This is a genomic window from Paraburkholderia tropica, assembly GCF_914484835.1.
Taxonomy (GTDB): Bacteria; Pseudomonadota; Gammaproteobacteria; order Burkholderiales; family Burkholderiaceae; genus Paraburkholderia; species Paraburkholderia tropica_A.
The window spans coordinates 57589-108176 of the sequence record NZ_CAJZAR010000056.1 but is presented as its reverse complement, the minus strand read 5'-3'; the positions used below and the strand labels follow the sequence as shown (position 1 = coordinate 108176).

Genomic DNA, 50588 nt, shown 5'->3' with positions numbered 1-50588 from the left:
TTTCTACTGCAAATCAACAAGTTCGGAACTGCCCGAACCACGCTCGCTCCTCTGGGTCTCCGCTGTCGTTGCGCCATACGAAGGCGTCGCCTGCGCCGCCGAACTGTTCGTACAGGACCTTGTGGCCAGCCTCGTGGTAAGCAGCACTGCGCAGCTCCCGAGCAGCAATTTCTTCTTCCGCGACTTCAATCATGGTGGTGAACAACGTTCGGGTAGGGAGAGGGCATAGCTCCCGCCGGGACCATGATGTACAACTCGGGTACAACTATTTTTACGTTCCGGTTTGCACTTATGCGAGGTTGGCGCTCCGAGAAAGATGCAAAACACTGAGCGCATGCACCTGCTGGACAGCCGGTTGTCGGTAATCGAGAAACCAGCCACCATTCAAATTGAACAACTGCACGAGGTCGGACTCAAGCTGTGGAAACGGCATATCCAATGCCTCCACCGCGACCACACGGCATGCTTCGACGAGCCGAGCACGTTCAAGCCAATCGCACATAGCACCGTTTGAACTTAGCCAGATTTGCGCTGATTCAATGAGATGGTCGGTTCGCAACCACTCGCCACTGCGAGCAAATGCGAAGAGCTGCCCGACAACGAGGAACGTGAGCAACTCTGCTCTGGTTTCATCATCTAGCTTGCTCATTTCTCTGCGTCCTCCTTCGGGGCCGCCGCGTAGCTCTTCTGTACGCGAGGCGGAGCGGGGCACGCTTCAGCATGCATCAGGTCGGCGGGTAAGAGATTGGGACAGGAGCGGGCTTCGTCCATGGTGCGACTGGTAAGCCAGTTCTCGTAGTCGGCGGGCCGCACGATAACGACCGAGCGCTTCTCATCGCCAGGCTTGTGGAAGCGCCGCATGAGCGGATGCTCGCTCGAGTTGACGGTCAGCATCGTGAACGAGAGCGCCTTGTCATCTTGGCATTCGTTCCATTCTCGCCAGAGTCCGGCGATGGCAAACGGTTCGCCGCTAGCCATGTTGATGCGCCAGCGAACGGCTTTACCGTTCTCGTAGTTTGGCTCGTAAAAGGCATCGCAGGGCACGAGGCATAGCTGCTGGCGTTTCCATGCTCCGCTAAAGCTGCGCATCTCGCCGACGGTCTCTGCGCGCGCATTCATCGTGTCGACGACCCGCACGCCAGGTGGAATGTGCTTGCGCGGAACCATGCCGAACGTCGCGACGTCCGCGTGTGTGGCATCTCCTGCGCGTCGAATAATCGGGGCTGGATAGTCCTTGTAGACCTCGTCGCGCCACGGGCTGTCGGGCGGCTCAATCCCGAAATGGCGAAATAGCTGGGCGCGCCGCGCGGCCGCGTAGTTCGTACACATCTGTCCCTCCGTGCAAGGGTGCCCGCGAGTATGGGAGAAGGGCCTTGTGGCAACCAAGAGCGCGATGCGGAGTGGCTCTGTTTGAGTCGACCATCTTGACGGCCACCCAGCACCCCTGGCTATACTGTACATCCATACAGTATTGTTTGTCAGTCATGGAGCCGGTTTGGGAATACAAGTGGGCAGAAGTGGGCAGTCTGGGACGAGGTTCAAGCCCGGTTTGTGCCCACGCCGATATGGCTCACAGACGAAGAAGCCCGGTCGGACTGGTACGCCTACGAGACGTGCGTGTACCGGCTCGAGCATACGAAACGAGACCGGGAGCGTGCTGCGGGGCCCGGCGTCGACCCGCCGGCGCCTGACTTCCCGTGGACCCGAGAGCGAAAGCAGCGTACCGAGCGACGCAGGTATGGGCTGCCACCGTTTTTCACGCGACTTGACGCAGAGTTACGACGCATCTGGAAGCAGCACCCAGAGGATGACGTTCGCCGACTCGCACTCGAAGTGCAGTGCGGGCACTACGCAATCTAGGAACTGGAGGCGATGGCTGCCGAAGGTTACTGGTACTTGCAGAAGGAGCACGCCACCATCGACGATGCTCGTCGGTCAATGGGGCGCTTAAGGCGCCGGCGGATGCAGGAATTGCAGAGAATCGGACCAATCACATGGCAGCGACGGCGTTGATGAGCGCTATCATCACGCTTTCAGGACTTGAGCATATACCTAGTCGCGTCAGATGCGAAAAGCATAATCAGCCGTCACTACCTTTCCTGCTCCAATTTGACAAATGGTCTGCGTCGCAGTCGCGCTTTGATAAGTGTCGGGTAGCGGAAGTGTTGTATCGACGACGGCGCGACACTGAATCGTGAAATCCGAAAAGAAGCCAAAATTCCGGGGGCACTTTGGGCACAAAGGTATCGTTTATTTCATCAAATACCGCATCGCTGGAGATTGCTGAAAAGCATCCAGGCGGCTTCGTCGAACTCGGTCGGAGGTTTCAGCGTTACCACGACGAAGAGCCAATTGATGACATTGCGAATCAGAGTTATCTTTCGGCACACACTCGCGGCTATAGAACGTTCGATTGGGAGGGCCTGCTCGGTCACCGCCTAGTCGTCGTACTGGGGGAGCCCGGCAGTGGAAAAACAGAAGAGCTGCGTGCGCTCCGTCGGCGCCACCCAGAGAGCTTTTTTTTGCGGCTCGAACAATTGGTCACCGAGGACGTAAAGACCATTCTGTCAGACGCGGAATTGGAGAGGCTCGAGCAATGGAAGAAATCGAATAACGCAGCACTTTTCTTGCTTGATGCGGTCGACGAGTCAAAGTTGAAGCGCGACGATGACTTCATTGCTGCGCTGGACCGACTTGGCAACACGCTCGGGCCTGCTCGATTTCGAGCACGGTTGATAGTCAGTTCAAGGATTAGTGAGTGGCGCCCGCATACAGACCGTGAAGCGATAAGAGAGCGGTTTGTGGCGCCGCCTGAAAAGCCGGACGCAGCGCCTGAAGACATTCTTATTGCCACAATACTGCCGCTCGCTCCAATCCAGGTACGTACCTTCGCCGAGAACAGAGGCGTGCAGGATGCAGAGAAATTTATCGAGGCACTAAATGAACACAACGCATGGCCCTTTGCTGGTCGCCCTCTCGATGTAGTTAATTTGTATGACTACTGGAAGGACAAACGGGAGCTGGGTGGCCTGACTGCGTTGACTGAGTATATGGTTCGCAAGCTACTTGCCGAGGTCTCCAGCAAGGAGCGTGGCGACCCATTGACCGCGGAGCGGGCAAGGGCGGGAGCTGAATATCTCGCGGCTGCTGCAGTGCTTTGCAAGAATCTTAAGTTCGCCGTACCCGATGATGCTCATATTTCTGGCCAGAGCTACCTCGCTGCCGAACTTGTGCTGCCGAGCGATTGGACGTCGCTTCAGAGACGGGCGTTGCTCGACCGAGCATTATTCGATTCAGAAAGCCGCGGTGCACTTTCTTTTCACCATCGCTCACACGTTGAGTACCTCGCCGCATCTTGGATTGAGGGGTTGATGCAGCACAACTGCTCATTCGAATCCCTGCAGGAACTGCTTTTCGCGAGTTCCAATGGCGCAATTACGCTACGTGCTTCGATGAGGCCCGTTGCGCCATGGTTGGTAAAGCGCGATGCCTCGTCATGGCGTCCTTTGCTGGAGAATCTCTTGTTGGCGACAGCGCCAGAAATTCATCTCCAATGGGGTGACCCAGCGGCCTTACCGATTGAATATCGTAAGCGGGTCCTTGCGGCCATAGTGCAAAAGTACCACAGCCGCGAATACGTTCCAATCGAAGTAGACCTCGAGTCTCTTGCCCGGATTGCGGACTCCGAACTTGCTACGGACATATCTACCTACCTGCTCGACAGTGAAGTATCCGACGGGCTGAAGGCGCGGTTGCTATTCATAATCATGGAGGGAAAGCTGACAGAGTGCGTCGGGAGCGTCATTGCATTGTTTGAACTCGCGACCACTTCAGAGGACATACGTCGATATTCTGTTCTTGCTGTTCGAGATGCTGGAACAGGGGCGCATAAACGTAGCCTTGCTGAATGCTATCCGCGAGTCGCAGCCATCGACAACAAGACACTCGGTTATCTGTTTGAGACGCTTTTCCCGACATGCCTCTCCGTTGAAGGTGCTCTCGAGCTTCTTCAACGAACTGCGTCCGTCAGGCGCCATGAAATAGAGTTTCTGAACTCAGTTAAGTCTAGCTTGGTAGAGGCACTCGACGACGAAAACGTAATGCCTTTTCTGAGAGGAATTGTTGCTATGTTGGCGAATCCGCCAACCATCAATTCGTTGCGCGTTTCCGAGCAGTACTACTGGGTCTCGGAGTTAATTGTGCCGTTGCTGGCCGCTGCTCTAAGAAAGCCACGATACGCAGATACGGAAGTGAACATCATTTTTGACGCAGTCCTGCTGGTTGAACGTAGGATTATGCTGGAACAGCCAGATAACTCTGGCGAGAGGCCACAGCTTGAGGCAATAAGAAACGTACTGCGAAGCAGCCCTGAACTTCGCCGAGCCATCTTTTGGCGGCGCGTCGCTCAATTTCGTGCGAGTCAGGACAAAGAGCCGCTGGCGCATAGGCTTAACCCGTATCACAGTGTTCTCCGCTTGAGCTATGTCGATTTGGATTGGTTGATTTCTGACAGCATTGACGCGACAGAGGAGCGCGATAGAAAGGTGGCTATTGAGGTTGCGCTCTCGCTCTCGTGGGCGACAGGTAAATCACTTCCCGCGATAGCTTGGAAGCTACGTCGGACGTTCGCTCGCCGTGACATCCGTCCACTGGTGTTGACGCATCTGAAGTACAGAGTGACGGCACCGTTCAATAAGCGATATGACAAGTACATACGTCAACGTCTTTTCGATGCCCACTGGAGAACAATGCAACAATGGCGATTCAAGCACTGGCGAGACGGCGTGCAACGGAAGCGTTTGTTGTGGACCCATCTCCGAAAAATTAAGTCGGGAAAATATGTGTATGGCCTCAAATATTTGCTTGAGGTAATGCAGGATGGAAGTTCGAGTAAATATGGGGTGGCGGCTTGGGAGAAAGTGCGCGCCAAATGGGGGCGCACGTTCGCGGCCGCAGCAGAAGCGGGCTGTTTTAGCACGTGGTTGACGTTTTCTCCGGAACTTCCCTCAGAGCGAAAAGTACCAAATTCTATGGACGTACGGGCTAGCTTTGGCCTGATTGCGCTTCAATCGGAATGGGAAGCGGGTCGCCTCACTCTCAAGGACTTTGGCAACGCTGATGTCACGCGTGCAGTGAGGTACGCCTGCAGCGAACTTAACGGCTTGCCAGACTGGTTTGAATCTCTCGCTTTGGCGTTTCCTCGCGAGGTAGCTGATGCACTGTCTCCAGCCATCGATGCCGAATTCAAATATGCCGCTGACCGACCACTTGTGCATGAGGTTACTGCCAAGTTGGCTTCTGCGAAGTCGCCAACGCAGGCATCGGCCAACGCTGTCTGGCGCATCCTGTCGATTGCTGACCCGCTGCACAACGATGTTTTAAAGCAAGCTACAACGACATTGGTGAGAGCTGGCGACTCATACTATGATGAACTCGCCGGCCTCGCATCGACGCGAGTGAAGCAATACGAGCTAGGTCAAGCGCGTTGGTTGACGTGGATGGGCATGTGGCTAAAGTTAGATGCGTTACCGGCGATTGCATATCTCGAATCCGTTCTCGCGGACTGCATTGTGCAAGAAGAGGCTGACAATTTGGTCATCTCGCTTAGCGCAAGGTTGGGGGGGCGCTTCGGTGGCGATTTAAACCTAGGGCGCGCCTCATATCTGTCTCCAACGTCTTTGGGTAGCCTGCTACCCTTGGTGTGTCGGTATGTGCGCCGGGAAGATGATATTGACCGGACAGATGGAGGAGTGTATTCACCTGACGCTCGAGACGATGCGCAGGACTTCCGAGGTAGATTGTGGGAAGTGCTTCGCACCTCAGACTCGGCTGAGTGCGACAGCGTGCTCCGTCGCTTTCTCGACGATAAAATCTTGCCTGACTACGATGGTTGGATTCGGAACATACAGGACGAGAGAAACGGCAAGCAAGCGGACCCGACCGCTTGGCTCCCGGAAGATGTTCGTTCGTTCGGCGAGCACTACCGACACAAGCCTCGCTCCAACTATCAGCTGTATCAGCTCGCGAAGCGACTCATCGTGGACATCCAAGCCCATGTGGAGCGCTCCGAGAATGCGACGGACCGATTGCAGGTTCGCTCTGGTGACAAGGAAGTAGCCTTCCAAGGCTTCTTGAAGCGGCATCTTGACGGCCGGTCCTTGAGCTGGTTTTCAGTCACTCAGGAATCAACGATAGACCTGAACCAGCGTCCAGACCTTCGCATCGAAATTCCCGGATTGAACGCCGTTCCGGTTGAAGTAAAGCTTGCGAACCTTGGTTGGACCATTGAGCAGCTTCTGGAAAGGCTGGAAATCCAGCTTGTTGGGCAATATCTGAGAGCCGAAGGCGTCAAGTTTGGCATCTATGTTGTCGGCAATACGGAGCCGACGCGTAGATGGCAGCGGCCGGCTGATAGGAAGCTCATCAATTTCGCTGAGGTCATTTCGATTCTTCAAGCTAGAGCGAGCGAGTTGGCGGCGCAGTATCCAGACAACATCCACGGACTGTCTGTCGTGGGATTTGACTTCTCTGACCCAAGAGAACGATGAATGTAAGTGGCGTGAGGCATAGGCGCGCCTCACCACACAAACCGAATGCATTGCCGCGTGGTGCTGCCCGAATTTCTTGTACGATACGGCTCGCCCCAACGGGCGTGTGATGCGTGGTGCATCGAATGGCTGCGGGAGATAACGGCAATGCCGGTTTATTGCACATTCACACTCAACAAGAAGACGACCTCGGCGCTGGTCTGCTCAGGCTTGGCGCGGTCGAAGCCTACTCAGGGCATGCGAAAGGACGGGACAATCCTGACGACGTGGCTGACGAGGAGTAAGCGCTGGGGGTTAGCGTTGATTTAACGTAAAAAGCGATTCAATAGTGAGAGAAAATGCACGTCTACATCGATGAGTCCGGTACATTCACTTTCGCTCCGGCAGAAAGACGCCCTTGGAGCACGATTGGAGCTTATGCCGTTGATGAGGCTAAGTTGGGTGATATCGCGCAAGCGTATGAGTTACTGGAGCGAAACGTCAGCGCACCCGACGCCGAAGAAGCAATCGACGAACTGAAGAGTACACTGATTGACCCTGACAATCCTGAATACTATATCGAGTTCGTTCGGAATCTTGCCGATATTGGTGGAGTGTTCGTTCCTTCGGTTGTATATACGCCGATTGAGGCGAAGGGTAAGTATCTGAAAATTGCAGAATGTGAGCGCAGTCTGCCCCAAGGCGATGTCGGTATCGCCAACGAGAAGCGGCTTCAACTCTACCTGCAAGCTAACGCGCTCTGCGAAGCAACAAATGCGGCGCTTTGGGGAGCGGTCGGTTACTTTTCTAGGCATTCTCCAGCAACACTTCGTGAATTCCACTGGTTCGTTGATGAGAAGGCCAAGGTTGACGACTTCGTTGGTCTCTATCTGGATAGGTCTCTATCGGGCGAAGGGCGCCACTACAGATACGTATTGCAGCCTTCAAAAGAGATGAATGTAAAAGATTTTTATGATGCCCATGGCCAGGGTGGGACAGGTGGCTTCTCGCCATCGAAAGTGGTTGCGCACTATGAGTTCTTGAATTCAAAATCGATGGTGGGTTTGAAGGTTGTTGACCTGCTGACCGGTGGCCTGCGACGTAGTCTGAAGGGCCATTGGAACGACAGCGAACGTGTAGGTGAAGCGCTCGCTACTCTCATGATTCAACAAGCGCCTTGGCTATCGATTTCAGGTCAGTCGACTGAGCTTAGAGGGACGACCAAAACGCTTCTCCCAATCGCACGTAAATTCGATGGGGTTGTGGACTCCAACAGCCGTATTCTTGATTTTATACGTGCTCGAGCGAAGAAACTCGTTTGACCGACGGGCTGAGCGGTGTGGGCGGTTTATATGTTATGTCCCGTCGCACGCCCCTGTGTACCGTTCGCTTTGCTCGGTTACCGACTGGTGCATGCAAAGCGAGACCGGGAGCGCGCAGTGGAGCCTGGCGTAGACACGCCGGCGCCTGACTTGCCATGGCGCCGCGAACGGCGTCTCCGTGAGGAGCGGCGCAGGTATAGCTTGCCCCGTTCTTCACACCGCTCGAGGCGGAATTACGGCGCATCTGGAAGTAGCACCCCGTAGAGGGCGTCCGAAGATTCACGGTCAGGGCTCGTAAGGGGCGAGTCGAAAATGGCGTACACAAGTTAGACTCCGGTTCGAACTTGTCGTCGCCTGTATTGGTTCAAGTTGGCAAATCAAATTTCACGATGCCGGGATTTATTTTGATAAATAGAAGATTCTTTGGTTCGGTAATTGTCGTTGTGCTCGTATCAACAGTTTTGACGGTGGCGTTATACGTGTTTCAGTTCGGCACGCACCTTTCAACCGACCGCGGAGATTGGTCTGGATTTGGCGACTACTTTGGCGGGGTGCTCAATCCAGTTTTCGCTTTACTCGCCTTTATAGGTCTTCTCTGGTCTATCCATAAGCAGGGTTCAGATTTTCGTATTTCCTTGGAGCTTCTTCAGCGGCAGACCAATTCGGCGGAAGAGCAGGTTAATGCAATGCGGCAGGAAAGAGCGCGAGATGAAATGCTGCATGTTGTAAAGGAGATTGACTCGCACATAGAGCGAATCCTCGATTCTGTAGTTTCGGGGCCCGGTTCCATCAATCTCACGATTAGGCAAATGAAGTCGGAGGCACAGCGTCATAGAGCCAATTCCAAAGCTCCCTTGTTGGGAGCCTACGAGGAATTTGTTCGCTATGCGAAGACGTCAGGCTCTGTAGTGGAGGCGCATGTTCGGGAGTTGGTGTATCTCATCAGGCAAGGACGAAAGTTTCTCGAGGCCCATGCCGCGATGCATTTCGAGTATACCCCGACGCTAAAATATTATGCGGATAGGTTTGGTAGTCTTATGGATATGGTCGAAGATGTTGGTGGGCTGCCAGCGGATACGAGGGCGTTTTTCACGCACATCGCAAACTCCTAAATCATCGGACGTGCACAGATGTGACTAGCTCTCGAATGTGACGGTTGCGAATGAAAAGAGCGGGCAACAATGCTCGGAGCCGGTGAGTCTAGTTCGCATTCGAAAATGCTGCCGTTCGCAGACTGCCATCCTGTGCTTGAGCACGATAGGCTGCGGATGGGCACCACTGGATAACGAGACTCATGCAAACCTGAGTAGCATCTCGGATGCATCGCGATGTAATCCGGGGACCAACTACCGACAGAATCAATTCGCGATTCCTTCGAATCGAGCGAGCACTTTAAAAATCGAAAATTCAATACGAGATAAACATGCGGATTACTCGTTGGACCACCGAGAGCCTTAAAAAATCAGGTTCGCCCGTATTCTTATCTGAGCCCAGTATCGAGTCAGAGAACTGGACCACCGTGCTGATTGGACGCAATGGCACCAAGAAGAGCCTGCTTCTAAGAGTCCTACTGGAAGGTGTCTTGGGTAGCCACGGGTTCCGTCAAAACGGCCATCCAACGATAAAGCCCAGGCTTTCTTTCTCGACTGATACCGGCGTCACTGGGAAAGTTATCGCAATAGCTGGAACCCCGTTCGACCGGTATCCGAGGCAGACGCTCTATCAACGCCCGTCCAATGCCACCAGGTTCGACACGGACCACCGATATGTATATCTCGGATTGAAGAGCGCGAACGGTACTATGGGCGCCGCGCATACGGTCCGTACACTTGCATTCCTGCTTCTTCAAGGAGTCGAAGCTGTTCGAAAAAATACCTGGGCAGCGCGCGAAGTCCTCAATTTTCTCGGACTCGCGCCGAGGGTGAAGATTTTCCTCAGGCGTAGTTCGCAGTTAAACGTGTCCCGCAGAGATAGAGACGGCGGCCGCATTGGGGATTTCAGTTTCGCCAAATTCGATGCTTTCATTGAGAGTCAACTTTCGAAAGCAAGCTTAGAGGAATCTGCGGAGCTGGACCTTCAGTTTGTAGAGCTGGTCAGCGGGTCTACCGCAAGAAGGGCGACAGCGGAAAAGCTGCAACGACTATCCACGACCGTAGTCTTCTCCTTTGATGAAGATAGGCTTTCGTGGCAATCAGACGGCGTTCCGTTTCAACCCAGCGAGCTACTGGCGCTCATTGCAGGTGGTCTCGTTACCGCGAACCACCTCATGGTCGACAAGGTTAGCGAAGATTCCTCGAAACAGGTCGATGAATCTGACCTGAGTTCGGGACAATGGCATTTGATGTCGAGTCTTTTGGGTCTTGCCCTTTCCGTTGAACCTGGGTCGCTTGTTTTGGTAGATGAGCCCGAGAATAGTCTGCACCCTGAGTGGCAGCGAGGATATATCGAATTGCTGACAAAAATCCTCAAGGAGACGAACGGATGTCACACAGTTATCGCCACTCATTCGCCTCTTATTGCTTCAGGAATCGACCAAAACGCGGGGAATGTTGTGCAACTTCTGCGCGACGAAGATGGCCCTATTGGGCTTGGTTCGAGAGCAGTGACCGTCACCTACGGATGGGACGCTAGCGACGTGTATCAGGAAGTATTTGGAATGAGCAGCACGCGCGCGGTATCGTTCGTCGAGCAAACAGATGCGATTCTGGCCAGCATCCGTGATGGTGAAGAACTCGAAGCACCACTTCGAGAGGCGATTTCAAATCTATCTGACATAGCAGAAGCATTACCGCAAAGAGACCCAATGCGGCGCATCGTGAATGCCATCGTACGGGCCGAGGGCGGGAACCAGGAGAAGCGCTCATGATTCTCGCGGGCCGCATCAATGCAAACATTATGCAGGCGATTGGGCAAATCGCGGAGACAGAGTGGAACTCTGGCCTCGCTGAAGTCATCGCGTACCGGGATGCTGTTTTGGTTGCCCAGCGCCGCCTCTGCGCGTACTGCAAACGTCGGGTTTATCGAAACGAAGTTGGATTTCGGGAATTGGACCATATACTGCCAAAAGCTCAGAATCCACGAAAAAAACTCAACGGGGTACGGGCCTCGAGCAATGACAAGAAGTACCGTCGTCACACGACAGGGTATCCGCAATTCATGTACAACCCCGAAAATCTTGTTATCGCGTGCAAGAGATGCAACGGATTCAAAGGCTCGTACGATGCGTTAGCGGACCGGTCTCAGTACCCTGTCAACTATCCCGCGCTGAGCAATCAGTTTGAATGGATACACCCCTATCACGACGAGTGGTCTCTCCACATCAAACTTGTGGCGACGTTTCTCTATGCTGCAGTCGACGCCTCGCCTAAGGGGACCGCTGTCATTCACGCATGCGGTCTCGATAAGGCTGAAGAGCTGACTAAGCGGTTGTTTGAAGACTACGTGGACGAGTCAGAAGAATTGGTTGATGGCATGATGGCGCTGATTCACAGCCGAGAGCCATTTGACACTAGGGAGGCGGCCGAAAGGTTTGCTCGAGTCTATGGGAAAGACCCGGAAGCCATCCGAACGTGCCTGATAGATTTACAAGCAGCTAAAGCCGGTGGTTCCGAGGTACTCGCACGTGCCCTCGACACTGTCTCAATTGAACTCGGGGAGGCGGGACGTGCCATCTTGCCTGTAGCTGTAGCGGCTGCCCAAGGAGATGGAGCCGTCGTCTAGCGAGCTCTCGTTTATTCAACAAACCTCCCGTGCACTCGTCGCAAACAGCTTCCTTTGCGACGGGTTCGCCCGCAAGGGGTAAGGCGAGTCCAGGCTTCTTTCAACGGCCGTGTCTGGTGCGCACCCGCTCAAGAAATATGTCAAGGTCGAATGCCGATGCAACTCCAGACTCTTCACCGGCCATGTGTCGCATGCTCGTTAAGTTGGTGGAACGCACCTTACGGCGCGGTGACCGTCAACCGAGTACGTGGTCCCGGAAGCTCGCCGCGCGAGCCATCACTTGCCCTGTCTGCCCAAGCGCAAGTAGGTCGAACGGACTTCGGTCGCCAAGATTTCCTTTCGCTGCGGTAAAAGAGTCCCACTTGAATCATCCTGACAGTGGTTCCACACACCGCTATTGCGGTGCCATTGGTTATTAAATTTTCCGAAGCAAATTATGAGCAAAACCTGGCTTTACCCCGACAGACAAACACACGCTGTGGCTTGTCGCAACGAAGACGACGGGAAAATCTACGATGGGACGCTTTCATACGGCGGTGGCCGTTGGGCAAGACTGGCTTTCAAGAGCGACGCACCGACGTTTCTGGTTGAGGGGGAAGAAATCGACCATGTCGAAGTTCAATCGGAACTAGGCAAAAAATTTACGCTATGTGAGTGCCGGCTGTCCGGGCTCGACTTGTACGCGAACTTTGTCATCGAGGGTAGCGTAGCTCCTTCTGCATTTGACCAGATTACTGTCCGGCTTCATGAGGTCTCGGAGTGGTTTCTACGCGAGCAACGTGTTGAGGGGAGAGTTGGGGGGCATCTGGCGTGGAGCGAGAAGTCGAAGCCCATTGTAGTGTCCGTAGCCAATGATGACGAGCGCTTTACTCTAACGAGTGAGTACCACGGGAGCATCCGTCAATCAGGCGAAAACCGCGTAATCAGTGAGTATGTCGATTTCAGGTTTACGACTGAAGGGAAAAAATTTGACCTGCAAGACCTTAAAAGAAAGACGCATGAGCTTGCCTGTCTCCTTTCTATACTTATGGCGTATCCGGCGACCATCGGGGATGTAAGGATACGGCAGCACGATGGAGGTCATAGTAGGGTGCATTTCGTGACGTCCGGTCGCCTCGAGAGGGATTTTGATGATTCGGGCTTCTGGACGAAGTTTTTCGTGCAGAAGCAGCAACTTGACGACCGCTGGCAGACCATCTTCGAACGTTACTATCGGTCGCGATTTCGGAAGGTATGCTGGACTCGCTTGGCTGGGATGCAGCGATATGAAGGTTTCTGGGAGTATGAGGCGCTCGGATATGTCTCTCTTCTCGACCGTTACGTCAGCATTTTCTCGGAAGGGTCTCCGAAGCCGGAACCTGTGCCTCCAACTGAGACGAAGCTTGCAGAATTTCGGCGGTTGGTGAAGGTGGCCATGCCCTCTGTCGAAGGGGCCAAACTGGACACGCTCGTCGACGTGGCAAGCCGAGCGTTTGCTAGCACGTCCTTCGCATTCGGAGAAAAGTATGAGCTTGCCAAAGGGCAAACGGATTCCGACATCGTCCGTATCATTGCACTGTCGGACACCGCATTTCGTAAAATTAAGAGGATTCGTGATGCAATTGCACATGCCAATGACCCGAAGTTGAGCGAAGGCGACCACACGCTGGTGAGCGAGATAGTTGAAAAGATAAAACTGCTTCTAACGTATTGGGCGTTCATCGATTTTGGTCTAACCAAGTACGACTTCCTTGAATGCCTGAAGGCGACGCGGAGCGAGGTGCGCTTTATCGCGAGGCTAGATGAATTGCATTTGGCGAGGTTGACTGGCACCGCAACATTCCTTTCAGTCTCCAGGGCGAATCTGGATGAGCTGAAGAGTACGAAGGGCACTCGCTCTTTTGGCTGCTTCATACGCGAGGGCGATGGTTCAATAAGCTTCAGCGACTTGCACACAAAGATGTACAGCGAATGGCAGAACTCGCGTGACGGCAATACACCAATGGTCTTGAGTGCGAACGCCATCTTCGGAATTGAAGATGCTGGAGCGAGCGCGATACCGCACGCTTACCTGGAAAGCGGAGAGGAGCGATTCGAAATTTTTCACTTGTGGTTGATAGAGCGTGCGGCAATCAACGAATGACCTATCGATACCTACGGTGGAGCGGATTCGAGCGGTTTCGAGGACCGTTCTGAGTTCTGGATTTGACAGCTGGTTGTATGCCACAAAGCAGTGAAGCCAAAGATTTCATGGTCGCGACACCGCTTTATTGCGCCTTTGCTGATGTATCAACCAGTTTCCTGATTTTTGATGAGGCGCGACGACGTAAGGGGGAGATGCCTCCAGGCCGCACGTAACCGGGCGTTCAGCCGCGTCTGCTTGTTCCCGTTCGGCAGATTGCTCACGCGGCGGCTTGACGCTTGGTCGCAACTTGTGACGCACTCTCACTGCCGATGCAAGCTATGAGGTCTGCATCGGACATTTGCATGATTTGAGCGGAATCGCGCGCACCGTGCGCTAGCAACGCGAGGCGCTGCCCGCGATTCAACGGAATTGGAACTTGAACCAGTCCAAGTCCTTCTTCTGGCAAGCCAAATTCTAGGCCTATTAGCAGCTTGTCGACGGCGTCGGCCATATCCGCTTGCTCTGGAAAAAGTGCGGCAAGAATACGCTGTGCAGACCGAACGTGAAATCGCGTGGAATCGGCGATGGCAATGATGTCACCGTAACTAATGGCACCCTGATAAGGATTAGGTGAGTATCGTTGCTCAATCACATCGGCGGGTACACCCGACAACCAGTCATGCATGATTGCTGCGCGCTTGCAGCGTCGGCGAAAGCACGCCTCGTCTGCCCCAAACCGGCTAAGTAATCTAATGGCGGCGTGACCGTAGCGTTGCGAAGCGTCCGCGACGCGAGCCGATTCAGACGCTCCCTTTGTCATGAGCGGCGTGTACACGCTATCCATCTCCTGCAAGACTTGTAGGAGGCAGATGATGTAAGACGCGTGCACATTCGTCCAATCGACTTCCTTGACAAGTTCTACGAGACGTAACCCTGACTCGAAAGTCAGGCTGGAGCTTCCCACTGCGCGGCCAAGAAGCGTCAGGTGAATTACGTCACTCTCGAGTTCGGCAAGGTTATGCTGAAGCGTCCTCGCGACGAGTTGGTTGACACGAGCTGCAACCTGAGCGTCCCAAGCAGGATTGGCACGGGACGCCGCATAACCTGCGAAGGTGCTCACCAGCAGTGCTGGTATCTCAGTTGCCGTGACCCCCTGCACTTGGCTCAGTAGACGTAACACCCATGTGGGCAGGTCACCTTCGCTAAAGGACGACTTCACGTCTTCGGGGGAACCCTGCACGTACCGCCGGAACAGTTCCGCACGTTCGAACGGTGTGTCAGCGAGGATGATTGACTTCCCAATCTCGTTGAATCCAAGTCGGCCGGCTCGCCCGGCCATGTTTTTGTATTCCGCAACTGTGAACGGACGACCATCCTCACCCACAAACTTTTTTTCTGCGAGGACTACCGTCGACGCTGGCGTATTGACGCCCGCCGCAAGGGTTGTTGTAGATGCGAGCACATGTATGCCTCCGACGTCACTGCGAAATCCGCGTTCAACCACTTCGCGTTCTTCACGCTGCAAGTTCGCGTTGTGAAATGCAGTACCACCCTCTAGGCAGATGCGAAGGTCGTTCGACGCCGACGTTAGGCCGTATCGCGGCAAGCTCGCGAGCACCGCGGCGGGAGGAAGTCCGAGTTCACGCGCTAGGTAGCGCGCGCAACCTTGAGCTTTCCCTCGGGCGTGCCTGAATACAATCAGCTTTTCTCCGTTCGCGACCAGTCGCCTCGCCAAAGGAACAATGACATCCTGAGAAGACGGCGACTTAGTACGCTGGACGATTTCAACTCTGGGAAGCAGACTTTCAGTCTTAATTGTGCCGTCGACATCAACGAATTGAAATGTGCCAGTGCGGTCGAGAACGCCTTCCACTAATGGAACCGGACGAACGTTCGATTGCAAGACTCCAATGCTAAGCCAATGATTGAATCCGTTCAGTTGCCCGAGAACCGCCGAAAGAACTAGTAGTTGAGGGGCAACTCCGCGCGCCCTTGCGCGAACCAGCATTGCTAGCAGCAGTTCGACGGTAATGCCTCGACGCGAGTCCGTAATGAATTGCCCTTCATCCAGCACGACAACACCAAGCCGATTCAGAACATGGGGCGACGTGAGTGAAATGTTCAAAAACATCTCATACGTGAAAAAGGCGATGTCGTAGCGACTTGAGAGGATGTCGCCCACAGTGTCATTGGCGTCTCCGGTGCAGCGAACTACTCGCAACCCAACCTCGCCATATCTCGATGAGAATTCTTCACATTTCTCGTTCACGAGCGCCTTATACGGGAGCAGGAAAATTGCCTTTTTTCCTCCGAGTACCGCTTGAATGCCCGCGAGTTCGCCAATCAACGTCTTTCCGGAGCTGGTCGGTGCGACCACCATGAGTGACTTGCCTGCAAGGACACCGTACTCATTCACGGCTTTCAGCTGGAGAGTGTTCAAGCCGTCCGGGAAACGTGTTGACCATTGGTCCACAACATTCTGAGGGAAGCCGTGAGGAATTAGGTCAGAGAACGCACCAGTCATCCCAACAATGTCCATCGAGGGAAAGTTCGCCTGGAAGTTCTCGCCACGCCGCAATCGTGGGAAAACAAGGCCACCTTCGACGTGACCGAGAAATGCAGGTGTCTGAGTGACACCAATGGCAAGGGCCGCCACGCGAGTGGCCTGGATAATCTCGTCTGCGACTGCAGGAAAGCTCACCGTCTCAACCATCTCGTCCGTCATGGCTTGAATCAGTGCCGCCGTTAGTAGTCCGTGACCAGTGCCGGGTTGCTCCCACGCAGATTGAGTCGACGTGCACGCCGCGAGAAGGATACGGCCGTCGCCCGCGACTTGCTCAAACGTGAACGCATTGCGTGGGCGTCCTTCAACTTCGAGGACGCGAGCTGGCGCGTGGCCGGCAAAGCAGGCGTCGAGGATAAACAGGACGACGCGCGCCTTCGAAGTTTGGAAGGCGTCGGCGAAAGTCGCCATAGGAAGCGTGGTGCCAGTTACATCCGTCCGTTGGGTATCGTAAAAAACGAGGCTGCCGTCGGGAGTTCCATGGCCGGCGAAGCTTATGATGACGACATCTTCTGCTCTTGCACTGCCTAGCGCATGAAGCACAGCTTTGGAAACGTTTTCCTTGGTAGCATCGGAGCCGATGAGGAGCCTGGAGCTGATGTCGGGTAGGGTGTCGGTAAAGAGCGACCACAACGCGACTGCGTCACAATGAGTTCCAGGCAATTCGTCGATTGACGGGTCGGACTGTTTGTTAATCCCCACGAATACAGCTTTGATGGCCATACAGGCTCCGAAGCAACAAATTATGCGGATTGGATTTTCAACGTATATTGACGAAATAAGGTAATATTTTGCGGCGACGGGACAAGCTGTCGCGCATCAGAATAATAGCCTGATTCCCGCCGAATTCGGCGATGGGAAAAATACCGTGAAGGCGTAAGCATCAGACGTCAACGTCCGGTTGGAACGTTCGAAAGTGTTTGCGTTAGAAACAACTTTTATATCTAGGCAAACCCGGGGACGGTTCAAAAATATGGCTGAAGATGTTCATCAAACTGAGAAAGTTCAGTGCGAGGATGATGGCGGTTACTTGGGCAAGTGGAAAGACTTGGACCAACACATCATCATTCGCCGGACGGACGAATACTGTGTCTGCTTGAAAAAGGACCTTCGAATTGATTGGCAGACGAGTGTCGAATTCGACAAGGCGGAGAACGCTGGTGACCCAGAGGTCAAGAGGAAGCGTTCGGCACTGTTAGCGGAAATCACAGTTGAGGAGCTGAAGGCGGCGGACGGTTTCAGCGACTCAGTCCTTATCCGTCAACGTACTCTACTCGGAGAGGCAACTGTTTTGTGCCTTGAGGCGGATTTCGACGGTGCTCAGAAAACTATCGAATCGGCTCGGACAGTGCTTCAGGCGCGGAGCGACGAGATGTCGCGTCAGTGGTATTTGCGGGCCAGCGCTACCGCAACCTTTCCCTTCGTTCTTTTTTTTGCTGTTTTTTGGCTCAATCGGGACTATTGCTTGAAAGCCGTCGGGCCAACGGCGTATTGGCTTCTGCTCGCTGCGTGCGGCGGAGCGCTCGGTGCGCTTTTCTCGGTCATCGCGCGGAGCGGAGACATGCACTTTGAACTTGGGGCTAGCAAGGACCTCCATTATCTCGAAGGCGTTTCTCGAATCATCGCCGGTGCAATCTCAGGACTACTCGTCGCAATGGCCGTACGCTCTGATTTGATTTTTGGTGCGTTTGCACGTGGCGAGCATATGTCCATTGTCTCGATGCTCGCAGCGGTTGCTGGGGGCACCGGGGAGCGACTTGCGAAGTCAATTATTTCCCGATTCGACGAAAAACCGCATGACGATAAAAGTGAAGGTTCTTAAAGGAGGTAGACGTGAATGGTTTGCGACGTAGAGCATTGATTATTGGATGTCCGGACGCCCAGATTCCCGGAGTTCGAGATGACATGGAAAACTATCCGACGTTTTTCAAGAGTGCTGCGGGCGGCGGATGGTTCTCCAGTGAAATTACGGTTCTCGAATCACCGACGGTTGCAAGAGTAAAAAGCGAAATTCAGGCGCTGCAGACGACGGCTGACTATTCTGTTGTTGTTTTCGCAGGACACGGGCGCTATTCGCCGGCGGACGGTTGCGGAATGCTTCTGCTGTCACCCGGAGTTGAGATAGACGAAAATGAGCTTAAGTTCGGAGCGTCTCGGAGAACCGTAATTATTGACGCTTGCCGCGTCCTGCCGACCAACATCCTCTTGGATAGCGTACGTGCGTCGTTGGAAAAGTACGCTCAAGTTGGAGACATACAAGCGAGTCGGCGACTATTCGATGAACACTTAAGCAGGTGTTCCGGTGGCATCGCGATGATGTATGGATGCGCTATCGGTGAAGGCGCTCAGGAAGAACGAGGGAAAGGGGGGTATTACTCAGCCGCGCTGATAAACGAGGGAAGGCGGTGGGGAGAATCGTCGCTGACCACCCCCGGTGGCGTGCTCACAGTCAGCGACGCGCATGATGCTGCCGAGGCGTGGGTTAAGAGAAACACGGGGTCTGAGCAGAATCCGCATGGTGCCTTCCCTCGTAATTTGCCTCGATTTCCGTTCGCTGTGCGCGCGAGATGATAGCCGCACGTCGGCAGCGGGCGTGGAGATACAGCCACGGGAAAGCTGAGCGTCCGCTGTCCATGATTGACAGCTGAATTCTAAGAGAAAAAGCGGCGCGAGAGGCTAGTCGAAATCTTGGCTCTTCGGCTTACTCGCCCGCTGTCTAGGCGCAGCCTTGCGGGTCATCATTATTGGATTGATGGTCGGCACCGGAGCAATGGTGTCGAACCACGTCTCCCGGCCGAGAACACGAAGTACCAGAATGAGCGTGTGCAGTGACGAGCCATCGCCGTTTTCGAGATTGCGGACTGAGCGCACGCTGATGCCGGCGCGCGCCGCCACCGTAGCTTGGTCAAGGTTTTTGTGGACCCTGAGCGTCTTCACTTTCTGGCCAATATCCGCTGCTATCTCGTCGGGTGTTCGTATTCGCATCGGTGTACGCCTATAGCAGCTTGATTATTCGACTTCGCGGACCATCTGCAGCAACCGGCAAGATTTTGCCTGTTGGCGGCGAAAATGCAGATATGGGGAAGATTGTTGCCGCTTGTTGATGGTCGTTCCAAACGGCTACGACGTGGCTGGGCAGCCGCCATCTTCGGGTTTGCTATCACTGATTCTGTGGGGCGTCGTCCTCGGTCTGGGAGTCGAGGTAGGCGCGTCTTGCGGCGTCTATCTCTGCTTTGTACTTCTCCACGGAGGCCACGTCGATATTGGGCGCGCCGCTTGGGTTGTTCGGGAGGACTTCGACTATAGCTCCAGACGTCAGTAGCTTCTTCACATGGGCCTGGCTGACGAATAGAAATTCGGCGACATCGGCGAGCGTCATGGCTTCGCCCGTTTGCTTTCCACGGCAGTGGTTTGTTCGCTGTCGTGTTCAAGAGCTATCTCTGAGTGAACCGCGGACAGCCATCGTGTGATGCGCGCTAGTGCATCCTGGTCACTGATTCCGCGCGCGGGGTCGAGCAACAGAAAGTGATGTGCTAGCTCGCCAGGCTTATACCCGAACCGCTCGGCACCGAACACTGCGTCGTCGATTGCGAGCCAGTGCTTGAGGCGCTTTCCGTAGGCGTAACCGAGTATGACGTGAGTACGCTCGGTGCCGTCTAGGACGTAGCTGCGTTGTGGCTTGATGTGACTGGTCGTCCCGACGACGCGTGGTCGGAGTTCTGGCGGCAGGAAGGCGACGACGCGCTCCTTTGACAGTCGGCGCGCCCATGACGTTGTTAGCACGATTTTGACATCGGGGTAGGGTGCGAGCAGTTCGACGAGCAGCGGCGCAAATTCAAGCAGAGGGCGGCCAGTGTCGAGCGATATCTCTTCCTTGTCGTCGATATAGGCGTTGCCGATGTGGAGTGTCGCGTCGAAATCGACAAACAGTGTGGGCGTCGCGTTATCCAGGACCAGTTGTGGCGGTGCCTGTCGCTTGCGAAGCTCTCGCGAGGGCGACCGCTGCTCCGTCACTGCGAGCCAATTGACAGGGTGTCCCGCGGCCGCGAGCGCGTCACTGGCGTCATCGCATCCCAGGATGAGCATCTCAAGGCCGAATCCGCGTAGCACTTGGAATAGCGACTGGGTGCTCGCGGCCTTTCCGTCTTCAATGAGGCTCAGCTGTGCTACGTCAACGTCGCTATAGTCGGCCGCGTCGAGCAGGTCAAGTCCGCATTCGCGTCGGCGCTCGCGGATGATGCCCCCCAGGGTGCGAAGGTCAGCGGCTAGCGGGCTCAATGACGATTCAGGTACGGACGGTGAGGAAGCCATCGTAAAGGTCTGGGTGTTCATAAAGGTGCACACATCCCATTCGCGGCTACCATTCCAGCAGGGCGCGCAGTCGAGCCATGAGCCAGTTCAGTTCGTCGGATGAGACCCAGCTCTTGCGAGCGACGGCATCGCGAACACGCACGAGGGTCGTGTTCGCGTCGTGATTAGGGTGAGCCGCTGCGTCTTCCTGCGCCTTCGGTACAAGCTGGTGCGCGAGGTCTTCGCATATCTCCCAACGCTCTTCGCGTTCGCGGTCCGTTTGCTCGGCAACATATCTGCCCTTAGACAATACAGCGCACACCTTCGGTTGGATGCCTGCTACTACGCCATGGGTCGTCCGCCGCGGGAAATCGAGCGGCACATCCGATGCGTCGTCGGAAGCGCTCATGCCGGTGTAGCCAAAGGAGCGATTGGTTCTTCAGGCGCAATGCAGTCGTCACAGTACACGCGCCGCCAGTGAGATTCGCGATACTGCCCACGTCTACCGCAACTCTCGCAAACGTAGCGTGAACTGACCTGGGCTACCTCAACGAAATCGCCAATACGCTTCGCGACATCTTCGGGGCAAATCGAGCCATACAGAATCTCGATTTTGAGTTCGCCATCGACCTGCGTGATGTCCGTGCAGATTGGAAGGACAGGGAACGTAGAGGTGCCACGCGCCCTGGCAGTTTCGAGCACGGCAAGTCGCTCAGGAAACTGAATCTGTTCGCGCCACAGGTCACGCAGTTCTGACTCGACTTTTCGCGCCAGTGCCTCGATGATTGGATACCAGCCACCTCCGCACAGAATTCCAAAGTGAGAAATGTTGGTTGAATACGTCCAGGGGTAGTGCACGGAGCGAAAGAAGAGCGGGTACTTGGCCAACACTTCATTTTGACGGTACGTCAGTGTCCACACGCGCGGTTGCGGGTGAAGTTCAGTGTCGACCGGCTCGACCAACTTAACCATCTGGCGCACGGCTGGCGAGTTTTCGATGGTTTTCGGTCGACGCTGCGCTCGAGGAGCAGTCACGAAGAGTTCTCCGTCTATGGCTGCTTCAGGACGTGCGCGTCCCTCGCAGTGGGCGATAGTGAAAGTGAAGGCTGGCGCCGACTCACATGGTTGACATTTGATGCTTGCGAACCATACGGATTGGTTGCGTCAGCAGCCGTTGATTGCAGCTAATTCAAGGGCAATCTGCAGTGGTTCGGAAGTGTAGATGTGGAAATGTGAACTGTAAAGAGTGCAACTTTATAAAGTGCCACTTTATACACTGTAGATTTCGGGGCGGCGATAGGTAATGCTCCTGCCCCATATGGTCGAGAACCTCACCCCCCGCCAAATCTCATTTCGCGAACGGCTTGCGGCAAATCTGAAATTTTTCCGCGGCGAACGAGGGCTGTCCCAAGAGATACTTGCGGACCGCGCAGGCGTCCATCGCACGCATATCGGCCAACTCGAGCTTGGTCGACGCAGTGTCACGCTTGACACTCTTGTGTCGTTGGCGAAAGCCTTGGGGGTGGATGAGTTCGAACTCCTGACAGAGCGAGACGATGTCGTAGCCGTTCCTGTGAAGATGGGCCGCAAAAGAAAAACGAAGCCCGCAGGTGAGGAAGGCTGACCTGTCAGCACTGCTGTGTGCAGTTTGACAATGCTCCTGATTGTGCGCCAGTTTTCATTCCGGCCTTCACGCAGCTATACATGTCCTCAGACCATCGGTTGTGCACTGGCGCCACACGAATGTGTGACGGCTGAAGGGCTGTCTGCCCTCCAAGCGACCAGGCATTGACCGCTTACTTGCTACACCACCCACTACGCGCACAAAACAAGTCATGAGGCACAAGTGTGGCGTCGAGATGCCGTCGCTCATCTGTGCGCGGATGAAGACGCGTGTGGTGTCGGCGGCCGCTTTGTGCTGATGGGTTTGACTCGCTCGTGGAGCGAGACGAACTTACGCAGCCTGCGTTAAAGCAGGGCAGAGTGCAGAAGATTGACAGTCCGGTCGAGGACTGCGGGCCTATGTTGGACGCCGAGGTCACTGATATACCGGCGCGTCATGTGAAGCAGAAAACAGGCTCCACCGCACCTCGCTCACGTCCCATCGGGGCGACCCAACCGCGGAGCAGAATAATCTACGTCCCCCCCCAACGTTCGGTGGCTGTCGACGGACCTTCGCGTGCGCGTCGAATTCATCGTCCATTTCCCGATGAAATCGATGGACAGCCGCGAAATAACTAACCCATTGAATTTAAGGTGGTTTTGACTGTTCGTTTTTAGTCTACTTGTGAGTGCTTCGAGATGGAGTGAGGCTAATTTAGTCGGTGTGTGTCAGACAAACCTCACTTGGAATATCAGATGCAGTCTCGTCCTACTCCAGAGCTGACCGATGCGCAATGGCGCAGCGTCGAACCGCTCTTTCATGAAATCCGCTCCAGCGGTCCGCGTCGCGGCCGTCCCGCGCATAGCCCGCGTGCCGTTTTCGAAGGCATCGTCTGGGTGCTCACCACCGGTTCCGTCTGGGCGAAGCTGCCCGAGCGCTACCCCGACTTCCGCACCTGCCATCGCCGCTTCAAGCTGTGGTTCGACGCGGGGCTCGTGCAGCAAGCCATGTCGCGTCTCTACGGCGAAGAAGGGCTCGCGCTGTGCGCGGCCATGAGCGCGCGCATGCAGCCGTGGCGCGCACCAGCCGGTCGCAAGGCGCCTCGATTTCCGGTAGCGCTCTCGCTGCGCTGGCCGCTCGCGCGCACCTGAAGGCGAAGCGGTTTCCTTGCGCGCGGCAAGCGGATCACGAGTCCTCCGCCGCGTCCATGCGCGTCCAGACCGGCTCCCACCACGCCTTGTCGCTGAACGTTGCGATGGGCACGTCGGTGTTCAGTTGTACGGTCATGCGTCTTTCCTCGTCGTCGAGCGCCTCGGCGTTCGCGAGTTGCGTGGCGAGCACCGCTTCGCCCGCATCCGAAGGATCGCGCGGCCCGGCGGCGCGCGCGTTCACGCGTTCCACGAGCCGCGCCGTGTCGGCGTGAAAGTCGAGTATCAGCATCGGCACGCCTGAGCGCTGCGCGAGTTCCGCGAAGCGTTGGCGGTTCGCCCGCTGCAGGAAGGTCGCGTCGATCAGCACCGTATAGCCCGCGTCCAGCACCTCGGACGCCAGCGCGACGAGCCGCGTGTAATGCGCGTCGATCGCCTCGCGCGTGTAAGCCTGCGGCGGCAGCGCGCCCAGCGCGGGCGCGTCGAGCACGTTGGCGCGTTTGCGCTCGATATCGCTTGAAATGCGGATTGCGCCGCTCAAGGCCGCGAACGCGCGGCTCGCGACCGACTTCCCCGAACCCGAAAAGCCATGGCAAAGCAGCAGCCTCGGCGAGAGCGTGCTGTTGGCTTCGCGGACCTCGCGCGCTGCGAGGTCGAGGTAGCGCTGGCCTGGCGTCGGGGTTTGGGCGGCGTCGTCGGCGGTGGCGAGCGGCGTCTTCAGTTGCGCGACGAGCGCCCGCACCAGCGCGCGATAAACGACATAAAGGCGCAGCGCGGCCAGCCCGCCGAAGTCGCCGGTCGCGTCGAGATAGCGCGCGAGCAGGCGATTGGCGAGATCGTCGCGGCCATGCGCGCGCAGGTCCATCACGAGAAAGGCCAGATCGCTGGCGATGTCGATCCAGCGCAGCGCCTCGCTGAACTCGATGCAGTCGAACAGCAGCGCGTGCCGTCCGCACCGAACGATGTTGTCGAGATGCAGATCGCCGTGGCAGGCGCGCACGAAGCCGCCGATGCGGCGCGCGTCGAGCCGTGGGGCGAGTCGCGCCAGCGCGGCTTCGCACCACGCGCGCAAGGCGGCGTCGCGCACGAATCCGGCGCTGCGCGCGTCGCGTTCGAGCGGCACGAGCGCATCGAATATCTGTCGGCCCAGCAGCGACGCCGATCCATAAGGCGTGGCGCAACCTGGCGCGCCCCGCACGCCGCCGACACGCGGCGCCTCGCGATGACAGGCGGCGAGTTTGGCGGCGGCGGCGTCGATATCGGCGGGCGCGAGGACACCCGCCGCGAGCCGCCGGGAAAACAGTTCGCGCTGATCGAAGCGCCGCATACGCACGGCGTAATCGAACACGCCCGCAACGCTGAACGCGTCGCCGACGCCACGCGCCGCACGCTTCAGCACGACACCGCGTGCACGCCGCACGATCGCCTGGACATCACGATAAATCGCCCCCGCGAAAGGACGGTTGAGCCGGATTTCGGCCTCGCAGCAGCGCCGCCGCGCGTCGAGCGTCGTGAAATCGACGAAACCGAAATTGACCGGCTTCATGATCTTGTATGCGTAGCGCCCGGCCAGATACACCACGGAAATATGCGTTTCGATCCGCACGATGTGGCCCCCCGGGTGCGCATAGGTGCGCGTGCGGCGCAGCGCCTTGTCGAGCGCGCGGCCGTGGCGGCGCGCGGCGCGCAGGCGGTTCTGGACGTGGAGCGCGGCGGGCGGCTTGGTGTCGGTGTCGGGCATCGGCGGCTGGAGGCGTCAGATCGGTGGTGTAGAGGAGGAGGGAGGAGGCGCGAGGACGAACCGCAGCGTCGAGCTTCCGAGCATACCGCGTGCCGTTCGCCGCCGACGCGGCTGTGCCCCCCGTGCGCGCCCATGCCGCCTTCCGACGACCGCACGGGACCGGCATCCGCGCGATTGAGCGAATCATCCTGCGCGGGCGTCAGTCTCGGGCGACCTTTGCGGGATTGGCCGCCTGTGCGCGATACTGTGAGGCTCAACGCAACGGAATCTTCGGCACATGGCGCATTTCGACGTATTCAACGGCGACGCGGACGGCATCTGCGCGCTGCATCAGCTTCGCCTCGCCCGGCCGCGCGAGGCCACGCTGGTCACCGGCGTGAAGCGCGACATCGCGCTCGTCAAACGCGTGGACGCGCACGAGGGCGACTCGCTCACCGTGCTCGACATCTCGTTCGACACCAACCGCGAAGCGGTCAACGCCTTGCTACGCAAGGGCGTGCACGTCGAGTACTTCGACCACCATCACGCCGGCGACCTGCCGGTCAACGTCAATCTCATCGCCCATATCGACACCACCGCGCAGGTCTGCACGAGCGTGCTGGTCGATCGTCATCTGGGCGGCCGCCATCGTCCGTGGGCGATCGCGGCGGCGTTCGGCGACAACCTGCCCGCCACCGCCCAGGCGCTCGCGCGCGAGGCCGGTCTCTCTGACACGCAGACGGAGCAGCTTTGCGAGCTGGGCGAGTCGCTCAACTACAACGCTTACGGCGACTGCGTCGAAGACCTCTTTATCGCGCCCGCCGCGCTCTACGAAGCGATCAAGCCTTACGCCGATCCGTTCGAGTTCATCGCTTCGGCGCCGCTGATGCAGCGTCTGTCGGCCTGCCGCCGCGACGATCTCGAACTGGCCCAGGAAATCACGCCGCTGGTCGCGTTCCAGTACGGCAGCGTTTGCGTGCTGCCCGACGAACCGTGGGCGCGGCGCGTGCGCGGCGTGTTCGCGAACGTGCTCGCGCTCGAGGAGCCGTCGTGCGCGCACGCGGTGCTGACCCTGAACGCGGACGGCAACTATGCCGCGAGCGTGCGCGCGCCGCTCGAACGTCCGCGCGGCGCCGACGAACTGTGCCGCGCGTTCCCCGGCGGCAACGGCCGGGTCGGCGCGGCGGGCATCGACTGCCTCGAATCGGACAAGCTCGACCAGTTCTGCACCGCGTTCGCGCGCGTGTTCGGCGGCGTCAAGACGCGCTGAGCGTTCTGCGCGTCCTCAGTGAGCCGCAGTGAGCCGCAGTGAACCTCACGCCGCGCCGCCCGCTTGCGGCGTGCGCGCGGTGCGCGACTGCGACCAGCGCCAGTTCTTGATCTCGGGCATATCGTCGCCGTATTCATCGACGTAACGGCGATGCTCCGCCAGCTTGTCGTGCAGCGTCTGCCGCAGGTGCGCGGCGCGCTGCGCGAGGCCTTCCACGCGGTCGATCACGGCTTCGCACAGGTGGAAGCGGTCGAGCCGGTTCACCACCGTCATGTCGAACGGCGTGGTCGTCGTGCCTTCCTCGATAAAGCCGTGCACGTGAATATTCGCGTGATTCATGCGCCGGTACGTGAGCCGGTGGATCAGCGACGGATAGCTGTGATGCGCGAAGATCACCGGCCGGCTTACGGTGAACAGCGCGTTGAAATCGGCGTCTGACAGACCATGCGGATGACGGTCGGCGGGTTCGAGCGTCATCAAATCCACCACGTTCACCACGCGGATCTTGAGATCGGGCAGCCAGCCGCGCAGCAGATCGACGGCCGCGAGCGTCTCCAGCGTCGGCACGTCGCCCGCGCAGGCCATCACCACGTCGGGCTCGCCGCCTTCGTCGTTGCTCGCCCATTGCCAGATGCCGATGCCGTCCGCGCAGTGGCGGATCGCCGCGTCCATATCGAGCCATTGCGGCTGCGGCTGCTTGCCCGCCACGACGATATTGATGCGGTTCCAGGTGCGCAGCACGTGATCGGTCACGGCGAGCAGCGTGTTGGCGTCGGGCGGCAGATAGACGCGCACCGTGTCGGCCTTCTTGTTCACCGCATAGTCGATAAAGCCGGGGTCCTGATGGCTGAAGCCGTTATGGTCCTGGCGCCACACGTGCGACGTGAGCAGGTAATTGAGCGAGGGCAGCGGCCGCCGCCACGGAATCTCGCGGATGACCTTCAGCCACTTCGCATGCTGGTTGAACATCGAATCGATGATGTGGATGAATGCCTCGTAGCACGACATGAAGCCGTGCCGCCCCGTCAGCAGATAGCCTTCGAGCCAGCCCTGGCAGGTGTGCTCGGAGAGGATTTCCATCACACGGCCGTCCTGCGCGAGCTGGATGTCGTCGGGCGTGGTTTCGGCGAGCCACGTGCGCGAGGTCACGTCGAAGACGTCTGACCAGCGGTTCGAGGCGGTTTCGTCGGGGCCGAAGATGCGGAAGTTGCGCGTCGGCAAGTTCACGCGCATGACTTCGCGCAGGAACGCGCCCATCACGCGCGTGGCTTCGGCGTCGACCTGGCCGGGCGAGGGCACCTCCACCGCGTGGCGCTCGAACGCGGGCACGCGCAGTTCGCGCACGCGTCCGCCGCCATTCGAACGCGGATTCGCGCTCATGCGCCGTTCGCCGCGCGGCGCGAGCGCGGCGATTTCGGGCGCGAGCCGGCCGTGTTCGTCGAACAGTTCTTCGGGCCGATAACCGCGCATCCAGCTTTCGAGCAGCGCGAGATGGCCGGGCTTGCCGATGTTCGCGAGCGGAACCTGATGCGCGCGCCACGAGCCTTCGGTCTTGAGTCCGTCGACGGACTTCGGGCCGGTCCATCCCTTAGGCGTCCGTAACACGATCATCGGCCAGCGCGGCCGTTCGATCTGCGCCTTGGGATCGGCTTCGGCCTGCGCGCGCGCCGACTGCTGGATGCGCGCGATCTCGTCGAACACGGTGTCGAACGCGGCGGCCATCAGACGGTGACCGTTGACGGGATCGTCGGTTTCGACGAACACGGGCTCGTAACCGTAACCGCGCATCAGCGAAGCGAGTTCGTCGTCGCCGATGCGCGCGAGCACGGTCGGCCCCGCGATCTTGAAGCCGTTCAGATGCAGGATGGGCAGCACCGCGCCGTCCGTCACCGGATTGAGAAACTTGTTCGAATGCCAGGCGGTGGCGAGCGGCCCGGTTTCGGCTTCGCCGTCGCCGATCACGCAGGCGACGATCAGATCGGGACTGTCGAACACCGCGCCATACGCGTGCGACAGCGCATAACCGAGTTCGCCGCCTTCGTGGATCGAACCGGGCGTCTGCGGCGCGACGTGGCTCGGAATGCCGCCCGGAAAGCTGAACTGCTTGAACAGCACGGCCATGCCTTCCTCGTCCTGAGGCACGTTCGGCCAGGTCTCGCTGTAGGTGCCTTCGAGCCAGGTGTTGGCGACCACGGCCGGTCCGCCGTGTCCCGGCCCCGCGAGAAACAGCAGATCGAGATCGCGCTCGTTGATGACGCGGTTCAGGTGCGTGTAGAGAAAATTGAGACCGGGCGTGGTGCCCCAGTGGCCGAGCAGGCGCGGCTTCACGTGCGTGAGTTGCAGCGGCTCGCGCAGCAGCGGATTGGCGAGCAGATAAATCTGGCCGACCGAGAGATAGTTCGCGGCGCGCCACCAGGCGTCCATGCGCTGCAATTGTTCGTCGGAAAGCGGCGGGCGGGCGGAAGCGGTGAGGGGGCTCATGCGGGCTCCTGTTTGGCCTGGGTGGGCCTGGGTGGCTCCTGTCGCGCGCGGCGGCGCGGCATAAGACGGACGGATCGGCGCGCGAAGGCGTTCGCGCGCGAGAGGACGGGCACGTGAGCGCCGCGATGCGTTCGAGGAGGCGATGCGCGGCGTAAGCCACGGGAACGCGGGGCGCCGACATGGCGTCAGGGCTCGCGCTATGTTGCCACGTTCGATGGAAGCGCTTTCGCTGAGTGTGCGAAGGGGTTTCGTCTACGCCGATAGGCACGAATATGCATGGATGCGCGCGGATAGATGCCGATATCGTCCCCTGCGCGCGCCTGTCGCAGCGGACGCCCTCATCGCGGCGCGCGTGCCGACCGCGTAACATGAATGACGATGCGTCCCCGTGCGCGCTGCGCCGCACACGGCCTGCCGGACGCGCAACCGCCACGCGGCACGACCGCATGGCAAGCACGGCGCCACGCCAGGAGGACGACGATGCGAGCGATGCTGTTCGACGGCACGAGTCCGCGACTGCGCGACGTGGAGCTTCCCGATCCGGTGCCGCGCGCGGGGGAATTGCTGATCGACGTGGAAGCCTGCGGCGTGTGCCGCACCGACCTTCACGTGGTCGACGGCGACCTCACGCAACCGAAGCGGCCCGTGATTCCGGGCCACGAAATCGTCGGCACCGTGGCGGCGCTCGGCGAAGGCGTCACGGGTTTCGCACCCGGCGACCGCGTGGGCGTGCCGTGGCTCGGCCATACCTGCGGCCACTGCCGCTTCTGTCTGCGTGGCCGCGAAAATCTCTGCGACGCGCCCGGTTTCACCGGCTACACGATCGACGGCGGCTACGCCGAACGCACCGTCGCCGACGCCCATTACTGCTTTCATCTGCCGCGCCAGTACAGCAGCGTCGCGGCCGCGCCGCTGCTGTGCGCGGGACTCATCGGCTATCGCACGCTGACGCTCGCGGGCGAGGCCGACTGCATCGGCATTTACGGATTCGGCGCGGCGGCACATATCGTCGCTCAGCTTGCGCGGCATCAGGGGCGCACCGTTTATGCCTTCACGCGTCCCGGCGATACGGCCGCGCAGGACTTCGCGCGGCGGCTCGGCGCAGCGTGGGCCGGCGGCAGCGACGAATTGCCGCCCGAGCCGCTCGACGCCGCCTTGCTGTTCGCGCCCGTCGGCGCGCTCGTGCCCGCCGCATTGCGCGCGGTGACGAAGGGCGGCGCGGTGGTCTGCGGCGGCATCCACATGAGCGACATTCCGTCGTTTCCCTACGCGTGGCTCTGGGAAGAGCGGCGCATCGTCTCGGTCGCGAATCTCACGCGCGACGACGGCGCGGCGTTCATGGCGATCGCCGCGCGTCACACGCTCGATATCGAGACCACGCCGTATCCGCTCGCGCGCGCGAACGAGGCGCTTGCCGACCTGCGCGAGGGGCGGCTGACGGGCGCGGCCGTGCTGACGATGCGTTGAGCGGCGCGCGATCGTCCTTATCTATCTAGAAAGAGGGAGCGGCAAGGAACGATAACGAACACAGCACGAACACAGCGAACCGATTTTCGATAGCGCGAGCGGCGACGCGCCGTTCGCCGCGCATCATGGGCGAAGCCCGGGAGGTCACGATGTACAAGCAGATTCTGGTAGCGGTCGACGGCAGCCGTCACGGCCGACGTGCGCTGGACGAGGCGATCAAGGTCGCGAAGGCGACGGGCAGCGCGGTCATCGCGCTGTACGTCGTGCAGCATCCGGCGCGTCTCGTCGATATCAGCACGGGTTTCGCGGAAGAACAGACGCGTCACTCCGCCGAAGCCGACGTCGCGACCGCGGCGCTCGACGAAGCGAAAACCGCGCTCGCCGACGCCGGCGTGAGCGGCACCACGCGCGCCGCCGATTCGAACGGCGAGGAGATCGCCGCCGTGATTTACCGCATCGCGGCGGAGGAGGAAGCCGATCTCGTCGTCATGGGTACGCGCGGATTGTCGGGCGTGAAGCGTTTGTTGCTCGGCAGCGTGGCGGAGAGTTTTCTGCGTATGGCGGACCGTCCGGTGATGCTCGTACGCCATGACGAGCCGCCGCCGGTCTCGGCGTGAGCGTGGCGGCCCGCGCGTCGATCCGTCGCAAAAACGAAGCCAGCGCATGCCTGGTCATGCGTTTTGATGTAGGGGGTATCCCGAAATATGACTTCAATCAGGCGTTGCGGCGTCTTTGGGCGCGCGGGCATGCGGCTTCGTGCCTATGATGTGGGTTCGATCCCGTTGACGTTGCGATAGGCCGTAGTCCGAACGATCGGGCCGCGTGGTATCGCATGTTGCGTTGCATCAGGCGGCAGCGCGCGCCACGGCGTGGCGGGATCGCGCTTGCCGCCCGCGCTTGTGCAGCGCAACGCGTGGCGGCGTCGTCATGCTGCCCGGCGCCCAGCCGGGTCCCGCACTCTCGTGAGGAACTCGATCATGACCCAAGCTTCCCATCCATCGTTCGATGCGTGCCGCGCCAGCGCGTCTGCCGCGCTGAGCTGGCTCGTGCAGCAACAGCAATGGCGCGAGCAGATGCTCAAGCTGTGGCAGCGCCGCCTCGAACGCGATCGCCATGCGCTCGAAGGCACGCTCGAATCGCTGCACGGCGCGCAGGACTGGAACGATTTTTCGGCGGCGTCGCAAACGGTCTGGCGCGACTATCTGAGCGCGAGTGCGGCGCTCTGGCAGGAGGGCGTGACGGCGTCGATGCAGGGCGCGGGCGCGTGGAGCGACGTCGCGCGCGACATGGCACAGCATTGGCAGAATTCGCTCGACGTGTTGCAGCGCGGCACGGCGGCGCCGAAGAACGGCGCGGCCCTGCCGATGCGCGAGTGGATGGCGGCGTTCGAGCGCGCGATGAGCGGCGCGGCGGCGCAGGCGGCGAGCGTCGCGAACACGATGGCGGCCGCGGCGGGTGCGCCGGATGCCGCCAGCGCCGCGTCGGGCGGCGGCGCGCGCGCGTCGAAAAAGCACGAATCGAGCGCGGGCGGAGGTCAGCATGGCCGATGAGCGCATTGCTTTCGTCACCGGCGGCATGGGCGGACTCGGCGCGGCGATCAGCCGCCGCCTTGCCGAAGCGGGTTTCAAGGTTGCCGTGACGTGCTCGAAAGGCAACGACCACGTGGCCGCCTGGCTCGACGCCGAGCGCGCGGCGGGCCGCGTCTTCGAACACTATGCGATGGACGTCGCCGATCACGACGACTGCGCGCGCACGGCGGAGCGCGTGCTCGCGGATCTGGGCCGCATCGACGTGCTCGTGAACAACGCGGGCATCACCTGCGACCGCACCTTCGTGAAGATGACCAAGGCCGACTGGGACTGCGTGCTGCGCACCGATCTCGACGCACTCTTCAACGTCACCAAACCTTATCTGCCGGGCATGCTCGAACGCGGCTTCGGGCGCATCGTCAATGTGGGTTCGGTGAACGGATCGCGCGGCGCGTTCGGGCAGACCAATTACGCGGCGGCGAAGGCGGGCCTGCACGGCTTCACGAAGTCGCTCGCGCTCGAAGTGGCGAAGAAGGGCGTGACGGTGAACACGATATCGCCGGGCTATCTCGCCACGCATATGGTCGAGGCCGTGCCCGAAGAGGTGATGAAGACGCGCATCCTGCCGCAGATTCCGGTCGGCCGGCTCGGGCGGCCCGAGGAAGTCGCGGCGCTGGTCGCGTTCCTCTGTTCCGACGACGCCGCGTTCATCACGGGCGCGGATATCGCCATCAACGGCGGGATGCACATGCAATGAAGCCGACGAGAACGCGTAGCGCGGGCGCTCAGCCGCGTCCGCCGCGCAGCGGTGCCGAGGAGGCCGCCGGGCGCGAGACGGCCGGTGCGGGAGCGCCGCGGGCGAAGGCTTCGGGTGGCTCGTCGTCCAGTGGGGTTGATCCGTTTGGATCGTTTGGTACGTTTGGTCCGTTCGATCTGGCGGTGCGCGCGGCGCTGTCGTTGCAGGCGGGCGGCCTGTCGCCCGTATCGGCATCGCTCGCGTGGCTCGACTGGAGCACGCATCTCGCGAGCGCGCCCGCCACCTGTTTCGCGCTGGGCACGCGTGCATGGACCGACGCGCTGGGCGCGTGGCGTTCGGCGTGGCCCGGCGCGGTTTCATCGACGCAAGATGCGCCCGCCGACAAACGTTTCGCCGCGCCCGCGTGGTCCACGTGGCCCTACAGCGCCTGGCGCGACGCGTATTGGCGCACGCAGTCGTGGTGGCGCGAGGCGACCGAGGCCGACGCGGGCGTCGATCCCCATCGCGCCGATCTCGTGCGTTTCATGGCGCGGCTCTGGCTCGACGCGGCGTCGCCCAGCAATTTCGCCGCGACCAATCCCACGGTGCTCGACGCCGCGCGCGCCAGCGGCGGCGCGAACTTCGTCGCGGGCTATCAGCATTGGCTCGATGATTGCGCCGCGCAGGCCCGGCACGCGGCGGGCGGCGCGCCCGAGCCGCTCGCGTTCGAGCCGGGCAAGGACGTGGCGGTGACGCCCGGCAAGGTCGTCTGGCGCAATGCGCTCTGCGAGCTGCTGCAATACGCGCCGACCACGCCGCGCGTCGCGCGCGAACCGGTGTTCGTCGTGCCGTCGTGGATCATGAAGTATTACGTGCTCGATCTTCAGCCGCACAATTCGCTGGTGCGTTTTCTCGTCGATCAGGGCTTCACGGTGTTCATGCTGTCGTGGCATAACCCGTCGCCGGCCGAACGCGACTGGCGTCTCGACGATTATCTGAGCGCCGTGTTCGAGGCGCTCGCAGCCGCCCGCGCGCGTTGCGGCGACGCGCCCGTGCACGCGGTCGGCTATTGCCTCGGCGGCACGCTGCTGGCGATCGCGGCGGCGGCGCTCGGGTCGCCGCGTCAGTCACCGTCGTCGCCGCAGACTGTCAACGATGCCGCACCGATCGGCGCCGAGGCGTTGCGCTCGGTCTCGCTGCTCGCCGCGCAAACCGATTTCAGCGAGCCGGGCGAACTGCGTTTCTTTATCGGCGAGAGCGAGCTTGCGGCGCTCGATGCGCTGATGGCGCGTCAAGGCTGTCTCGAAGGCGAACAGATGGCCGCGACGTTCCAGTTGCTCAATATGCGCGATCTCGTCTGGGCGCGCGCGGTGAACGACTATTTGCTCGGCGAGCGCGCGAAACCCAACGATCTGATGTCCTGGAACGCCGATATCACGCGCATGCCGTACCGCATGCACAGCGAGTATCTGCGACGCCTCTATCTGCACAACGATCTCGCGGCAGGACGTTATGAGGTGAATGGCCGCGCGGTTTCGCTCGGCGATATCGCGCAGCCGATGTTCATGGTCGGCACCGAGCGCGATCACGTATCGCCGTGGCGGTCGGTGTATCGGCTGCTGCAATCGACGCGCAACCCAGTGACGTTTCTGCTGACGTCGGGCGGGCATAACGCGGGCATCGTGTCGGAGCCGGGGCATCCGCGCCGTCACTATCGCTGTGCGGTTCGCGACGCGGACGCGCCGTGGCGCACGCCGCAAACCTTCTTCGACGAGACGCCGCCCGTCGACGGTTCGTGGTGGCCGCGCTTCGCTGAGTGGCTGCACGCGCAGTCGAGCGAAAAAATTTTTGCGCGTGAGCTTGAAGCGGGTCTTGCAAACGCGCCGGGCGTCTATATCTTCGAGCGGTAGGCGCGATCGCGGGGAGTCAAAGATCAGGCTGAGCCTGGTCATCTCCGTGAATTGATAAGGAGTCCGGTGGATTGTTGCGCGTGAACTATCACGAAACATCACGTAGCATCGCGCTTTGCAGTCGCGGACAAACGCATCATTCTTTCGAAGTTTTCCAGGAGTCTGTCATGAGCACCATTTCTCGCCACGATCCGTTCACGCTCGACGGTGTACCCGATCTGTTTCAAGGGTTGTTCCGGCCGATGCGCAGCGCGGGCGGCCTCGAAGGGCAGGCGGCGAGTATCCGCATCGACGTGACGGAAAACGATGCCGGTTATACGGTCAAGGCGGAAATGCCCGGCGTCGCCAAGCAGGACATCGACGTGAAAATCGATGGCAATCTGGTCTCGATCGCGGCCAGGGTCGAGCGCGGCGCCGAATTGAAGGAAGGCGAGCGCGTGCTACGCCGCGAGCGTTATACGGGCAGCGTGAGCCGCTCGTTCACGCTGGCCGCCGACGTCGACGAGGCGCAGGCGAGTGCGAACTACAACGACGGCGTGTTGACGCTCGTGTTGCCGAAGAAGGCAGCGGCCGCGAGCAAGCGTCTCGAGATCCATTAAAGGTTCATTTAGGGTGCATTAAGGCCCGCTCGACGGGCATGGCCGATGCGGCGCGCCGTTCGCGATTATTGCGGACGGCGCGCCGCATTTTTACTACTGGCGCAAAGATCGCGATGCCGTAACGCGACGAAACACGGTTGTAGCGAAACTGTACGTTTAGCCCGCTATGCTGGTCAGCACTGTGAGTTCTGGACAGGAGAGATCCGATGCTCAGTCACCACGAACTGGCCGCGCTGCTGCTGATCCGCGACGCGAATACGCCGCTGCAGACGCTCGATTCCGATTTTCTGGCGCTCGCGCGCTACCAGCTCGTCGAAATGGACGAAGACGAACGCGGCTACGCGCCGCGTCTTACGCGCCGAGGTCAGGAGCTGTTGCGGCGGCTGACACACGATGGACACGATGTTGGGCACGATGACCTCTGGAACGAAGAGGGCGGCACGGCGTGAAATCCGCGCAGCGTGGGCGGAATCGATGCAGCACGGATTTTGTCAAGAGGCGATTATCCGGCGCTACGATCGTTACAAGCGTGTAACGAAATGTGAGGCGCTTTGAGATAGAGTGCTGCCTTTTGTTGCAGTCCAGGCTGCCGTCCACCGAGAGTACACCCATGAAAGTCATCGCCAAGCCGTTCGCCCGTCTGTCCGCCCTGATGCTGTGCGCCGCCATGGCCGCGCCGATCGCCGCGGTCGCCGCGCCGCATCATCACCAGGTCTGCCACACCGAGATGAACCATCATCATCATCCGGTTCGCGTCTGCCACGACGCGCGCTAAGCCCGGCGCAACCGAGCATGCCGCACTCAGGTGCGGCATTTTTTTCCTTCGTAATGTTTCGTTATCCGTAGTAATTAACGGATATGAAATTACCTGATATTTCCCGTGAAAAGGCGGCGCCCGATGCGCGTCGGCTGTCACTGCTACGGGGTCGTGTACGTCATGAAGCAAGCCTGGGGTTTCGCGGTTGCTGCCGCGGTGTTGTCGTTGTCGTCCAGGTGTGCTTTCGCCCAGGAATTCACGCTGTTCGCCGGTCCGCTCGTGAGCGGTTCCGATCATTCGTATTCGTGGGAAATGAATTACATGGAAGGCTTCGGCACTTATTTCGCCGGCAGCGTTTCATGGCTCAATGAAGGCCATATTCCGGGCCATCATCGCGATGGACAGAGCATTCAGGCATGGGCGCGCCTGCCGCTCGACAATCGGCGTTTCGTGTTCGCGCTGGGCGCGGGACCGTATCGCTATTTCGATACCGAAGCCGCCAAACAGGGGCTCGGCTATTCGAACACGCACGGCTGGGGCGCGGTCTATAGCGCGCGGGCCACGTGGTATGCGAGCAATCGCTGGACCGCGAACCTGCAACTGAATCGCGTGAGCGTGACGCGCGGGCCGTCCACCACGGCGCTGATGCTCGGCATCGGTTATCAGCTCGACGCGCCGGATACGCCGGGGCCGCGCGATTTCGCGCTGCCGCGCACGCACAACGTGACGAACAACGAAATCACGCTGATGGCGGGCGAGACCATCCTCAACAGTCTGGAATCGGAGACGTCCGCGGCCGAATCGATCGAATACCGGCGCGGCATCACGCACTGGCTCGACGGCTCGATCGGTTATCTGCACGAGGGCAGCGGGTTGACCGCGCGGCGCGACGGCGCGACCGCGCAACTCTGGCTTACACGCGCCTTTCTTGATGATTGCCTCACGCTTGGCTTCGGCGCGGGCCTGTATGCCGCGATTCATCACGGCGACGCCGAGGATCAGCGCGATACCGGCGACGGCATTCTTTCGGGACTCGTTTCGGTATCGGCGTCGTATCGGTTTTCCGATCACTGGGACGCGCGCGTGACGTGGAATCGCGTGGTCACGCGTTATAGCCGCGATACCGATGTGATCCTGGGCGGCATCGGGTATCGCTTCTGAGGCGGTTGGGTGCGGGCGCAATCATTGGCCGCGCACCCGGCTGCGATCAACCGCCTGGACGTCCGCCGCCGCCACCACCACCTCCACCTCCACCTCCACCACCTCCGGGCGGGCGATTGCCACCGCTGCCGCCACCGCCACCAGGCGGTCTCCCGCCACCCCCGCCTTGTCCTTGCGGTCTGCCGCCCGCGTTGCCCGGCGGCCGCGCGTTGTTGCCGGGAGGCCGCGCGTTGTTGTTGCCCGGCGGGCGTGCGCCGCTGTTATTGGGCGGCCGATGACCCTGTCCGTGCCCTTGACCGGGACGATTGCCCTGGCCGCCAGGCGGACGCCCACCCTGCGAGGGCGGACGGATCGCGGGCGGCGGTCCCGGGCGCACGCCCGGATGCCGGTTCCAGCGCGCCTGATTGCCGTACCACGGACGGTCGCGGTAATGGCTGCCCCAATACGCGCCGAGCGTGAACGTGACGATCGGCAGGCCGATGGTTGCGCCGTAATTCATCACCGGCACGCGCGCGCCTTGCCACGGGTAGGAGAGATAGCCGCCGTAGACCCAGCCGCGCAGGCCGGGCAGGCTCACGTCGCACCAGCTGAAGCCGGAGACGCAACCCATCACCGCGACCGAAACGCCGCCCGGCACCTGCGCCACGAGGGGGTAATCGCCGGCGGGACCGGCGTAGAGATTGACGGTCGTGCTCGTGAACGCCTGCGACTGTGCGAATGCCGGCGCGGGCGCCGCAACGACCGCAGCGAATCCGGCGAGCATCGCACCGACGAGCTGCTTGCGCATCGCTGCTCCTTGGTGGTTGGAACTGCCCGATAACTTTATTGCGATATAACACGAACGTTAGCAGATAAGCCATTTAGGGCGCGGTTGCGCGTATTACGAGGTATTTCGGCGACTTGTATGCACGCGCACCGATTTTCGGGACACGGCAGCGCGCGGGCGAGCCGCACGCGTTGGCGCGGCTTGTGCAAGAATCGCGGCTCGGCACGCCGCAGGAAGCAGGCGCACCAAGTCGCAGCAGAAGCGGCAGCCGGATTCAAATCAGAAAGACGAGGAGCAGACCAGGTGATTCAACGCATTGCCAATTTCTTTACCGGCGTAGTCCATCGATTTTTGCCGGACCCGCTTATCTTCGCGATCCTGTTGACGGTCGTGACCTTCGTGCTGGCGTTCTCGCTGACGCCGCAACCGCCCGCGCAGCTCGTGCTGATGTGGGGCTCGGGCTTCTGGAATCTGCTCGCGTTCTCGATGCAGATGGTGCTGATACTCGTGACCGGCCACGCGCTCGCCAGCTCGGCGCCGGTCAAGCGCCTGCTGGTCGCGCTCGCCGGCTGCGCGCGCACGCCGGGCCAGGGCGTGATGCTGGTGGCTTTCGTGGGCGCGGTTGCGTGCGCGATCAACTGGGGCTTCGGCCTCGTGCTCGGCGCGATGTTCTCGCGCGAAGTCGCGCGCCGCGTGCGCGGCACCGACTACCGGCTGCTGGTCGCGGCCGCGTACATGGGCTTTCTGACGTGGCACGGCGGCCTCTCGGGCTCGGTGCCGCTGGTGGCGGCCACGAAGGGCAATCCGATGGAAAAGACCATCGGCCTGATCCCGGTTTCGCAGACCATTTTCACGGGTTACAACGCGTTCATCACGATTGCGCTGATCGTGCTGCTGCCGATTCTCGTGCGCCTGATGATGCCGAAGCCCGAGGACGTCGTCTCGGTCGATCCCGCGCTGCTCGAAGATCCGCCCACGGTCGAGCGCAAGCTCGGGCCCGATGCGACCTTCGCCGAGCGCATCGAGGAAAGCCGCTCGCTCTCGCTGCTGGTCGCGGCGCTGTGCGTGGTGTTCCTGGGCGTCCGCTTCCATGAGAAGGGTTTTGCGCTCGACATCGACACCGTGAATCTGGTGTTCCTCGCCGCCGGCCTCGTGCTGCACAAGACGCCGATGGCTTATGCGCGCGCGGTGGCGGGCGCGGCGAAGGGCGCGTCGGGCATCATGATCCAGTTCCCGTTCTATGCGGGCATTCAGGCGCTGATGGACCATTCGGGCCTTGCTGGCGTGATCACGAAATGGTTCGTCGATATCGCCAACGTGCACACGTTCCCGCTGCTCGCGTTCCTGAGTTCGGCGGTGATCAATTTCGCGGTGCCGTCGGGCGGCGGCCACTGGGTCGTGCAGGGCCCGTTCGTGATGCCGGCGGCCCAGGCGCTGGGCGCGGACCTCGGCAAGTCGGCGATGGCGATTGCTTACGGCGAGGCGTGGACCAACATGGCGCAGCCGTTCTGGGCGCTGCCCGCGCTGGCGATCGCAGGTCTCGGCGTGCGCGACATCATGGGTTACTGCGTGACCACGCTGCTGTTCTCGGGCGTCGTGTTCGTCGCGGGGATGTATCTGTTCTGATCTGTACTGAAGTGTATTGAGGTGGTGTGAAGTGTCCGGCCGCGCTGTCTCGCGGACAGTCTGGACACTTCGCGGACACTTCGTACAGTCCAACGCAACGCCCGGCCCGCGCGCCGGGCGTTGTCATGTGTGGCGGCGATGTTTCGTCAGAAAGTCGCGCAGCACGGCGGCGTGATTGTGTTCCTCGTCGTGCGAACCGTAGAGCAGCACGATGGGCTGCTGCGCGCTGGCGTCGGCGAGCGGCTGCCAGGCCGCGTGGTTGGCGTCGAGTTCGGCCTGATAGCGGCGGCGGAATTCGGCCCAGTGCGCCGCATCGTTGCCGCTGGCGTGGAACCACTGCCGCAGCGCCGTGCTCGGCGCGACGTCTTTTGCCCAGGTCACACCGGCGAGCGCTTCCTTGCGGATGCCGCGCGGCCACAACCGGTCGACGAGGAAGCAGGCGCGGCCGTCGTCGGGCAGCGGCGCGTAGACGCGCTGGATGGCGATTGGCGCTTCGGTCATGTTTCGGGTCTCCTTGTGAGGCGCCTGGTGGAGCACGACGCCGCGCTCGCGTAGGCGCGTGGGCGGTTCGGGCGATGCCTCCGCCGCCGCCTCGAACAACGCGGCGACGCGCTCGCGCAACTCGGGCAGCACGTCGCGCTCGAACCACGGATGATGCTTGAACCACGCCTGATTGCGCGGCGACGGATGCGGCAGCGGCACGCAATCAGGCCCGTACTCGCGCCAGGCCTCGACCGTTTCGGTCAGCGACGCCTTGCGCCGCGCGCCCAGCATGTAACGCTGCGCGTACTGTCCGACCAGCAACGTGAGGCGCACCTGCGGCAGCAGCGCGAGCAGGCGGTCGTGCCAGAGCGCGGCGCATTCGGGGCGCGGCGGGTTATCGCCGCTCGCGCCGCGGCCCGGATAGCAGAATCCCATCGGCACGATGGCGACGCGCGCGTCGTCGTAGAACACGTCCTTGCCGATGCCGAGCCACGCGCGCAGGCGCTCGCCGCTCGCGTCGTCCCACGGAATGCCCGATGCGTGGACTTTCGCGCCCGGCGCCTGGCCGACGATCAGGAGGCGCGAGGTCGCGCTGGCCTGCAACACCGGGCGCGGGCCGAGCGGCAGCGCGTCGCCGCATACCCCGCAGGCGCGGATATCGGCAAGCAGGCGCGGAAGCGGGTGCGGAAGCGGGCGAAGCGAGGCGGACGAAGTCACGATGACGGCAAACGAAGCGGCGGCTGGCACGGCCGCGCCGGGAAAGCACGAAAAATCCAGTCTACCAAAGCGATCGGATCCAGACGAAATGCCTATGAATTTGCGCAGTGCGGCATCCGCGCGAGGCGTTTCGCGCTTTTCCTGTAACCTCGCCAAGGGTCGCAGATCAAGGGAGCCCCGATGCCCGCCGAACGTGACACGCCATCCCGCACCGAACCGCTGCTCGTCGACCTCGCGCTGCAAGGCGGCGGCTCGCACGGCGCCTACACCTGGGGCGTGCTCGACCGCCTGCTCGAAGAACCGTGGCTGCGGATCGAAGGCATTTCCGGCACCTCGGCAGGGGCGATGAACGCCGCCGTGCTCGCGAGCGGCTTCGCGCACGACGGTGCGCCCGGCGCGCGCAAGGCGCTCGAATCGTTCTGGCGCCGGGTCGCCGACGCCGCGCGCTTCAGCCCGTTCCGGCGCGGCTTCGTCGACATGCTGCTGGGCCGCTGGACGCTCGATCATTCGCCCGTGTTCGTCGCGCTCGACATGATGGCGCGCGTGGCGTCGCCCTACGACCTCAATCCCGCGAGCTTCAATCCGCTGCGCAATATTCTCGCCGAGACCATCGATTTCGACGCGCTGCGCAACTCGCGCATCAAGCTATTCACGACCGCGACGCGCGTGAGCAACGGCCAGGCGCGCGTGTTCCGCAACGCCGATCTCACGCCCGACGCGCTGCTCGCCTCGGCCTGCCTGCCGACGCTGTTCCAGGCCGTCGAAATCGACGGCGAGGCGTACTGGGATGGCGGTTACGCGGGTAATCCGTCGATCACGCCGCTGATCCGCGAAACCGATTCGGTCGACACCATCCTCGTGCAGGTCAATCCGGTGGAGCGCGCGGGCACGCCGCGCTCGGCGCGCGAGATCATCAACCGGGTCAACGAGATCGCGTTCAACGCGCCGCTCATCAAGGAGCTGCGCATGATGGCGCTGCTGCACAAGGTCGCCGACGCGGGCAGCGAGGAAGGCCGCCGCTGGGCCACCATGCGGCTGCATCGCGTGCACAGCGACATGCTCGTGGCGCTCGGGTCGTCGTCGAAACTCAATGCGGAATGGTCCTTCATGACGATGCTGCGCGACGAAGGGCGGCGCAACGCCGACGCGTTCCTCGCCAGCGACGGCGCGCAACTGGGCGTGACCTCGACCTTCACGCTCGACGAACTCTTCGACGGAGAGCAGCCATGAGCGCGGGCGCGCTGGCGCTCGGCCTCGTCGGCATGCTCGCGAGCCTCGCGCTGCTCATCTGGCTCGCGTATCGCGGCTGGAGCGTGCTGCTGCTCGCGCCGCTCTGCGCGATGCTCGCCGCGTTAATCTCGGGCCAGCCGGTGCTCGCGCACTGGACCCAGACCTTCATGCTGAGCACGGGCCGTTTTCTCGCGCAGTTTTTCCCGCTGTTTCTGCTCGGCTCGCTGTTCGGCAAGCTGATGGAGGACAGCGGCTCGGTCGACGCCGTGGCGCAATTCATGATCGACAAGCTCGGCACGCGTCACGCGCTGGTGGCCGTGGTGCTCGGCGGCGCGCTCGTGACTTACGGCGGCGTGAGCCTGTTCGTGGCGTTCTTCGTGCTCGCGCCGATGGCGCAGGCGCTGTTCCGTTCCGCCGATATCCCGCGCCGCCTGATGCCCGCGACGATCATGCTCGGCACGGCGACCTTTACGATGTCGGCGCTGCCCGGCACGCCCGCGCTGCAAAACGCGATTCCGATGCCGTTCTTCGGCACGACGCCGTTCGCGGCGCCGGGGCTCGGCATCGTCGCGACCTGCGTGATGGCGGGCTTCGGCCTCTGGTGGCTCGGGCGCGCGGCCGCCGCGGCGAAGCGCAACGGCGAGGGCTTCGTCGAGCCGCACGACGGCGGCGCCGACGACGCCTCGCGCGGCAAGACCCCGCTCGTGCGCGAGCGCGCGAGCGTGGCGCAGACCTTCGATCCCGCCGAAATCGGCCCAAGCGCGGAGGCGTCGCGCGAGGCGGGCGCGCCGCCCGCGTGGGTCGCGCTCGCGCCGCTTGTGGTGGTGGTCGCGACGAACTTCGTGATGAACATGCTGGTGTTTCCGCGCATCGATGCGAGCTATCTCGCCGAGCCGCGCTGGGGTTCTACGTCGCTGGCCGCGGTCGCGGGCGTGTGGGGCGTGTGCGTGGCGCTCGCGCTCGGCATCGTCGTGCTGGTGGCGCTCAACTGGCAGCGGCTGCGCGCGTTGCGCGAGAGTGTCGATGCGGGCGCGAACGCATCGGTGCTGCCGGTGCTGAGCGTGGGGAGCCTCGTCGGTTACGGCGCGGTGATCGCGGCGCTGCCCGCGTTCGAGGTCGTGCGCGACTGGGTGCTCGGCATCGGCGGCGGGCCGCTCGTCTCGCTCGCGGTGGCGACCAATCTGCTCGCGGGGCTGACCGGTTCGGCCTCGGGCGGCCTGACGATCGCGCTCGACGCGCTCGGCGACACCTATATGCAGCTCGCCGCGCAGCATCACATCGATCCCGCGCTGATGCATCGCGTGGCCGTGATGTCGTCGGGCACGCTCGACAGCCTGCCGCACAACGGCGCGGTGGTCACGCTGCTGGCTGTCTGCGGTTCGACGCATCGCGAGAGCTATCGCGACCTCGTGGTGGTGAGCATCGTCGGCGCGCTGATCGCGCTGGCCGTGGTGATCGTGCTGGGCTCGCTGTTCGGCAGCTTCTGATTGCGCGGCGGCCTGCCGATGCAGCAACGATGAGGAGGCGGCACCCCTGAAAGCGTGCTCGCGCGAAGGCGCGTAGACTCGCACGTGGCAGTGCCAGGCGAACCGCATCGAAGCATCGAGCAACAGGCGCGCGCACGACGCGCGCCGTGCAAGGAGGCGTCATGAGATTGCTTGCCGTCCACCCGAGCGGGCTGATGTATACGCGCGTGTTTTTGCGCCTCGAACCGCTGGGTCTCGAATCGGTCGCCGGCACCGCGCGTGACGCGGGCCACGAGGTGAAACTGCTCGATCTCCAGGTGGAAACCCACCGCGATCTCATGCGCCGCGTGCGCAACTGGCGGCCCGAGGCGCTGTGCTTCTCGGGCAATTATCTGGCGAATATTCCCGAAATCGTCGATCTCGCGAAGGCCGTGAAGGCCGCGCTGCCGTCGTGCTTCGTGTTCGTCGGCGGCCATAGCGTCTCGTTCACGGCGCACGATCTGCTGCGCCACGCGGACGGCGCGATCGACTGCATCCTGCGCGGCGAGGGCGAAGCGTCGATCAACGATCTGCTCGCCGTGGTCGCGCAAGGCGGCGATCTGCTGGGCGTGGCGGGCGTCATCACGCGCGACGGCTCCGGTCCGCCGCCGCGTTTCGTCGAGCATCTCGATCCGGTGCGGCCCGCGCGCGATCTGCTGCGGCATCGGCGTAAATACTTCATCGGCACGCTCGATCCGTGCGCGTCGATCGAGTTCGCGCGCGGCTGTCCGTGGGACTGCACGTTCTGCAGCGCATGGACCTTCTACGGACGCAGCTATCGCACGCGCAGCCCCGAAGTCGTGGTGGAAGAACTCGCGGCGCTGCGCGAGCCGGGTGTCTTTATCGTCGACGACGTGGCCTTCGTGCACGCCGAACACGGCATGGCGATCGCCGATGCGATCCGCCAGCGCGGCATCAAGAAGCGCTACTACCTGGAGACGCGCGGCGATGTGCTGCTGCGCAACAAGGACGTGTTTCGCGCGTGGGAAGCGCTCGGTCTCAAGTACATGTTTCTCGGCCTCGAAGCGATCGACGAGGAAGGGCTCAAGGCGTTTCGCAAGCGCATCAGCCTCGACCGCAATTTCGAGGCGCTGGAGTTCGCGCGTTCGCTCGGCATCACGGTGGCCGTCAATCTGATCGCCGATCCCGACTGGGATCACGACCGCTTCGAGACGATTCGCCAGTGGTGCCTCGACATTCCCGAAATCGTGAATATCAGCGTGAATACGCCGTATCCGGGCACCGAAAACTGGCAGCAGGAATCGCGGCAGCTCACGAGTCTCGACTATCGGCTCTACGACATTCAGCACGCCGTGGTGCCGACGCGTCTGCCGCTGCCCGAGTTCTACGCGGAACTGGTGCGCACGCAGCAGGTGCTCAATCGCAAGCATCTGGGCTGGACCGCGTTGCGCGGCGCGGCGGGGCAGGCCGCGCATCTGCTCGTGCGCGGTCAGACCAATTTCGTGCGCATGCTCTGGAAGTTCAATTCCGTGTTCGATCCGCGCCTGCAACTCGCCGATCACGAACGCGAGGTGAAATACGAAATGTCGCCGCCGCCCGGCATGAACGGCGCGGCGCGCGTCGATATGAAAACCGTCTACATTCATGGCCCGACCGGACGCAAGGGCCGCAAGATCGACGACGCCACCGAGCAGTTCGTCGACCAGACGCGCATGGGCACCGGCTGAGGCATCCGCCATTTGGCGTAATGGACGCGCGCGCCGATCTGATCCACACTGCGCGGATCGGATCTAGACGAAAAAGATATGGAACTGCGTCAGCTACGCTATTTTCTCGCGGTCGCCGAGCATCTGCACTTCAGCGAGGCCGCGAACGCGCTCGGCATCGCCCAGCCGCCGTTGAGCCAGCAAATCCTCAAGCTGGAAAAGGAACTCGGCACGCGGCTGTTTATTCGCCATTCGCGGCGCGTGGAATTGACCGAAGCGGGGCGGCTGTTTCGCGTGCGCTCGCAACGGATCGTCGAAGACGCGGACCTCGCGCTCGCCGAGGCGCAGAACGCCGGGCGCGGCGAAAGCGGTCGGCTGATCCTGGGATTCGCGGGTTCGACGGTGTTTCATCCGTTGGTGGCGACGGTGTTGCAGCGCTTTCGCAGCGCGTGGCCCGGCGTGACGATCGGCTGCGAAGAAAGCAATAGTTCCGTGCTGCTCGAACGCGTGAACGACGCGAAAGTGGACGCGGCTTTTGTCCGCCTGCCGCTCGACTGCCGCGGCCTCGCCACGCAGACGCTGGTCGAAGAAGACGTGCTCGCCGTGCTGCCGCCGCGCCACCGTTACGCGCGCCGCCGCAGCATCGATCTGGCCGATCTCGCAGGCGATCCGCTCATTCTGTTTCCACGTCCCATCGGCCCCGATCTCTACGATTCGATCATCAGCGCGTGTCACGCGGCGGGTTTCAATCCGGTCATCAGCATGGAGTCCCCGCAGATTTCCTCGACCGTGAACATGGCGGCGGCGGGCTTCGGCGTCACGCTGATTCCGTCCTCGATGCGGCAGATCCAGGCGAAGGGCGTGACCTATCACGCGCTCAAGGGCGGCTCGCTGCATACGACCATCGCGCTCGTCTATCGGCCGCGCGAGAAGGCGCCCACCGTGCAGAACTTCGTGCGCATCGTGCGCGAGGCGTCGCGCCAGGCCTGAAGCGTCGCAAACCGATCTATATCTTTTTCGTCTTGATCGAGTGGGCTTCCGATATTGGACGGCGGTGGCGCGCGCCCTTATTCTTGCAAGCGTTGCGAAAGCCCCATGTCGAGTGTGTTTTCGCCCTTCGATCCAGGAGTTTTTCGCATGTCCACCGTTTCTCCGTCCCCGGTCTCGTCCCACGCGCCGCGCGCAGCAGGCCGTCCCGCGCTGATCGCCGCACTGCAATCGCTCGTTGGCCGCGACGCTGTGCTGACCGGCGACGAAGCCACGCGCCGCTATCGCACGGGATTCCGCTTCGGCCAGGGCAAGGTGGCGGCGGTGGTGCGGCCCGGCTCGCTCGTCGAGCAATGGCAGGTGCTGCAAGCCTGTGTAGCCGCGAATGCGATCGTGATTTCGCAGGCATCGAATACCGGCTTGACGGGCGGCTCGACGCCCGACGGCGACGACTACGATCGCGATGTCGTGATCGTCAGCATGACGCGTATGCGCAAGGTTTATGTGATCGACGGCGGCAAGCAGGTCGTTTGCCTGCCTGGCTCGACGCTCGATCAACTCGAACAGACGCTCAAGCCGCTCGGCCGCGAGCCGCATTCGGTGATCGGCTCGTCGTGCATCGGCGCTTCGGTGATGGGCGGCGTTTGCAACAACTCAGGCGGCTCGCTGGTGCGGCGCGGTCCCGCGTACACGGAAATGAGCGTGTATGCGCAGGTGGACGCGCAAGGCAGGCTGAGCCTCGTGAACCATCTGGGTATCGCGCTGGGCGACACGCCGGAGCAGATCCTCGCGCGTCTCGATCGCGGCGACCTGCCCGAAGCCGATATTCGCCACGACGCGGGCGCGGCCTCGGACCGCCACTACGCCGAACACGTGCGCGACGTGAACGCCGATACGCCTGCGCGCTATAACGCCGATCCGCTGCGCTTGCATGAAGCGTCGGGATCGGCGGGCAAGGTCATGGTGTTCGCGGTGCGCCTCGACACATTTCCCATCGAGAAGGGCGCGAAGGTGTTTTATATCGGCACCAATGCAACGTCCGAACTGACCGATGTGCGCCGTTATCTGCTCACGGAATTGTCGAATCTGCCGATTGCAGGCGAGTATCTGCATCGAGACGCTTTCGATATCGCCGAGCGTTACGGCAAAGATATGTTCCTCATGATCCAGCATCTCGGCACGCAGCGCTTGCCGGGGCTGTTCGCGTTCAAGAGCCGTTGCGATGCGTTCTTCGAGCGGCTCGGCTTTCTGCCCGCGCATTTCACCGACCGCGTGATGCAGGCGCTGAGCCGCCTGTTTCCGAGCCATCTGCCCGCGCGCCTCAAGGACTATCGCCAGCGTTACGAGCATCATTTGATGCTGAAGGTGTCGGCCGACACCGTCGATGAAACGCGCGCGTATTTGCAGCGCTATTTCGCGGACATGAGCGGTGATTTCTTCGAATGCACCGATGAAGAAGGCAGCAAGGCGTTTCTGCATCGTTTTGCGGCGGCGGGCGCGGCCGTGCGTTATCGCGCGGTGCATGGCGAGGAGGTCGAGGATATCGTCGCGCTCGATATTGCCTTGCGCCGTAACGATCGCGACTGGTTCGAGACATTGCCCCCGAACGTCGAGAAGCCTATCGCCATCAAGCTGTATTACGGGCATTTTCTCTGCCACGTGTTCCATCAGGACTATATCGTGCGCAAAGGTAACGACTGCCTCGCGCTCGAACATGAGATGTGGAAACTGCTCGACAAACGCGGCGCTGAATATCCGGCGGAGCACAACGTCGGGCATCTTTATCACGCGAAGCCCGCGCTCAAGGCGTTTTACGAAGCACTCGATCCGTGCAACTGCTTCAATCCCGGCATTGGGCAGACGTCGAAATTCGCGCATTATCGCGAGCAGGCTGAATAAGCCAAAACGGCGGCGCATCAAAGCGCCGCCGTCTTTTTTTTTCACCGACGTGTTCAGCTTGCCTTGCTAACCGGCATCCACCCATTCTCCTGCGCGGCCTGACCCAGTTGCTTCGCGATCGAACGTGCAAGCTTGTCGGCGTCCGAGGTCACGGTGTCGTGCCTGGCTTCCGACGCGCCGTGCAAGCCGCCGGCTGCCGCCGCCGAGACCGCCACATGGCCTGCGGCCGCGCCCACGCCCGCCGTTTCGGCGACGCCAGGCATATGGCCGCTGTCGGCCTTCGCTTCGAACGTCGTGAGCGCTTGCGGCGCGCCGTTGGCCGGCACGAACGAGAGCGCGATCGTGGCGCCGACTTCGCTCTTGCCCGCGCCGAGGCCGATCAACACACGGCGGCGACGGCTGCCCGCGTCGATGGTGTCGATGCGGCCTTCCACGACGATCGCGTTGCGTCCGGCGGGCACCGGGCCATCGACGCGCACGGCGTTCAAGCCTTCTTTGCGCAGCTCGGCGACGATTTCGTCAGCGAGCGCTTCGCGTGCTTCGAGCGCCGTCTGTTGCTGCGCTTGCGCCGACGATTCGCCGCTCGCCATCGACTTGAGCTTCTGCGCCATGCCGCCGTCGAGCTTCACGAGATCGGGCGAAATCTCGAACGCCGAGACGTAGATCACATCCGCATGCACTTGCGGCAGCGGCCCCGCTGCCTGCAATGCCGTAGCCGCCGAGGCGCAGCCCGAGGCGAACAGCGAGCCGGCGAGCAGCACGGCGCCCGCGAGGCGCTTGGTCTTGTTGACGAGGGAGATAAAGAGGGTGCTCATATCGATGTCCGTTGCCTGAGTGCTTCATTGCGTGAGAGGTCCGATACTCGCGAATTTGATCAGGATGGCGAACTATCGGAGATACTTCGGGAAATGCTTCGGTAGCGCTGGCAGGGCATCGTGTTCCGCGCGCGGTGTGTTGCGTGTCTTGCGGTTCGATGCGTCCTTCAGTGCACAGGTGCAAGTATGGGCAAAGGCGCGTGCGGACGCCACGCGCAAATTATGTCGATCTATGTCACCCGCGAGGGTCAGCCGCGCACGGCGGGGAGGGGATTCGTCTGAGGGTTCAGCGGCAGCCGCACGACGGCTTCGAGGCCGCCGCCCGCGCGATCGTGAAAGGTTAGCGAACCGCCGTGCAGACGCGCGATGCGTTCGACGATCGCGAGCCCGAGGCCGGTGCCGCCCGAATGCGTACGGGCGTTGTCGCCCCGGCTGAACGGCAATTTGAGGCGTTCGAGATCGGCCGCGCGAATGCTGTTGCCGCGATCGCCGATCGTCACGCAGGCGTCGTTGCCGTCGCGCCAGGTGCGCACGAGCAGACCCACGCGCCCATAGACCACCGCGTTCTGCATCAGGTTCATCAGCACGCGCATGACGGCGACGGGGCGGAACGCGAACGGCGGCAACGCGCCTTCCTCGAAATCGAATTCGTGCCCGAGCCCCGTGAAGTCGGCGACGAGCTGGCCCGCGAGCGCGTTGAGATCGCCCGTTTGCGGCGCCTCGCGCTCGCCGCTGCCCGCGTAGTCCATGAACTGCTGGAGGATCGTGTCGATATGGTCGAGATAGCCTTCTGACGACGCCACGAGGCTGTCGTTGGTGCCGCGCGGCAAGGCCATCGCAATCGCGAGCCGCAGCTTCGTGAGCGGCGTGCGGATGTCGTGCGAGACGCCCGCGAGCATCAGCGCGCGCGTGGCTTCCGCCTGCTTGAGCGCGTCGGTCATCTGATTGAAGGCGCGGCTGACTTCGGCGATTTCGGTGGGGCCGTCGGTCGGCAGCGGCGCGGGCGCGTCGCCGGCGCTCACGCGCCGGGCCGCGTCGGCGAGATCGGCGAGCGGCCGGTTCAGGTGCAGCTGGATCAGCCAGCCCGTCAAGCCCGCGAGCAGCGCGAGGCCAATCGAGAGAATGACCGCCGTGGTAATGCCGCTCGCCTGCGCGTCGGCGGTCATCGGCAGCGCGATCCAGACCGGTTCGCCCGCCGCGTGCAGGCGTATCCAGAGGCGTTCTTCGTCCGTGGTTTCCCAGCGCACGGGCATGTCGGCGGGCAGATCGCGCGTGAGCGCGCGGATAAACACGTCGCGCTGCCACGTTTTGAAAAAGCGCAGCGGATTGATCGCGGGCATCGCCGTGCTTGCGGCGGGCGCGCTGCGATGCGCGTTCATGCGCGCGGCGGCCGCGCGGCCTTCGTCGGGCGGCATGGCGGCGAGCAGGCTGTCGAGCAGGCGCACATAGTCCGCGAAAATGATCGACGCGCGCTCGATGCGCGGGCGCTGCACGAAGTGGAGCAGCGCGCTCAGCGAACACGCCTGCGTGAGCGCGACGAGCACCACCAGCAGCACGATGTTGCGTGAGAGCAGCGAGCGCGGCAGCCAGCGCCGACGTTGGACGGGAGCACGCATGCGCGGCGCGTCAGGTGTCGACGCCGGCCACCAGCATATAGCCGATGCCCCACACGGTCTTGATGAAACGCGGCTTGGCAGGATCGTCCTCGACGATCTGGCGCAGCCGCAGGATCTGCACGTCGACGCTGCGGTCGAGCGCGTTGTGATCGCGTCCGCGGGCGCGCGCGAGCAGGTTTTCGCGGCTCACGGCGCGATTCGGCGACGAGCCTAGCGCGTGCAGCAACAGCATCTGCGCAGAGTGAACTTCGATCGGCACGCCGTCGCGCATGAGCGTCTGCTGGCCCACGTCGAACGTGAAGTCGCCGAAACGCAGCCGCTGCGTGGTGACCGTGGGCTCGCCCGACGCCATCTTCTGGCGGCGCAGCAG

At 61.4% G+C, this 50588-nt stretch carries 44 protein-coding genes and 1 pseudogene (1 of these 45 running past the window's edge); 28 read left to right on the top strand and 17 right to left on the bottom strand.

Annotation, left to right across the window (positions count from 1 at the left end; translation table 11 throughout):
* The coding region (locus LDO54_RS19450) for a hypothetical protein (protein ID WP_224012312.1) at positions 1–229 on the top strand (229 nt) is incomplete at its 5' end.
* 60 nt (positions 230–289) lie between these two features.
* Here the strand turns inward: LDO54_RS19450 and LDO54_RS19445 are convergent.
* On the bottom strand, positions 290–649 hold the full coding sequence (locus LDO54_RS19445; protein ID WP_224012311.1) for a hypothetical protein: 360 nt from the start codon (positions 647–649) through the stop codon (positions 290–292).
* Entirely contained in the window at positions 646–1329 is a 684-nt protein-coding gene (locus LDO54_RS19440; protein ID WP_224012310.1) for an SOS response-associated peptidase, read from the bottom strand. The genes LDO54_RS19445 and LDO54_RS19440 overlap by 4 nt, the downstream gene beginning before the upstream one ends.
* A 902-nt stretch (positions 1330–2231) precedes the next feature.
* Here LDO54_RS19440 and LDO54_RS19435 point away from each other — a divergent pair.
* The 6 genes from LDO54_RS19435 to LDO54_RS19410 all read left to right on the top strand — a co-directional run bounded on the left by LDO54_RS19435 (position 2232) and on the right by LDO54_RS19410 (position 11569).
* Positions 2232–6548, top strand: coding sequence for a hypothetical protein (locus tag LDO54_RS19435; RefSeq protein ID WP_224012309.1), 4317 nt, complete (start codon positions 2232–2234; stop codon positions 6546–6548).
* A 125-nt stretch (positions 6549–6673) separates the two neighbouring features.
* Positions 6674–6832: a hypothetical protein gene (locus tag LDO54_RS19430; protein WP_224012308.1), complete on the top strand. Its 159-nt coding sequence runs from the start codon at positions 6674–6676 to the stop codon at positions 6830–6832.
* A 54-nt stretch (positions 6833–6886) separates the two neighbouring features.
* Positions 6887–7849 (top strand): DUF3800 domain-containing protein, encoded by a 963-nt coding sequence (locus LDO54_RS19425; RefSeq protein WP_224012307.1) that lies wholly within the window; start codon positions 6887–6889, stop codon positions 7847–7849.
* A 344-nt stretch (positions 7850–8193) separates the two neighbouring features.
* Positions 8194–8961, top strand: a complete 768-nt coding sequence (locus tag LDO54_RS19420; protein ID WP_224012306.1) for a hypothetical protein — start codon at positions 8194–8196, stop codon at positions 8959–8961.
* Positions 8962–9272: 311 nt separating this feature from the next.
* Positions 9273–10715 (top strand): AAA family ATPase, encoded by a 1443-nt coding sequence (locus LDO54_RS19415; protein WP_224012305.1) that lies wholly within the window; start codon positions 9273–9275, stop codon positions 10713–10715.
* Positions 10712–11569, top strand: coding sequence for an HNH endonuclease (locus LDO54_RS19410; protein ID WP_224012304.1), 858 nt, complete (start codon positions 10712–10714; stop codon positions 11567–11569). Before LDO54_RS19415 ends, LDO54_RS19410 begins: the two co-directional genes overlap by 4 nt.
* A 100-nt stretch (positions 11570–11669) precedes the next feature.
* Here LDO54_RS19410 and LDO54_RS39275 read toward each other — a convergent pair whose 3' ends face one another.
* Positions 11670–11786, bottom strand: a complete 117-nt coding sequence (locus tag LDO54_RS39275; protein WP_436975627.1) for a type II toxin-antitoxin system ParD family antitoxin — start codon at positions 11784–11786, stop codon at positions 11670–11672.
* Between the two features lie 219 nt (positions 11787–12005).
* Here LDO54_RS39275 and LDO54_RS19405 point away from each other — a divergent pair, with 219 nt between their 5' ends.
* Positions 12006–13691 carry a HEPN domain-containing protein gene (locus LDO54_RS19405; protein WP_224012303.1) on the top strand — a complete coding sequence of 562 codons (1686 nt, stop codon included), beginning with the start codon at positions 12006–12008 and terminating at the stop codon, positions 13689–13691.
* Between the two features lie 259 nt (positions 13692–13950).
* Here the strand turns inward: LDO54_RS19405 and LDO54_RS19400 are convergent, their stop codons facing one another.
* Entirely contained in the window at positions 13951–16959 is a 3009-nt protein-coding gene (locus LDO54_RS19400) for a DEAD/DEAH box helicase (protein WP_224012302.1), read from the bottom strand.
* A gap of 250 nt (positions 16960–17209) precedes the next feature.
* On the opposite strand from LDO54_RS19400, the gene LDO54_RS19395 reads away from it, so the two are divergent.
* Together LDO54_RS19395 and LDO54_RS19390 are read left to right on the top strand one after the other, a co-directional pair.
* Complete coding sequence (locus LDO54_RS19395; RefSeq protein ID WP_224012301.1) at positions 17210–18058, top strand: hypothetical protein; 849 nt, start codon at positions 17210–17212, stop codon at positions 18056–18058.
* Between the two features lie 11 nt (positions 18059–18069).
* Positions 18070–18807, top strand: coding sequence for a caspase family protein (locus tag LDO54_RS19390; RefSeq protein WP_224012300.1), 738 nt, complete (start codon positions 18070–18072; stop codon positions 18805–18807).
* A 105-nt stretch (positions 18808–18912) separates the two neighbouring features.
* Here the strand turns inward: LDO54_RS19390 and LDO54_RS19385 are convergent, their stop codons facing one another.
* The 5 genes from LDO54_RS19385 to LDO54_RS19365 all read right to left on the bottom strand — a co-directional run bounded on the left by LDO54_RS19385 (position 18913) and on the right by LDO54_RS19365 (position 21561).
* Complete coding sequence (locus LDO54_RS19385; protein ID WP_224012299.1) at positions 18913–19221, bottom strand: helix-turn-helix domain-containing protein; 309 nt, start codon at positions 19219–19221, stop codon at positions 18913–18915.
* Between the two features lie 175 nt (positions 19222–19396).
* Complete coding sequence (locus LDO54_RS19380; RefSeq protein WP_224012298.1) at positions 19397–19615, bottom strand: hypothetical protein; 219 nt, start codon at positions 19613–19615, stop codon at positions 19397–19399.
* Positions 19612–20568: an HAD domain-containing protein gene (locus LDO54_RS19375; RefSeq protein ID WP_224012297.1), complete on the bottom strand. Its 957-nt coding sequence runs from the start codon at positions 20566–20568 to the stop codon at positions 19612–19614. Before LDO54_RS19375 ends, LDO54_RS19380 begins: the two co-directional genes overlap by 4 nt.
* A 25-nt stretch (positions 20569–20593) precedes the next feature.
* A complete protein-coding gene (locus tag LDO54_RS19370; protein WP_224012296.1) occupies positions 20594–20935 on the bottom strand; it encodes a hypothetical protein in 342 nt (113 codons plus the stop codon).
* The gene (locus LDO54_RS19365; RefSeq protein WP_224012295.1) at positions 20932–21561 is read right to left on the bottom strand and encodes a hypothetical protein; all 630 of its coding nucleotides are present in this window, start codon (positions 21559–21561) and stop codon (positions 20932–20934) included. Before LDO54_RS19365 ends, LDO54_RS19370 begins: the two co-directional genes overlap by 4 nt.
* A 268-nt stretch (positions 21562–21829) precedes the next feature.
* On the opposite strand from LDO54_RS19365, the gene LDO54_RS19360 reads away from it, so the two are divergent.
* Both LDO54_RS19360 and LDO54_RS19355 read left to right on the top strand, forming a co-directional pair.
* Positions 21830–22150: a helix-turn-helix domain-containing protein gene (locus tag LDO54_RS19360; RefSeq protein ID WP_224012294.1), complete on the top strand. Its 321-nt coding sequence runs from the start codon at positions 21830–21832 to the stop codon at positions 22148–22150.
* A gap of 734 nt (positions 22151–22884) precedes the next feature.
* Complete coding sequence (locus LDO54_RS19355; protein WP_224012293.1) at positions 22885–23280, top strand: transposase; 396 nt, start codon at positions 22885–22887, stop codon at positions 23278–23280.
* A 34-nt stretch (positions 23281–23314) separates the two neighbouring features.
* On the opposite strand, the gene LDO54_RS19350 is transcribed toward LDO54_RS19355, so the two are convergent.
* A complete protein-coding gene (locus tag LDO54_RS19350; RefSeq protein WP_224012292.1) occupies positions 23315–25018 on the bottom strand; it encodes an AAA family ATPase in 1704 nt (567 codons plus the stop codon).
* Positions 25019–25295: 277 nt separating this feature from the next.
* Here LDO54_RS19350 and LDO54_RS19345 point away from each other — a divergent pair, with 277 nt between their 5' ends.
* The gene (locus LDO54_RS19345; RefSeq protein WP_224012291.1) at positions 25296–26267 is read left to right on the top strand and encodes an acetyltransferase; all 972 of its coding nucleotides are present in this window, start codon (positions 25296–25298) and stop codon (positions 26265–26267) included.
* A 45-nt stretch (positions 26268–26312) separates the two neighbouring features.
* On the opposite strand, the gene LDO54_RS19340 is transcribed toward LDO54_RS19345, so the two are convergent.
* Positions 26313–28748, bottom strand: coding sequence for a phosphoketolase family protein (locus LDO54_RS19340; RefSeq protein WP_224012290.1), 2436 nt, complete (start codon positions 28746–28748; stop codon positions 26313–26315).
* Between the two features lie 480 nt (positions 28749–29228).
* Here LDO54_RS19340 and LDO54_RS19335 point away from each other — a divergent pair, with 480 nt between their 5' ends.
* The 9 genes from LDO54_RS19335 to LDO54_RS19295 all read left to right on the top strand — a co-directional run bounded on the left by LDO54_RS19335 (position 29229) and on the right by LDO54_RS19295 (position 36907).
* Entirely contained in the window at positions 29229–30215 is a 987-nt protein-coding gene (locus LDO54_RS19335) for a zinc-dependent alcohol dehydrogenase family protein (RefSeq protein ID WP_224012289.1), read from the top strand.
* Positions 30216–30364: 149 nt separating this feature from the next.
* Positions 30365–30832, top strand: a complete 468-nt coding sequence (locus LDO54_RS19330) for a universal stress protein (RefSeq protein WP_224012288.1) — start codon at positions 30365–30367, stop codon at positions 30830–30832.
* A gap of 360 nt (positions 30833–31192) precedes the next feature.
* Complete coding sequence (locus LDO54_RS19325; protein ID WP_224012287.1) at positions 31193–31765, top strand: hypothetical protein; 573 nt, start codon at positions 31193–31195, stop codon at positions 31763–31765.
* Positions 31755–32501, top strand: coding sequence for an acetoacetyl-CoA reductase (gene phbB, locus LDO54_RS19320; RefSeq protein ID WP_224012286.1), 747 nt, complete (start codon positions 31755–31757; stop codon positions 32499–32501). Before LDO54_RS19325 ends, phbB begins: the two co-directional genes overlap by 11 nt.
* Complete coding sequence (locus tag LDO54_RS19315; protein ID WP_224012285.1) at positions 32498–34390, top strand: PHA/PHB synthase family protein; 1893 nt, start codon at positions 32498–32500, stop codon at positions 34388–34390. Before phbB ends, LDO54_RS19315 begins: the two co-directional genes overlap by 4 nt.
* A gap of 167 nt (positions 34391–34557) precedes the next feature.
* Positions 34558–34989 (top strand): Hsp20/alpha crystallin family protein, encoded by a 432-nt coding sequence (locus tag LDO54_RS19310; RefSeq protein ID WP_224012284.1) that lies wholly within the window; start codon positions 34558–34560, stop codon positions 34987–34989.
* 206 nt (positions 34990–35195) lie between these two features.
* The gene (locus LDO54_RS19305; RefSeq protein ID WP_224012283.1) at positions 35196–35438 is read left to right on the top strand and encodes a hypothetical protein; all 243 of its coding nucleotides are present in this window, start codon (positions 35196–35198) and stop codon (positions 35436–35438) included.
* Positions 35439–35599: 161 nt separating this feature from the next.
* Entirely contained in the window at positions 35600–35764 is a 165-nt protein-coding gene (locus LDO54_RS19300) for a hypothetical protein (protein ID WP_224012282.1), read from the top strand.
* Positions 35765–35926: 162 nt separating this feature from the next.
* Positions 35927–36907, top strand: a complete 981-nt coding sequence (locus tag LDO54_RS19295; protein ID WP_224012281.1) for a hypothetical protein — start codon at positions 35927–35929, stop codon at positions 36905–36907.
* 46 nt (positions 36908–36953) lie between these two features.
* On the opposite strand, the gene LDO54_RS19290 is transcribed toward LDO54_RS19295, so the two are convergent.
* On the bottom strand, positions 36954–37694 hold the full coding sequence (locus LDO54_RS19290; protein ID WP_224012280.1) for an SH3 domain-containing protein: 741 nt from the start codon (positions 37692–37694) through the stop codon (positions 36954–36956).
* A gap of 282 nt (positions 37695–37976) precedes the next feature.
* Here LDO54_RS19290 and LDO54_RS19285 point away from each other — a divergent pair, with 282 nt between their 5' ends.
* Positions 37977–39299: a TIGR00366 family protein gene (locus tag LDO54_RS19285; protein ID WP_224012279.1), complete on the top strand. Its 1323-nt coding sequence runs from the start codon at positions 37977–37979 to the stop codon at positions 39297–39299.
* A 123-nt stretch (positions 39300–39422) separates the two neighbouring features.
* Here the strand turns inward: LDO54_RS19285 and LDO54_RS19280 are convergent, their stop codons facing one another.
* Positions 39423–39800: a DUF488 domain-containing protein gene (locus LDO54_RS19280; protein ID WP_224012314.1), complete on the bottom strand. Its 378-nt coding sequence runs from the start codon at positions 39798–39800 to the stop codon at positions 39423–39425.
* Between the two features lie 96 nt (positions 39801–39896).
* Positions 39897–40499, bottom strand: a pseudogene (locus LDO54_RS19275) (uracil-DNA glycosylase family protein); the annotation flags it as partial.
* A 180-nt stretch (positions 40500–40679) separates the two neighbouring features.
* On the opposite strand from LDO54_RS19275, the gene LDO54_RS19270 reads away from it, so the two are divergent.
* The 5 genes from LDO54_RS19270 (at position 40680) to dld (ending at position 47787) form a co-directional block, all read left to right on the top strand.
* Positions 40680–41729, top strand: a complete 1050-nt coding sequence (locus LDO54_RS19270) for a patatin-like phospholipase family protein (protein WP_224012278.1) — start codon at positions 40680–40682, stop codon at positions 41727–41729.
* On the top strand, positions 41726–43216 hold the full coding sequence (locus tag LDO54_RS19265; RefSeq protein ID WP_224012277.1) for a GntP family permease: 1491 nt from the start codon (positions 41726–41728) through the stop codon (positions 43214–43216). The genes LDO54_RS19270 and LDO54_RS19265 overlap by 4 nt, the downstream gene beginning before the upstream one ends.
* 161 nt (positions 43217–43377) lie before the next feature.
* On the top strand, positions 43378–44922 hold the full coding sequence (hpnR, locus tag LDO54_RS19260; RefSeq protein ID WP_224012276.1) for a hopanoid C-3 methylase HpnR: 1545 nt from the start codon (positions 43378–43380) through the stop codon (positions 44920–44922).
* Positions 44923–45000: 78 nt separating this feature from the next.
* Positions 45001–45891 carry a LysR family transcriptional regulator gene (locus LDO54_RS19255; RefSeq protein ID WP_224012275.1) on the top strand — a complete coding sequence of 297 codons (891 nt, stop codon included), beginning with the start codon at positions 45001–45003 and terminating at the stop codon, positions 45889–45891.
* A 147-nt stretch (positions 45892–46038) separates the two neighbouring features.
* On the top strand, positions 46039–47787 hold the full coding sequence (dld, locus tag LDO54_RS19250; protein WP_224012274.1) for a D-lactate dehydrogenase: 1749 nt from the start codon (positions 46039–46041) through the stop codon (positions 47785–47787).
* A 53-nt stretch (positions 47788–47840) separates the two neighbouring features.
* Here dld and LDO54_RS19245 read toward each other — a convergent pair whose 3' ends face one another.
* The 3 genes from LDO54_RS19245 to LDO54_RS19235 form a co-directional block, all read right to left on the bottom strand.
* Positions 47841–48602 carry a DUF4410 domain-containing protein gene (locus LDO54_RS19245; protein WP_224012273.1) on the bottom strand — a complete coding sequence of 254 codons (762 nt, stop codon included), beginning with the start codon at positions 48600–48602 and terminating at the stop codon, positions 47841–47843.
* 248 nt (positions 48603–48850) lie between these two features.
* Positions 48851–50218 carry an ATP-binding protein gene (locus tag LDO54_RS19240; protein WP_224012272.1) on the bottom strand — a complete coding sequence of 456 codons (1368 nt, stop codon included), beginning with the start codon at positions 50216–50218 and terminating at the stop codon, positions 48851–48853.
* A 10-nt stretch (positions 50219–50228) separates the two neighbouring features.
* Positions 50229–50588, bottom strand: partial view of a response regulator gene (locus LDO54_RS19235; protein ID WP_224012271.1) — the 3' portion only. 354 nt of this gene lie beyond the right edge of the window; 360 of the gene's 714 nt are visible here — the last part of the coding sequence; the start codon falls outside the window, past its right edge; the stop codon is at positions 50229–50231.

Excerpts from the sequence above, each read along its gene's own strand:
- LDO54_RS19445 (WP_224012311.1), bottom strand. The coding sequence starts at position 649 with ATGAGCAAGCTAGATGATGAAACCAGAGCAGAGTTGCTCACGTTCCTC.
- LDO54_RS19440 (WP_224012310.1), bottom strand. The coding sequence starts at position 1,329 with ATGTGTACGAACTACGCGGCCGCGCGGCGCGCCCAGCTATTTCGCCAT.
- LDO54_RS19430 (WP_224012308.1), top strand. The coding sequence starts at position 6,674 with ATGGCTGCGGGAGATAACGGCAATGCCGGTTTATTGCACATTCACACT.
- LDO54_RS19425 (WP_224012307.1), top strand. The coding sequence starts at position 6,887 with ATGCACGTCTACATCGATGAGTCCGGTACATTCACTTTCGCTCCGGCA.
- LDO54_RS19415 (WP_224012305.1), top strand. The coding sequence starts at position 9,273 with ATGCGGATTACTCGTTGGACCACCGAGAGCCTTAAAAAATCAGGTTCG.
- LDO54_RS19410 (WP_224012304.1), top strand. The coding sequence starts at position 10,712 with ATGATTCTCGCGGGCCGCATCAATGCAAACATTATGCAGGCGATTGGG.
- LDO54_RS19405 (WP_224012303.1), top strand. The coding sequence starts at position 12,006 with ATGAGCAAAACCTGGCTTTACCCCGACAGACAAACACACGCTGTGGCT.
- LDO54_RS19400 (WP_224012302.1), bottom strand. The coding sequence starts at position 16,959 with ATGGCCATCAAAGCTGTATTCGTGGGGATTAACAAACAGTCCGACCCG.
- LDO54_RS19395 (WP_224012301.1), top strand. The coding sequence starts at position 17,210 with ATGGCTGAAGATGTTCATCAAACTGAGAAAGTTCAGTGCGAGGATGAT.
- LDO54_RS19385 (WP_224012299.1), bottom strand. The coding sequence starts at position 19,221 with ATGCGAATACGAACACCCGACGAGATAGCAGCGGATATTGGCCAGAAA.
- LDO54_RS19380 (WP_224012298.1), bottom strand. The coding sequence starts at position 19,615 with ATGACGCTCGCCGATGTCGCCGAATTTCTATTCGTCAGCCAGGCCCAT.
- LDO54_RS19375 (WP_224012297.1), bottom strand. The coding sequence starts at position 20,568 with ATGAACACCCAGACCTTTACGATGGCTTCCTCACCGTCCGTACCTGAA.
- LDO54_RS19370 (WP_224012296.1), bottom strand. The coding sequence starts at position 20,935 with ATGAGCGCTTCCGACGACGCATCGGATGTGCCGCTCGATTTCCCGCGG.
- LDO54_RS19360 (WP_224012294.1), top strand. The coding sequence starts at position 21,830 with ATGCTCCTGCCCCATATGGTCGAGAACCTCACCCCCCGCCAAATCTCA.
- LDO54_RS19355 (WP_224012293.1), top strand. The coding sequence starts at position 22,885 with ATGCAGTCTCGTCCTACTCCAGAGCTGACCGATGCGCAATGGCGCAGC.
- LDO54_RS19350 (WP_224012292.1), bottom strand. The coding sequence starts at position 25,018 with ATGCCCGACACCGACACCAAGCCGCCCGCCGCGCTCCACGTCCAGAAC.
- LDO54_RS19345 (WP_224012291.1), top strand. The coding sequence starts at position 25,296 with ATGGCGCATTTCGACGTATTCAACGGCGACGCGGACGGCATCTGCGCG.
- LDO54_RS19340 (WP_224012290.1), bottom strand. The coding sequence starts at position 28,748 with ATGAGCCCCCTCACCGCTTCCGCCCGCCCGCCGCTTTCCGACGAACAA.
- LDO54_RS19335 (WP_224012289.1), top strand. The coding sequence starts at position 29,229 with ATGCGAGCGATGCTGTTCGACGGCACGAGTCCGCGACTGCGCGACGTG.
- LDO54_RS19330 (WP_224012288.1), top strand. The coding sequence starts at position 30,365 with ATGTACAAGCAGATTCTGGTAGCGGTCGACGGCAGCCGTCACGGCCGA.
- LDO54_RS19325 (WP_224012287.1), top strand. The coding sequence starts at position 31,193 with ATGACCCAAGCTTCCCATCCATCGTTCGATGCGTGCCGCGCCAGCGCG.
- phbB (WP_224012286.1), top strand. The coding sequence starts at position 31,755 with ATGGCCGATGAGCGCATTGCTTTCGTCACCGGCGGCATGGGCGGACTC.
- LDO54_RS19315 (WP_224012285.1), top strand. The coding sequence starts at position 32,498 with ATGAAGCCGACGAGAACGCGTAGCGCGGGCGCTCAGCCGCGTCCGCCG.
- LDO54_RS19310 (WP_224012284.1), top strand. The coding sequence starts at position 34,558 with ATGAGCACCATTTCTCGCCACGATCCGTTCACGCTCGACGGTGTACCC.
- LDO54_RS19305 (WP_224012283.1), top strand. The coding sequence starts at position 35,196 with ATGCTCAGTCACCACGAACTGGCCGCGCTGCTGCTGATCCGCGACGCG.
- LDO54_RS19300 (WP_224012282.1), top strand. The coding sequence starts at position 35,600 with ATGAAAGTCATCGCCAAGCCGTTCGCCCGTCTGTCCGCCCTGATGCTG.
- LDO54_RS19295 (WP_224012281.1), top strand. The coding sequence starts at position 35,927 with ATGAAGCAAGCCTGGGGTTTCGCGGTTGCTGCCGCGGTGTTGTCGTTG.
- LDO54_RS19290 (WP_224012280.1), bottom strand. The coding sequence starts at position 37,694 with ATGCGCAAGCAGCTCGTCGGTGCGATGCTCGCCGGATTCGCTGCGGTC.
- LDO54_RS19280 (WP_224012314.1), bottom strand. The coding sequence starts at position 39,800 with ATGACCGAAGCGCCAATCGCCATCCAGCGCGTCTACGCGCCGCTGCCC.
- LDO54_RS19270 (WP_224012278.1), top strand. The coding sequence starts at position 40,680 with ATGCCCGCCGAACGTGACACGCCATCCCGCACCGAACCGCTGCTCGTC.
- LDO54_RS19265 (WP_224012277.1), top strand. The coding sequence starts at position 41,726 with ATGAGCGCGGGCGCGCTGGCGCTCGGCCTCGTCGGCATGCTCGCGAGC.
- hpnR (WP_224012276.1), top strand. The coding sequence starts at position 43,378 with ATGAGATTGCTTGCCGTCCACCCGAGCGGGCTGATGTATACGCGCGTG.
- LDO54_RS19255 (WP_224012275.1), top strand. The coding sequence starts at position 45,001 with ATGGAACTGCGTCAGCTACGCTATTTTCTCGCGGTCGCCGAGCATCTG.
- dld (WP_224012274.1), top strand. The coding sequence starts at position 46,039 with ATGTCCACCGTTTCTCCGTCCCCGGTCTCGTCCCACGCGCCGCGCGCA.
- LDO54_RS19245 (WP_224012273.1), bottom strand. The coding sequence starts at position 48,602 with ATGAGCACCCTCTTTATCTCCCTCGTCAACAAGACCAAGCGCCTCGCG.
- LDO54_RS19240 (WP_224012272.1), bottom strand. The coding sequence starts at position 50,218 with ATGCGTGCTCCCGTCCAACGTCGGCGCTGGCTGCCGCGCTCGCTGCTC.